We start from the raw sequence: 57,671 nt of genomic DNA on the forward strand, positions 1-57,671 counted from the left end.
GATAGTTTTTGAGGCAATTCGCCCCGTCGTTGTAGTCGTTGGTGATCGCTGAGGAACGAATGGAGCTGACCAGCGCCATGTGATGTTTCGCACGCGAGAACGCCACATTCAGCCGTTTTTCCCCACCAGACTGGTTAATGGGGCCGAAGTTCATCCGCATCTTGCCAGATTCGTTTGGGGCGTAGCAGACACTCATAATGATGACGTCTCGCTCATCGCCCTGAATGTTTTCCAGGTTTTTCACCAGTAAGCCGGCGAATTGGTCGTCCTCTTCACGCTCCAGTTCGGATTCATAGTGTTCCCGAAATGTACGGTCCTCCTCAGCCAGGCGATCGAGCGCCGCTTCGATTTCACCCTGCTGTGCTTCGGAAAACGCAACGACTCCGATCGTGGGATGTGCAGCGGATTGCAGCAGTGTGCGAACCAGCTCGGCAATATACTCCGCTTCTGCTCGATTACGGCGTCCCTGATAAACACCGTGCTGCATGAAATGAAAACTCACAGGCCGCTTCAAAAGTTCAGCGGCGTTGGCGTCGCCGTCTTCCGATGAGGCGGCGATCAATTCCTGGCGACCGAGTGGCGCGAGTTCTTCTTCCGGCACCGTCAACAGTCGGCCGCTGTAAAATGCCCAGTTGGAAAAGCTAATGAGCGATTCTGACCGGCTGCGGTAGTGCCAGCGCAACATGCGGGAAGGCAGGTTGCGCGCCGCATGGTTGAGGAAGCTGTTACTCTCTAAATCATACTCGACCATTTCGCCGTCTTCCTCAAACGTCAATTGTTCATCATCGTCTGAGTTGCGGGCGGAGAAGAAATTCGTCGGGGGCAGTTGCATTTCATCACCGACGACAATTGCCTGTGTCGCTCGGAACAGCGATGGCACGGCTTCTTCGAGCAAAATTTGACTGGCCTCGTCGAAAATGACGACGTTGAAGTGATCTGTATCCAATGGCAGCGTATCGGAAACACTCAAGGGGCTCATCAACCAGATTGGTTTCAGATCCTTGACTACCATCCCCGACTCACCAGCCACTAATTCGCGAATCGGCTTATAGCGCATCGATTTACCGAACTCATGCTCCAACTCGCGGCGACCACGGGCATACTCCTTTTTGAAAGGCTTCTGCTCAGGCGTCAACTGTGCAGCCGGCAATGTCGAGATTTTGGTGTGCTCCAAAAACCGTGCCCGCACTCGGTCACAGAGCACTCGCGCGTTGATCTGTTGCCAGTCCGTCATGAGTCGGTCAAGTTGTTGGACGTGCCGTGCCTGGAGGCTGCCGCCGAATTTGGCAAAACTTCGCTCTTTCCGCAGCACGTCTTCAAAACTGCACAGGGCAGAAGCCGCCTCCAATTCCTCGACGGTCCAATTATTCGCACGTAATGCAGTGGCAATTTCTCGCGGTAATCTCACAAGTTCGCGGGCGCACTCCAGATAGTCCGGTAAGTCGTCCAGGGCATTCTCAAATTCGTTCAATACTGTGAGCAGGTCAGTCGGCGAGATCGTCTTGTAGTCAGTCAGGAAGCGGTCCAGTTGATCGGGAAGCCGTTCCGCTGCCGGCGCGAGGTCCGCGAGCATCGCAATGCGGGTATCCGCATCATTCGCATCGATCAAGAATTGATGTGCCGTCTGCACGTGCTCCGGTTGTGATTCGACGAATTGCGAGAACTGCGAAATCCTTTTTACGAATTCGGTGAACGAACCCTCAACTCGGAATTCCTTCGCTAGTTGTGCGTCGGCCTCATGCACTGCTTGCTCTGCCGCATATTCGCCTTCCAACCATTCCAGAACCTGCACATACGTCGGCGATAGGACATGCGACTTGAAGTCGTAACAACGGTTTAACACCGACCGCAGTTTCCACCATCCCGGTTTGAAAAACCGCAAATGATCGCCGTCGTAGAGTTGGGCGCGTTGTAGGACTGTCGAGACTTCATTAGCAGGCAGCTTCTGCTTCCAGTGCGCTGCTGATTCGCGCTGCTTCTCTAATTTACGGCGGAGTTTGTTGAACCGACGTTTTCCTTTAGCGAAATCGCTCGCAACTTGACTTCCCTCCTGCAAGAGAGCCGAGGCGTTTTGCCGGGCCAAAAAACTAACTTGCGATGCGCAGCGTATAATGTCGAGCGACTTAGTACAGGTATCGCAACTGGTTGCCGGAAGGCCAGTTTCGGCAATTGCTCGAACGATTTTCTGTAGCGAATCAATCACCGGCGGCAAACATTGGGAAACGTACTCAATGGGCCGATCGGCATTCAGGACGGCATCGTTGATCAACCGCAACGGATACCGCGCCAGTACCCCGTCAGGCTGAACAATTCGCAGCAGTTGGTCAACTTGTTGCAATTCCTCGCGGGCATTATACACATGAGAAAAATCTGGAATGCCTTCACGCGACCGTGAAGAGAATTCCGGCAATTGTTGTTTCAGCTCGATCAGACGTTCCAACAATTCCCGGATTTCGGTCCCCACCGCTGGAGGGCGAGCGGTCATTGTGGATTGAACTTCTTCAAGCGGCGCAAGTTCCCGTTTGATTTGTTTTAAAATCTGCTGACGTTTGCGTTCCACATTCGCAGTTTTACCTGTGGAATCGGCCAGAAACTCCTCATAGGTCCGTTTGAGATCCATCACAAATTCTTTTTTGTCCGCCTGCGAGTCGTGGATCAGGCAGGAGAGGCGGTCCAGCCCCTTTTGGCGCAGCCGATGATAGACGACGTCGATGGCGGCCCGTTTTTCACAAACGAACAGAACGCGCTCCCCGCGCGCGACATAATCCGCAATGAGATTGGTAATGGTTTGCGATTTCCCGGTCCCGGGCGGTCCCTGAATGATGTAACTGCTGCCGGTGCGCGACTCGGCAATTGCCGCCGCTTGTGTGGGATCGCACGGAACGACGTGATACCGTTCGGGCAATTCCAGCGGCGCAGTTTCGTCATCCTCAACGGGGCGCGGCGAGAGCGAAAAGGTGGCATCGAATGACGGATTGAGTGGGTTTTCTTCTAGGAGTGCTCGGTAGTCGCGGACCAGCGACATCTTCCGGTACTTGAAATTGCCCAGCGTCACGCTGCACAAATCGAACTCCCAGGCGTACGGGTTTCCCTCGCCCCCCTCGCGCAGGGAAAACAGCGTCTTGCGTTTTTCTGTCGCAGGCGGGGCCTGTGGCGGGGCCGCGTAATTCCGACGGACGGACGATTCATCGATGATGACTTCCAGTCGTGTGGGCGCGGGACGGATGCGGTCGTTATAGAGTTGTAGACCCAAGGGGTGATAGTTGGCCGGATCGTAACTGTAATCGAGGTCAAGAAACCGTCGCACACTCCGTCCGGCAAGTCGCACGCGCCGTCGATATTGGTCCAGCCGACGTTGCGCTTTGTCATGAATGAGGTCGATTCGCGGCCGGTCGATTTTTTGCAGGCTGACCGCCGGCTCGCTCGCTTCGATTTCGCGAGCCAAAAACGTATGCAAATCATCCAGCGACGAGTTTTCGAGATCGATCCTCTCCGGCAGTTCGATGTTGTACAACTGCTGAAACAGATGCCGTACAACCGGGTTGATTTCCGCAGCGGAATCGAGCGACTTGAGGTGAAACGTGTCCCGGACACCCTTCTTCTTGGTTAGTTCCACCGGTACCAGCACCAATGGCGATTCATACTCGACCGGGGGAGTTTCTTTGAGGTTTGACCACCGCAGAAAACAGGCGACGAGCCGCAATTGCGCAAACCCGTATTCGTTCTTGTCACGTTGCGCATCGAGCCGAATATGATCCAGCAGGCTGGGCAAGTAGAGCGCCTCATGGAAATTCAGATGTTTGTTGAGCGAAAGGCCTTTTCCTGAAGCGATACGTTTCTGAATGTCTTTGTTCCAGACCAGGATCTGATCGGAGCGAATCCGCTCTACGTCGAACGACAAGGGAACCGAAGCGTGCGTCAAATTGACCGTGTGCATTGTCGCCCGGAAGTGCAGCAGTCGGTTGCGCCGAGAAATATCAAGCAGCCGCTCCTGTAGCTTGGATAACACGATCTGCTGCTTGCCATGGAGGTCTTGCTTCCCAAAGTCCGCCACACGTGCCAGTTCGACGTCGAAATCGATATCCTGGTCACGATAGTTTTCCAAGGCATTCAAAAGAGCAGGGAGGTTCTGCGGTCGGCGATGGCGGTCCAGTTCGGTCATCCGCAGGATGGCGCGTGCGAGCACCGGATGCAGCCCCGACTGAATGGCAAACAGGTTGCCACGCTGTTCCACGAATGCGGCGAACTCATCATCTTCATTCAGGTTCAACCCACACGCAATGCTCGCCAGTATTAATCCCAGACTGAAGACATCGGTCAGCGGATCGTGATGGTCAATCAGGTGCTCCCAGCTCACATATCCCTGCAGATAAACTGGACGCTGAATCTCCTCGTCCCTTTTACCAATCTGCAAATTCACAATGCGGTCGTGATTCTCGTCGTCAGCGGACTCGACCCGCGCTTCGTGGACAATCTCAACGGCAGAAGTGTCACGGCGACTCAGCTTGCGCAGCGCAGCCTGATTGTACGTTGGCGACTGCAACCGCGACTCTTCAAACCAGATTCTCCCACTATCGACTTGCAGATCGGCGAGCCCTTCCAGGGGGGCAACCTGTCCCGCTTCGTGCGCGGCGACCACCTGTCGCAGCAGTGGCAAAAAGCTCGCTAAGGTGTCTTCAGTCGTGAAGCCCCCCTCGGCCAACCGCGACTGCAGGAACTCGTCGAACGACGTCATGATGCCTCGCTCTCTTGTGCTGCCTGGTCCACAATGGTTTTGGCATCGCGGCGGAGCTTGGCCAGTTGTTTCTTGCCGATTCCTAATTCTTTGTGCACGATTTCCCCAAAGCGGCTGTCCATCTGTAATCGTTCAGTCAAGCGAAGGGCCGCTGCCAATGGGGCTTCATCAAGTTCGCGGTCCGTGGTGACGAAATCGAGCAACACGTAGCAATAGTAATCACGCAGTGGTGCATCGTGGGTCTGGAGGTCAGCGGAAAGTTGCTCATCGATCTGCGACTCCACTGGTGGTTCATATCCGTCGAAAAATAGCCGTGCATGGCCCAGCAGCTTATCGGTCTGTAACCACGCGCTGGATAGAAATGCATCGACCAGTCGTCGCGTGAATCGGTCGATGCGACTTTGCGCGAGCAGGTCGAGCTCGTTGAGTGCGAGTGGTCCTTCGATCATGCGACGGATCTCCTTCTCAACACCCGTCGATTGTTCGTCCCACAATTGGAGCGCTCTTGTGCGAATGTAACATTCCGGATGCGTCCTCTCCGCGGTTTTTGAAGACTCACTGCCGGCAATTTCTTCGGCCTGTTTCAGGTAGCTTTCCGCATTGACTTCTCGCACACTGGTTTCGGTTTTTACCAACGTACTGATCGTCGGCAGCAGTTCGCCACAAGCGATCCGCGCTCCGCGATCACAAAAGATTTCGGCGTAGAGTCGAAACAGTCGATGACTTTCCGACTGTGGCGAACCTTGTGGACCATCGTTGGTCAAAGCGGCGAGAATCTCGTCGGCAACGAAGAACTTCCCGTCCCAGCCTGTCCAGAAAATGTAATGCGAAAGTTCATGGCCAAATAGGGCTCGCAACTCGACATCGTCGAGCACTTCCGCTATCGATCCGTGCAGCACGATATGAACTTCGCCGGGGAGAAAAGTCAGATGGGCGTTCAATCCATTCACGGACCGCTGAGCGTGATACAGTGTGATGGGAACATCAAGTCCGAGCTGCTGCGCAGCCTCATGCGCCAAATCCTGCAATCTTGGCGTCGTCTGATCATCCACGCGATAGGCCGACTTCAGCAATTCCAGTCTCACCGCGTCGATGTGGTCTTTTCCCAAACAGTTCGCAGCAAACCACTGCCAAAGTTCGGCCTGCTCGTTCTGAAGATACGCAGCAACTTCAGTATGATAGGCAGGAACGTTTAAGGTGTCGGGAATCTCAAGCATGTGGCGCGGCTGACAGGAATGATCTGGTCCGTTCAATCAGATACCAGCACGGTGCATCGTTCAATTCAGAACAGGCTCTGTGTGCGTCAATCGACACTCGTGAGAAAGAGGGTGAAATCGACGGGAAGTATACAGGAGATGATTCGGGCACTGTAGCGGTTCACCCAGAGTATCAAGGGACTTCAGGATCGACAATTGAAAATGACTTGAAAATGAACTGACGTTGAGACTCTTCGATTGAGGTTCGCTTGGTGAAATTTGCAAGACTTGGAAAGGCTTTGGTCGATAACAGATGTTCTCATGACGGTGAACAAGTTATGCCTTTCCGATCGACGCAGTGGCTGTCGAACGAACTGGTCGTCATTTCTTGCTGTTCTTCTTGTTACGCTTTTTGCCGCGACCTTCCGGGATGCCCTCCACATTCACTGTTGGGAACGACTTCGCCAATTCGGCTTTAACGTCGGCGTACTGCTCGTCGGCGGCGAGGTTTTTCCATTCCAGCGGGTCAGCATCGTGGTCATACAGTTCTTCGCCACCATCCTCATACCGAATATACCGCCAACGTTCGCTGCGGGCGGCGTGGTTGTTGCGGCCGTGTGTGGTGACGGCGGGACGCGTCCAATCGGCTGCTGGGATTTTTGAGTAACGGTTGCAGACTTTCCCCTTCGAGGACCTCGGGCTGATCCAAGCCGCACAGATCGCACAACGTGGGATAGATGTCGAGCAAACTCACGGTCCGTTGGCAGCGGCCGCCAGGCTGCGTGATGCCCGGTGCGGTGATCATCATCGTCACGCGAGTCGCTTCTTCCCACAGGGCGAATTTGCGCCAGTGATGCTTTTCCCCCAAATGCCAACCATGATCACTCCACAGGACAATGATCGTATTCTCAGCGTGTCCACTCGCATCGAGTGCATCCAGCAACCGCCCGACCTGCGCATCGGTAAAAGTAATGCTGGCCAAGTAGCCTTGTACGGCCTTTTTCCAATTGTTCGTGCGGGTCACATTGCGATGATCGCGCAGCCTGGCAAATTTCTTGCCAACTGCCGGTACGTCATCCAGATCATCGTCGAGCACCTTGGGCAAACGGATCGAATCGAGCGGGTATTGATCGAAATATTTCTGCGGGGCGTACCAGGGCAAGTGCGGCCGAAACAAACCGACCGCCAGGAAAAAGGGTTGGGGCTGTTTCTGTTTGAGGAAATCGATGCCCCAAGAGGTAACGACTGCATCGGACATCTCTTTATCGTCGACCTGCACCGGTCCCCAATCGAAATGGCTCGTTTTAGCGATCCCGTTTGCGGGGCGTTTTTCCGGATGCGGATCCTGCGGCCGCTTAAAATATTCGTGCCACGACGGCCGGTCGGGAAAACGGCCGTGATAGATCTTGCCGCCACCCCAGACACGATAGCCGGCCGCTTGAAACTGTTGCGGCAACGTCACCGCATCGGGCAGCGCGCGGCGCCATGGTTGCGAATTCTGGTACACGCCCGAGGTCGAGGGGCGGATGCCGGTCAGCAAACTGGCCCGCGAGGGATTGCAGGCCGGAGCTGAGCAATAGGCCCGCGTGAATAACACACCGCGACCCGCCAGCCGATCGAGGTTCGGCGTTTCGATTCCCGGATAACCGCCGAGCGCTCCGGTCCAGTCATTGAGATCATCGACAGCAATAAACAACACGTTCGGTTTTTCAGCGGCGGGCAAAGTGTTGCTGCCCAGCAAGACTAGTAGGGCGCCAGCCGAAATTCCCAGCGCGCACCGCAGCATCAATCGATTTGTCATAACCGGTATCCTGTTCAGGAAAGACAACCATGTTCCCGTTTGGCCCGCGGGCAAGACCGCCTCCAGGATACCCCGTACTCTCGCTCGTTGCCAGAATCAATTGCTAAGACGCTGCGGTTCATTCATCGACGAGCGATATCGATTCTAAAACCGCCGGATCAGCGGCGAGTTCGAGACGTCCCGTTCACTCTCAACCTGCGTCACGTCCGCCCGACTTTGGTCGCATTTGGTTTGGCGTCCACTCGGTCGATGCGTCATAACTCTCCTGACAACGACTCAGTAGTATGATTCAACAGCACAAGCCGGCTCTAGAACACGCCCGTAGCTACAGTTGCAACTGCAGCTCGCTCGCAACTCACCTGCGTTATTTCGATGAGCAGATGCTTGCGCTGTATCAGGGAGTTATAAAACCTGTCAGCTGTTGAGCAATTCGTGGAGCACGCGGCCGTTGGCGACGAGTGGCATGGGGCGACCCGCACGGCCGGGGATCGTGGTGTGTTCATCGATACCGACAAGGTGGTACATCGTCGCCAAGACATCCATCGGGCTGACTGGATTGTTTTGAACATAGCCTGCTTGGGAGTCACTGCTTCCCAGAACTTGCCCCGGGTTCAATCCGGCGCCAGAAAGCAAATTACAATAAGCATTCGACCAATGATCACGCCCCGGTGTTTTGGCACGTTCGATAATTTTCGGAGTGCGGCCATGTTCAGTCAGGACTAAAACTAACGTTTCGTCAAGCAGTCCCCGTTCCTCTAGGTCGATAATCAGTGCACTCAGCGCGCTATCCAGACCGGGCAGCAACTCGTTATTCAGACGTTTGTATAGGTTGAAGTGTGTGTCCCATGCCGTGTTGACGACCTTATATTCGTCCCAGAAAATAGAAACAACACGTCCACCGGCTTCTAGTAGCCGGCGTCCCGCGAGAACAGCTTGGCCGAACAGGTTCATGCCGTAGCGTTCGCGACGAGACATCGGTTCGCGCGATATATCGAGTGCCTCGCGAATCTCCTGTGACCGCAGCAGTGACCAAGCCATTTGTTGGTGTCGGCTAAGACTAGCGATAGCTTGCGATTCCTCAACAGTGCGGCGTTGCGACTCCAGTTGGCCTAGCAACGACTTCCGCTTGTTGAGCCGATCAAGGGTCAATCCAGGTTGTTGTTGTGCCGCACCTGAAACGGAAAACTTCAGCTCTGGTTTTACGCTGACAAACGGATCCTTCTCTTTTGTGCTACCGACACCAAAAACCCCGACCCGTTCAACCTCGCGTTTGGCCTCTCCATCAAATTCGGTATACACGGGGTCATATCCGCGACCCAGAAAACCGCCGTATGGCCCCGAACGTTGAAACAGTGGATTGAATTTGCTGAACCGAAATGGCAAGGCAAGATTGCGCGGGATCCCAGGCGAGAGTGCGTCCGGCGACCGGCGTTCTGCCAAATAATCCAGAACACTTCCAAAGAACGGATGATGCCGTGTATCCAAAGGGTGCGTCTCACTCTGGAAATCAACAGCAGGGTGCCCTGTTAATGTAAAGACATTTGAGTGATTGTTGTTGTCATGCGTCATGGACCGAATCAACGTCAAGCGGTCCATGATGCGTGCAGTTTGGGGGAGATGCTCGCTGATGCGAACGGTGGGGATCGCTGTCTGAATCGCTTTGTGTTCCCCACGGACTTCAGCAGCGGCGTCTGGTTTGGGATCAAATGTTTCCAGCTGTGAGGCCGCTCCGGCCAGATACAACAGGATGACGCGCTTTGCTTGCCCAAAGGTTGCTGCGCGTTGCACAGCTTTGGCTTGAGCGGTGGGTTCTCCCAGAAGTTGCGAGAGCGTCAACGCCCCTAGGCCGCAGGAACCGATGTTCAACACATCACGTCGGTTGACGCCGCGACAGAGTCGCTTTTGGGATCCCAGGATTCTCAGCATGAGGAGACGTCCGCTTGATCGGAATGGAGACACATTTCCGTCTTCGATGTTGTTTCAATATACTTAAAACTACCTCACGATGCCAACAGATTTTATAATGAAACCATCCTCGTATTTCGGCTCAAACCTCGCTGGGAGTATCTGTCATGTCAAAATCCTTTACGCTTCTAAGCGCTTTGCTCGTGCTCTGGTTCACAAACGCTTTGAATGCGGAGGATTTTGCCATTCGAGATGGCGAGACTGTCGGCTTTTTGGGGGATAGTATCACTGCAGCAAGGACATACGGAAAGCACATCGAAAAATTCACACTCTTGCGCTATCCGGAGCGGGAAGTGCATTTCATCAATTTGGGGAGAGGTGGTGACACAGCAGCGGGTGGCCTCAAGCGGCTTGAGCGGGATGTGTTTGATAATGGCGTGACTCTGCTAACCGTTGCGTATGGCGTCAACGATATCGGTTGGGGGGCCAAGGCGGATGACGAACACCGGCAATTGTATCTCGATTCGATTCGCAAAATCGTTGCGGCTTGCAAGAAACGAGGCGTCCGGGTTTATATTTGTTCGGCAGCAATCACCGCGGGACATCCTGACAAGACCAAGAATGATTTTCTCCAACAGATGTGCGATGCGGGATTGGCCATTGCCCGAGATGAGGGGGCAGGGACCATTGATATTCAGCGGACCATGCGAGACATCCAGCGGTCGGTTCTTACCGCGAATGAGTCTCTTCCAGTTGAGAAGCATGAATCGTTGCACGTTGCCGACGGCATTCACCTGAATGACTTGGGGCAAATGGCGATGGCCTATGCGATTTTGAAGGGATTGGGAGCGCCGGCTGATGTCTCATCCTGTGTCATCGATGCCGCGGCTGGTCAGGTTCTAGAAACAAACGGTTGTCAAATCTCTGAGGTCACTGCTGCTGACGATACCATAACCTTCACGCGCCTGGATCGAGGCCTGCCGTACAACAGCGGCGCGTTCGCGACCTTGAAGTATCGCTACGTGCCCATGAATCAAATCAACCAATATCGACTGACGGTGCGGAATCTCAATCCCGGCAAGTACAAGCTCACGGTTTCCGGACGAGAAATCGGCATCTGGCGCGCAGGCGAATTCGCCAAGGGGCTTAATATCGCTTCCACAACTCCGGATGCTTGGCAGCCAGGCGGTCCTTGGGATGCGCAAGCGACTGTGTTGAAGTCTCTCACTGAGGCAAGGTACGAAGTCGATTTAGCCCACTTGCACGCGAAGCGGTCGCTGCCCGAGACTCCGTTGCTAGATTCGCTGACCAACCAAGCAGAACATGCCAATCAGGAAATTGAAGAAATGCAGCGATTTGTCGCCAAACCGCGACCGTATCAGTTTGTCCTGACCCGCGAAGCGGATGAGACGACAATTGCATCCCCACTAGAAAATCAGGTGTTTCAACGGCATGCCCGCAACGCGGGTCGGATCCTCATTCGGGGGAGGACCACGAGGGATGTGGATCAGGTCCAGGTTCGTTTTCGTGGGCAGCCGTTACAAGGAGAAGTTCCGGGTGAGTGGCAGTCGATCAAGTTCAATCGCGAGGACGGGGTATTCCAGAAATCACTGGAGTTTCCCGCCGGGGGGTGGTTTTCAATGGATCTCAAGCTGACCAAGGCAGGCCAAACCGTCGCACAGCAAACTGTCGACAAGTTCGGCGTCGGCGAGGTTTTTGTTGGGGCAGGGCAGTCCAACTCGACTAACTCGGGACAGTTCAAGACAAAACAAACGACCGGCATGGTCTCCTCCTTTAGTGGAGAGCATTGGCAGATCGCCGATGACCCTCAACCGGGAGTCGCAGACCGTTCACAGGGAGGGAGCTATTTCCCAGCGTTTGGTGATGCTCTGTATGAGGCGTATCAGGTTCCGATCGGTATCGCAGCCACAGGATATGGAGGGACGAGCGTCAATGCCTGGCAGCCAAAGGATGAAGGGCTATTTCGCTGGATGATGACACGTATCGATCAACTCGGTCCGCATGGATTTCGGGCGATTCTTTGGCACCAGGGAGAAAGCGATGTGGAAATGCCCAGTGACGAGTACTACGACAAACTCAAGCGTGTGATCGACACGAGTCGTGATGAAGCGGGTTGGAACATTCCGTGGCTCGTCGCCCAGGTCTCGTATCACAATCCCGATGCGCCTTCATTTAAAACAACACGTACGGCGCAAGCAAAATTGTGGGCCGAGGGCGTGGCCCTGGAAGGGCCGGATACGGACACACTGACAGGTGATCATCGTGACTTAGATGGAAAAGGAATCCACTTCAGCCCCAAAGGTCTCAAAGCACATGGGCTGCTGTGGAGCGAACAGGTCAAACCATTGATTGATAAGGCCATCCAATAGTTATCGTTTGTTCATCAACATGAAGTTGTTGTAGTCATTATATTCGCCGTAAGGGCTTACTTACATCGCTTCGTACGGCAAGCAAAGTCAAAAGTCGGCAAGGATAGTTGCGTCTCTGCCGCACCTAAAAAACTACTTCATCTGCTGAATCCACTCGCGGAGTAACTCCACCCCCTCTTCATCAATGACGCTTGAGCCAATGTGGGGCATGCGTCCGATTTTAAGCAAGCTCATGCGATGTGTGAGCAGTGAGCGGTCCGGGTGGCCGGGGGCGATGAGGCGCGCGTCTTTAATGCCGTAGTGGCCTCGTTCAGGCGTGGCATCAATGAGTCCAGCTTTGCTGAGTGGCAAATCGGCCAGCAACTGAAAATCGGTGAGACCTCCCCCCCAGAGTCGATGGCAGTGCGAGCAGTTGGCGTGGAGATAAGACCGCGCCCGGTCGTTGATACTTTGGGTATGGTCGTGATAGTCGGCCAGTCGAGGAAGAGCCTCCGGAGACTGGGGAAGCGGCTTGGCGAAAACTCCCCACTCTTCGAGTTGTGCAAGCTGATTCCGTGGTTGGCCATCGCCGTAATCGTGCAGCCGGTTCATTTGCAGTGTGTTGACACCGAGTGCATATTTGGCAGCCATCGTATGGCAGAGCGTGCATTCGGCCCGGCTGGGGAAGTGCCAAGTCTGCTGCCTCACTCCCCCGGGGGCGTTTTTATCCTGAATGTTCAGTACACGGTCCGCTCCTTGTGCATCGAGCAAAACAGCATCGGTCTGAGCGTCATTCCAGACGTAGGTGTAGCCTCGCCAAAACTGTGCCCCGTACCGCTCGCGATCGCCCGGCATGCTTTTGAAATGCAGGAGACGCGTCTCCAATCGGCGTGTGGATAAGGGATTGCCGGCTTCCATTTCCAGCGAAAATGTTTTGACAAGCACCGTTCCATCGGGAAATCGCCAGCCGGGGGGTGGCGCGGGATAAGTGACGTCGTCGAAGAGAATTTGTGAATCGCCGGGCCTGGCGATAAATCGTTCCTTGCTGGCTCCATCCGACCAGAGTGGAGCATTGACCGAGTAAGGAATCAGCCCCGGCTGTGGAATGTGGTCGGTGGTGGAAACAAACAGGCCGGTCTCACTGAGCAAACGAGGGAATGTTGGCTCGTCCTCATCAGGCAGTGGCGCCGGGACCAACCGTTGGAGTGTGCCGCTCACATGGTCGACGACAAGCACTTCGCCTTGCTTGTTTTGAGCGAAGGCGACAATCCGGAATTGCGTGTCGGCCAGTTGACGTGGCTTCGTGGGCTGACCACCCACGAGTCGCACACTCCAGATCTTGCCCGTGTCGTAATCACCATAGATGTAACAGCCATGCAGGTCGGCCGGTTCGGCTGCTTCCCAAATGTATCCCCCGGTGATGGAACGTGATTCGCTGTGAGGATGTTCGAGCAACGGCGGCTGTATCGGTGTCGGTCCCAGCTGGCGGTCCGGTTTGAAATCATGGGTTCCCTCTTTGATGCTCCAACCGTAGTTGCCACCCGGTTGAACGAGCTCGATCATCTCCCACAAATCCTGACCAACATCCCCCGCCCAGAGATGGCCCTCGCCGTCAAAGCTGAACTTCCAAACGTTGCGATGTCCATAAGAATAGACTTCCGGACAGGCATCGGGCGTATTGATAAAAGGATTGTCTGCCGGAATAGCATAAGGCTTGTCCCCTGCGGAACGATCGACGTCGATGCGGAGGATGGAAGCGAGAAAATCGTCGATGCGCTGACCGGTCAAGTGCCAATCGGCCCAGCCACTGCCATCACCGGTAGAAACATACAACAGGCCATCGGGACCAAACCGGACACAGCCGCCGTTGTGCCCTCCGGCTAGCCAAGACAGCAGGACGACTTCTGACAGCGGCTTGGCATGAAAACGATCATCGGCTGAAGTTTCGAATCGCGACAGCCGGGTCCCATCCTCAGCCCCCTCTTTCACGATGGAGACAACAAACAAGCGGCCATTGTTCACAAAGTCCGGATGCGCGGCGGCCCCGTAAATAGTCCGCTCAAGATCCATCAACAGCTTGGGCTTGGCATCGGGAGTGTCTGCAAACGTGAACAGTTTGCCGTTCCGTTCGCAGAGCAGAAACCGGTTGGTCCCGGGAATCAGGCTGATTGCCAATGGCTCGTCAAACTTCAATTCTGGAAAAGCATTCTCCAGCTGATAGGGAAGCGGCGGGTCGGGTGTCCCGTGGATCCGAGAGGTGGTCCAGAGCGCACGATCACTTTTGGTTGAGGAGCCTTGCTCAGCAGTCAGGCTCTGGTCCCCGGTCAAGGAGACCAGGCCAATCAAGCCAAGAACTATTGGGAAAAAGTGCCGAGAGTCTCTCCCCAATCGTTGTTTTCTTTTTCCGAGCATTTGGTAATGCGTCCGAAAATGATATCGAAGCGGATTCCAGATGTAATAAAACTCTGTTCCCTCGCCAGCCAAGCCGGTTTTGACAGATGCCATGCATCGCTAAATGCAATGAGGCAGCGCGGCATGGAATGCTGGGGTCTAGATATCTGTTTTCGGGCGAGTGCGGAACGCATCAGGCGTCTGCTTTTGGGCCATCTGCTTGTCTCCCAACCGTTTGACTGCCGCTTCGGTCACCGCCGTTCCCTTCAGATTCAATTCGTGAATCACGTAGATATTCGAAACGCTGTCGAGCCCAGCATCCGTGATTTTTGTATTGCTGAGGTCCAGGAAAAAGACTTTTTGCAGAACCTCATCCTTGTCGAGCTGTGCTAACTGTTCATCCGTAATCGAGGAATCGGCTAGATTGAGTTCATAGACCGATTTCTCCTTGGCGACTTCGGCGATGGCGTTGAGCAACGCATCATCAAGTTCCGCACCACTCAGGTCAATAAACCAGCCGACACCGTTCAACCCATGCATGGAACGCTTTTCCATGACGGCTGAACCACCGGCATCGGCGATCATTTCGGAAAAAGCATTTCGTTTGTCCAGCATTTGCTGGTATTCGCTTTTGCCCTCAAATAGGCCGCAACCCGTCAACAGAAAGAATCCACTGGCGACAACCAGGCATTTTGCCCACCCAGCGCAACGTACCTGGGCATCTAAATCGAAGGACATCTGCAATCCTCTGCTAAAAATAATCTTGCCATGACATAGCCCGGGTATCCGGGCGTGTATCAATGTCGGGGTGCAAACAATGCATTGTTTGCACCCCGATTCTCTTAGCTTTTTGCAGGTGAGATGATTCCCACTTGCTGCGGTTTAATACTCCTGAGGCCTCCATGGCTTCGGGGTATTATTTCCAGCGAAAATTAGCAATACGTTTTAGAATTCGTTAACCACAAGACCATCGTTCATCGACCCAAGCAGGTGGTAAATTCCCACATCGTTCGAATCATTCGGGGAATCGTTCCACTGAATGCTGTCATTGATGAAGTGCACCGAACCGTCTCCCAACAAAAAGAAGGCACCGCCTTGGTGTTGGCTGCTAAACGCGATCTTCGGGTTGTCTACAGCGTTCGTGTCAGACGGGTCGAGGCTATGTTTGCCGGTATTCATTTGATACTCAGTCAAACCAGCCAGACACCAAACGTTCGTAATGCCCTCTTCGGATAACTCTTGACCGGCCCAAATACCCGCCCAGAATCCATCCTTTGAGCGGCGTTCGCCGACCATAATCGTATTTGATAGACCATCGCTGACATTTTTAATCGCAACCGTTCCACCGCCACTGGGGAAGATGCCATCGCCATCGCCCCGGTCTCCATTGCAAGCCATGTAGTTCGATTTTGCGAATGTTGTGTCAGTCGGAACCACCATCGTTCCAGATATCGGATCCGGGAAGGGGCGATTTTCATTAATCCCCTCGCCGATGTCCGAAGGACACAGAAAGGCGGGCAACGGACTGCGCAATCCCGTAAGACCCGCTGGATCATTGGCAGCTTGTTCAAACGTTTGATCGCCGATACCGAGTACTTTGTAGAGGTTGCCTTGGTCCAGATACGGCAGGATCATGACCGACCAAGCCCATTGACTGTTCAAACGAGAATCCCACACCGGTGGGTCTTCATCCAGGCCCGAAAAGTCATAGTAACTTGCGATCGGGAATACCTTGTGGACATCGTGATAGTTGTGCAGCGCCAAGCCAAGCTGTTTCAAATTGTTGCGACATTGCGTCCGCCGCGCCGCCTCCCGCGCCTGTTGCACCGCTGGCAACAGCAGAGCAATCAAGATCGCGATAATGGCAATAACTACCAATAGCTCGATCAGCGTAAAACCCTGACTCTTCCTCCGGACATTAGTACTCATACCAGCTCTCCAATTTTATGGGAAAAAGATAGGAAAATGTACCGTTGGCTGCGTCGCGTGGCGGATTCTGTGGTGCGAATTTATAAGGTGGTTGTCAATAGGAAAAACTCGAATCGCAATCCAGCTTAAAGCCATCGGGGATTCTCGCATAGTTTTTAAGCCCCGTCAAAGGATTTCTCTTGACAGCTAGAGAATTCTTGCAATGAACTTGCCCTCGAACCAGAGCGGAGCACGCAATTTGCGCCTCCTGCGCGCTTGATTTATGTGCAAAGCTCAGGAGTTGATCTCCCGGTATATGCAGCTGATCTCATCGTCAATGTAACTTTGTCGAAACGCCAGTCTCCGCAGTTTTCCACTAGTGGTCTTGGGCAATGTTGCCGGTCTCAGGAGGAGAATTTCTGCTGGATTGACGCCAAAAGATAAGTTCACCGCATAGCGAATTGCCGCCACAACCGTTTCCGGCGATATCTGACGTATGGCAGTTCTTTGGAGCTCCGCAGAAACAATCAGTTCCTCCTGGCCGTTGATTTCGGTGGAAAACACCAAAACACCGCTGGGGGCAATCGCAGCGTCGGCAGCGCAAACGCGTTCCTCAATATCCTCGGGATGAAGGTTTTTGCCGCGCACGATCATTAATTCTGAGTTCCGACCTGTAATAAACAGTTCACCAGCGGATAAAAAACCTACGTCCCCTGTGCGGAGAAAACGATGCGACTGGCCGTCTAAACTCAGCTCGAAGAATTGTTCGGCATTCAGATCTTGCCGCTGGAAATACCCGCGTGTTACGGAAGGTCCAGCGAGACAAACCTCGCCGATCTGTTCATCGGGCAATGGTTCGCCCGCGGTATCGATGATCAAAACGCAAGATCCATCAAAGCATTGTCCGCTGCCTGAGAGGCTGGTTTCATCGTCCGGCGACGAAGGAGGGGTGATTTGTTGCCGGGCCAAGGCGGCTGTGCTGACCTGTTTGATCACCGGCGCAGCATCCACCGGACCGCCGGTCGCCATCAGTGTCGCTTCCCCTAAACCATAACAGGGAAAGAACGCCTCGCGACGAAAACCGCACCCCGAAAATCGTTTGACGAAACGGGCGAGTGTTTCTGACCGAACCTTCTCTGCCCCCACAAACGCGACTCGCCAAGACGAGAAATCCAAACCCAACAGATCGTCATCGCGGATTTTTTCCAAGCAATGCCGATAACCGAAATCGGGACCGCCGGAGATTGTCACTTTATGATCTGACATCAATTGCAGCCAATGCAGGGGGCGCAGCACGAATTCCTCAGGGGGAATGCACCAGCTTGTGAGTCTTGCAAACATCGCACCGAGGTAGCTACCGACGAGGCCCATGTCATGGTAATGCGGCAGCCAAGTGACAGCCCGGTCGTGCTGCGCGTCTAGCTGCATGCGTTCACAGATGAACCGCAGGTTGGACAGTAAGTTCGCGTGTGAAATCTGCACCCCTTTGGGACGCGAGGTGGAACCGGACGTATATTGCAAAAAGGCAATATCCTGGGCAGCTGCATCGAAACGCGGGGCAGCTGTTTGGTTACGCCACTGGCTGGGAGTGACCACGGGAAGACCATCGAAATAGGGATGCTGATCTCGACGCTTGTTCAAAACCTCCGCCACTGAGTCGTCCACGACCAAGACTGACGGTTCGCAGTCTTGACACAAACTGGCGAATTGCTCGCTGTTTCGATTGAGATTGGGAACGTGCAATGGGACCGCGATCACGCCGGTGGAGAGGCAACCCATAAACGCTTCCCAAAAGGCGGCCCCCGTGGGGAACAGCAACAGCGCGCGCTGACCCAAAGATGTATATTCCGAAAGCACCGCGGACGCTGCTGCGGCACGCGTCACCAGTTCCCCGTATGTCAACGAATCGGCAGCTTGCCACCGGGTTGCGGGAAATACAAACAGCGGTTTATTGGCGAATTGGGATGCCGCTTCGTAAAGCTCTGTGCAGAGTGTCATCATCATTTGTTCCAAGGTGTTGTCACCGGCTGACTGAAAGGCATTCGCCATCATCAATGACATATCGTATCATCATTGAATGAACAATCCCGCTTGTTTTCCATCCGAAGAATCGTTTCGCGACCAGACCTCGCCTTGCCGGTAGGTCACGACAATGGCATGCGGCAGCGCAGTCGATGGACTAGTCGAGGCAGCATTACGGTTCAAATGGAGCAGAACCTTGTTGTAACCAATTCCAAATCCCCTTGTTGTTGGCTTCGTTTTCGTAAAAGGTGACTCATGATTTCCTCCGTTTGTTTATTGCTTACGACGATCACCCTGGGAGCCCAAGACAGCACCGAGTATTTCAAAATCACCGTTGTCGACGAGCAGACCAACCGAGGCGTCCCACTCGTTGAATTGAGAACTGTGAACGATTGCCGCTACTACACGGATTCCGCTGGGGTAGTTGCATTTCACGAACCTGGATTAATGGACAAAACAGTGCATTTCTTTGTGTCCAGCCATGGTTACGAATTTCCTGCCGATCGTTTCGGTATTCGCGGGACGCAACTCAAAGTGAGTCCAGGAGGCAGTGCCACGATCCGCATCAAGCGCAACAACATTGCCGAACGCTTGTACCGCGTGACTGGGGGAGGAATCTATCGCGATAGTGAACTTGTAGGAGATGAAGTTCCAATCGCCCATCCGGTACTTGGTGCACAAGTGCTTGGTTCAGACAGCGTTGTGAATGCTAAGTTTCAAGGACGCCTGTATTGGTTCTGGGGAGATACCAACCGCCCATCGTATCCACTGGGGAACTTCCACGTCCCCGGTGCAACCACGCCACTTCCGGGATCTCAAGGCGTGGATCCCAGTCGCGGTGTGAGCCTGAATTATTTTATCGGCGATGATGGCTTTGCGAAGGAAACAGCCCATATGCCCGGTAAAGGTCCCACGTGGATCAACGGGTTGGTGACGCTCACGGACAAACAGGGCAACGAGCGAATGTTTGCGAAATATGTCAAAATTAAAAATTCTCTGACTGTCTATGAGCGCGGATTGGCAGAATTCAACAATGACGAGAAAGTCTTTGAAAAACGACAACAATTCGACATGCAAGCGCCGCTTTATCCTTACGGGCATCCCTTCATTCACCGAGACGGTGATATGGAATATGTATATTTCGCCGACCCTTATCCACTGGTACGGGTCAATGCGAACGTTGAGTCGCTCCAGGATCTTGAACAATATGAAACCTATAGCTGCCTCCGCCAAGGAAGCCGCGAGAAACAATTGGAGTTGGATCGTGACGCGAATGGCAAACTCGTCTACGCATGGAAGAAGGACACGACTCCATGGACGCTGCAGATACAGCAGGAGTTAATCAAACAAGGGCGCTTGAAAGAAGAGGAAGCCTATATCCACTTTGAGGATTCAGAAACCGGCGATACGGTGCTACCAAGCCGCGGGTCGGTGTATTGGAATGATTTTCGAAAAAAATGGGTGATGATCTTTGTGCAATTCGGCGGCCGTTCTTTTTTGGGCGAGGTCTGGTTCGCCGAAGCGGACGACCTGACCGGTCCATGGTCCAAGGCGGTTCGCATTGTCACTCACGATAAATATTCGTTTTATAATCCCAAGCAACATCCGTTTTTTGCCCAAGAGGATGGACGGTTCATTTACTTCGAAGGGACATACACGAAGACATTCTCCGGAAACGACCACCCGACTCCGCGCTATGACTACAACCAAATCATGTACCGGCTTGATTTATCGGATCCGCGGTTGTCGCAATGAGGTTCTCTGTTTTTGAACGGGGACAAGAATTCCGGAGTCGAGGAAGTATTTTGTGGTGCAAAACGGAGAACTGTGTTAGTCTGTGCGATCGTTTCCCAAGTCAATCCGCTGCCCGCAAATCAATATCGCTCCTGCCCAATTCCACGAACCATCAATGGTTGACGGCACGTTCGTCTCCGAGTCCACGGTTAATGCCATGAACGATGAAACCACTTCTTCTCCAGACACTAGCCAGCCGCCTACACGCTCATCCGCTGAAATTCAGAATTGGTTGCTAGATAAATTGGCGGAAGAATTAGAGATCGACCGCAGCCAAATCCAGGTCAATGAACCGATCTTGGCGCAAGGAATCGATTCGATGCATGTGGTCGCCATTGTCGCACAATTGGAGGACTGGTTGGGCATTCGTTTTTCCAGCAATCCCTTGGAGGATTATCCGTCGATTGAAGCTTTGTCACAATCGTTGGGAGCAAATGACGAGCCCGGCTAGTCCTTGCTGAAAATGAAATGAATGGTGTTGCAGTCTCGTTCAGTCCAGACGGTGGTGAGTATTTTTTCTAATCTGTAGCAGCGGTTATTGCCTAACTGGCTCAGCAACTGCCGATCAGGCAGGCCAGGATGCGGTTAGGGGAATTCGGTCCCGGAGAGACAATATGCCGGAACAAGAACGAACAGACGATCTTTCGCAGGCAACCGGAACCGACAGCAACCCATCGCCCGGTGGAGTTCCAGCCAATTTCCTGTTCGTGTTGGCCGAGTTGCTGCTGGCTGCCGGAATTGTCTATCTCTTCGACATCGAAGGACAGCGTCTGTTGTTCCCGGTGATGTGCGTGATGATAGCTGGTTTCGCGGTACATACCTGGCTGCCGAAACCCTATCGCATGGGATTCTTTGCGTGCCTGTCGGCCAGCTGTGTTTTGCTAGTCCTAGGAATGACCAACGGCCTGTACGTGCTAGGAATTGGCGGTGTATTGATAGGCATTTGCTACTTGCCCATCGGTTTGTGGTTTCGCTGGCTCATGCTGATCGCCGTTGGCGTGGTACTCATCGTGCTACGAAATCAATGGCCGCTTCCGATGTGGCCAGTCTTGGGATCGATGTTCATGTTTCGGCTGATGATCTATTGTTACTCCACGCGAAAAGCCGTGGCGAACCCGCCTTTGACGACAACCTTGTCCTACTTCTTCATGGCGCCGAACGTCTGTTTTCCACTCTTTCCCGTAGTCGATTTCAATACGTTTCGCGACTCGTGGTATAAAGAGGACACTTGGAATATCTATCAGAAGGGCATTGTCTGCATCGTCCGCGGCCTGACCCATTTGTTGTTGTATCGCTACATCAAATTATATCTCGTTCCGGAACCGTATGAACTGTATGACGTGCCGCACATCGCGCTGTTTATGGTGACGAATTTCGCACTCTATTTGCACGTGTCCGGCCAATTCCATTTGATCGCCGGATTGTTGCATCTGTTTGGATTTGACCTGCCGCGAACGCACGACCGGTATTTTTTGGCGTCGAGTTTCACCGACATCTGGCGACGGATCAATATCTACTGGAAAGACTTCATGCTGAAGTTGTTTTTCTTTCCCACGTTTTATTCTCTGCGCGGCCGAGGTTGGGGGCTGGGGCTGGCCACGGTTGTGGGGGTGCTGATCGTCTTTTTAAGCACTTGGCTACTGCATTCGTGGCAGATGTTTTGGTTGCTTGGCCGCTTTCCCGTAACGGCCAACGATGCCTCTCTGTGGATGGGTGTCGGTCTGTGTGTTGCCATCAATGCGCTGCTCGACATGCGGCGAGGTCGTCGCCAAGATCATTCCGCGTGGCGAGCGGCATTTAGCCTTTCAGCCCGCACGGCAGGCATGTTTGCATTAGTCAGTTTATTCTGGGCCTGTTGGACGAAGCCTGGATTTTTGACGTTATTTGCAGGAGTCCTACGTCGTCCCGGTGCCATGAACGGCCTGATGCTGGTCCTGTTGGGTTTTCTACTCGTCATCCTCCTCGGGGCCATCGTGGTTCGTCTCAAGGGATATTACGATTCCCGCAAAACGCAGCGTCCTGCAGCTTCGTTTCGAGAGTCCGCTAAAGTGTATGTCATCGGCATGGCATTATTTGTAGCACTTGGTTCACCACGTTTTGCGACATTGCTCAGCTCAGACATTTCCAGTGCCCTTGCCGATTTCCGAGAGGATGCTGCGCGCGAAGATGCGATGGGACAAGTGGCCGGGTATTACGAGGATATGAATTCGACCGCCATTCAGGCCGGTCCAATGCTTTCCTCCTGGTCGCCTACCGACGAAACACAGCGTGCCCAGGCAGCCGGCTTTGACTTAATTTCCCGGCCATCTGACCTTGCGCAAATAACCGAATTGATACCGGGCGTGCGCGTCGAATTGGACGGCAAACTAACGTCCATCAATCAGTTCGGTATGCGCGACCGGGAGACTCTCACATTGAACAAACCAACCGGCACGACACGAATTGCCATGGTGGGTTCCAGCGTGATCATGGGGTACGGCGTAGGGGACGACGAAACCTTCGTACGCCTTTTGGAAAATCGCATCAACGAAGAGTTGCCCGGCGGCGGGCAGTATGAACTTTTGAATTTCGGCGTCGGCAAACAGTGGCCCAGCCATCGGTTAGTCCGCATCCAACGCAAAGTGTTTGGGTTTGACCCCGACGCGATTTATTACTTCGCACACCAAGATGAATACCAGTCGTTTGTTGATCATTTGGCAAAGCTCATCGCCGCCGGCAAGCTGATTCGCTCGCATCCAATCGAACAATTGATCAACCAAGCCGGGATTACGCAGGACATGCCACCCGGGATTATTCATAACAAATTGAATCAGCAGCGCAACGAACTTTTAGTCGCCGTTTATCGCACCATCGTCGAAGAGTGCCGAGAACGCGGAATCTTGGCGGTATGGATCTACTTGCCGATTGGTGCCGATCCCGACAACCTAGCGGCACAATTGATGCCACTCGCACGCGAGGCAGGTTTCATTGTTTGCGAAGTACCGAACTGGGCAGAGGGGCAACCGACCAGCGAACTCATGATTCCCGGCCAACAGTATCATCCACACGCGGACGGTCATGCGATGATTGCCGAGGCCATGATGAAAATGCTCCAAGCACATCCAGAGGCACTTCCGCCGTCGAAACAGTAAGTCATTGCAGGGCCACATTGACCGTCAACTCGTTTTTCGTTGACGAATATGTCTTAGCGATAATTCTGCGACATCCCATTCATCATCGCGTGAAGATGGTGATACCGCCCAAAGGAAAAGACCTGTAAAGCCACCGACGACCGGCCAAGCCCCCCAACCCGCGTTCACCGCCCCATCGCCACCTGCAAGTGCCATCCCAACGCCAGCGCCTGAAAGAAAACCTGCTCCAGCGCCCCAACCGGCGCCATCCCAACCACCCCACAAATACCCCAAAGAGCCACCAACTAATGTACCAATTGCCATCGATGTCAGAAGTGAACCAACATTGAATGCTCTAAGGCCAGTCGGATCCCACCCATTCACCGGGTCCCCATGCGTATACAAATACTTATGCAGCGACTGCGGGGTACGCAAATTGCCAGAGAACGGGTCGAGGTGGTTAAACCGCCCAGAGTTCGGATCATACCATCTGGCCCGCAGGTATTGCATCCCAATCCGGCTGTCGAAGGCTTCGCCGCTGTAGAGTCGGGTTGTCAGGGCGGCTGCTTCGTCGAAGCCGATCGCCCGGCCGTAGGCGGTGTCGGCGTAGTGCTGCACGAACGCTGCTGTTGCGTCGAGGACGGTGTGGGGGTTGTCGTGGGTGTTGGGGCGGAGCGTGCGCGGGCTGGTTGTTGGGGGGGCGTCTTACGTGTGATGCTGTGGGAAAAACGAACCTTTGGGCCGACTTCAGTCACATTCCATCTCACCGGACGTCACAACAGGGTCCAGCGGCTCGTTGTCTGCAGGGCGGGCGAACTTGTCGTCACGGGTGACTCGGGGCGGTTCTCGCTGGGCCAATGAAGTTGGTGGGTGGTTTTGCCGAAATTTACTGGCTATTTGCAAACCTCTCACACGGATGCGCACGACGATCATTTGTGTTCATCCATCCATTTTTGAATCGCCTTTAACTGTTGTTGAACTTCAGGCCGTTCAAAATACTTGTTCTTAATTAGATATCGTTCATCCATGATCTCCTGAAACGGCCTCCCTCCACAAAGTGCATTCTGGTAATCTGCACCACTTTCAAGAAGAAGTAAAACGACTTCGTAATCGTTTTGTAAAGTGGCTACCGTTACCGGAGGACAGTCCAAGTGGTCTGGTTTATTGATATCAGCACCGTATTGAATCAGGAGTTTGATATTGTCGATGTGGCTGTTGGTAATGGCGAAATGAAATGGAGTCCCTTCAAAGGGAGACCCAGAACCAATGTTGACTAAGTTTGGATCGGCTTCATGCTCCAATGCTAGTTTTAACCATTTAGGATCATCTTCTATAGCCGCCCAATGTGTGACAACGCGCTGCTTGCTCATAATGAAATTTGGATCCGCACCGCACTTCAAAAGCGCTTTATAGCTCTCGAAATGTTTCGAGGAGAGCGCGAGGAAAAGTGGTGTCTCTCCGCCGAAATTACGGATGTCAAGGTCGCCACCCGCATTGGAATAGGTTTTGATGGCCGCCGCATCGTTTTGTTCAACAGCGTCCCAAATATTGACGCCCCCAGCAGACCCGCCACAGCCTATCATGAATACATTAACCAAACCCAGCATGAATATTGTGCACTTCATATTCACCCCATGATTACCTTGGACTCAATGGATTACATCATTTTTCGCATCCCCGAAAGTACTTCAGGCATTCCGTGGCGCATCGCTAATGAGAAACTATCGCCTTCCAGCCAAAATGGCGTTCCGACTGAATTTGGCATCAGCCCGCCAAGGACTCCGGCCAGAGCGATTCCTTGCTGTCCCCAAACAGCTGCACCGGCCATAGCAATACTTGTGTCTTGAAGTGTGGAAAGAATGTCGCCTTGGACACGATAGGCGTGCACTCTTTGGTTGACACCCGCGGTATTGGCACTGGGGTACATTTCTGCAAAATTGGCATTCAATCCGGACGCGTTAAAGGTTGTGGCAGGCCTGTTGTAAACAACCGCAGCTGCCGTCGCAAGTCCTCCTCCCAGTGAGTGACCAACAAAACGATCAACCGAGCCATACTTGCTTTCCCATATGTCGGCAATTTCGATTGCCTGCGCGTATTGAAGAGAGGCTCCAAACAATCCTTGAGAAATGTTGTTGATCCAATCTTGCCTGTCTTTGGGGTCAGTTCCAGCATAGGCAATCACGCGCTCGTTACCTCGCTGAAAAAGACGGGCACGAAAGCCAGTTGTGCCGTCACCTTCGTTATCATCAAGGGCAACCCACCCGGGTACGTCGCTGCGGTCATATGCGGCGTCTGCTAGCAGGGCATACTGATAGTCTTCTCGAACCTTCCCACTGTCAAGTGGAGTGATAAGTTGCGTGAATTTAGTTTGGAGCTTCAATACGGCATGAGCGTATGCAGCATGCACCGCCACCTTGAATAATCCACGAACCGCCGCGCTAATGATTGCCTTGGCCCCTGTTGAGATTGCAGAGGCCATTGCTGACATGTTAACCTTTAGCCCTAATATGCTAAATTCCAGCCCAGTCGGATCAATCCCATTCACCGGGTCGCCATGCGTATACAAATACTTATGCAGCGACTGCGGGTCTCTCAAATTGCCAGAGAACGGGTCGAGCCGATTAAACCGCCCCGAATTCGGATCATACCATCTGGCCCGTAGGTATTGCATCCCAATCCGGCTGTCAAACGCTTCCCCGCTGTAGAGCAGCGCCGTCAAGGCCTGTGCTTCGTCGAAGCCGATGGCCATGCCGTAGGCGGTGTAGGCGTAGTGCTGCACGAAAGCCGCTGTCGCGTCGAGGACGGCGCGGGTGCTGCCGTGGCCGTCGTAGAGCAGCGTGAGCGGGCTGCCGGCCTCGGTGCCGCCCGGCGTGAACGTCGTCTGGTCGATCACGTCGTGACCGAGCGTGAAGACTTTCGCATCGGTGACATTCGCCGTGCCAGCTTCGCGGACAATTTTCTCGATGACCTGGGCATACCCGGTCGGGTTCATGTCGTCGACGAGGTAGGAGGTCTCCTCGTGCTTTGTCACAACCAGCGCAGTTGCCGGGTTTTGATCGGTGTCTTCCTCAACCTTGTACGTCGAACCGACACGGATGCCCCTGCCGTCGTAGACGTAAGTCGTCGTCTCCTTCTTCACGATGTCGCTATTACTGTCATAGGTGTCGATGACCACCTCGGACATGCGGCCCTGCAAGTCGTAGCTGTAGTCGACCACGCTCAGTGTCTGCGTGCTATAAGTCTCCTCGATAGTTTTCGAGGTTTGCAGCGTACCGGTGTAGCCGTAGGTCGTGGTCGTGTCATCGGTTTCCAGATTCACGCCGTCGTCGACGTCGCCGATGATTTTCCAACTGGTCAGTAACCGGTCATTATCGTCGTATGCATACGTCAACGTCTTATCAACGATCCCATCGATGACTTTCGACAGGCGATTGCCGACGAGGTCATAGGTAAACGTCGTCGTGTAATCCAAATCATTATTGTGGCTGTCGTAGTCTTCTTCGACCAAGCGGCCGAGGTTGTCGTAGGTCCAGGCGATGTCGGTGGTGTAGGCCGTGCCGCTTTCCCAGTACTTCTCGGTGACAGCGGTGCGACGGCCGTCGGCGCGGACGGTGTAGTCGTACTCGGCCAGTTTGTCGTTGTCGGCCAGGTTCTCCGGCGTTTCATCCGGCGAATAATGCGTCATCACGTCGAGGCGATTGAGTGCATCGTACTCGTACGTGGTGATCATGCCATTAGCGTAATCGACGCGGGACAGGTTGCCGACAAGATCGTAGCTGTAGGTCGTCACCTCCGCCGTGTTCAGGTCGACGCCGTTGCGGCGGACGGTGCTGACGGTTTTTAAGCGGCCCAGCGCATCGTAGCTGTAGGTCCAATCGTGCGTCGGGTCGGCCGGGTTGCCGATCGATTTGCGGACCTGCCGGCCATAGTTATCGTACTCATAATTCAGCACACCCTCAGGCGTATCGATTTGGGCGAGGCGGTCGAATTCGTCGTAGGTAAACAGCGTTTCGCTGCCATCGTTGCCGGGCACGCCGCGAGTTCACGGCGAGAATGCGATAATAACTCGGACACGGTCTGGTCCGTATGTTTCCGCAAGCAATCCAACCACGGAGAAAAGCACAGCAATTGGCTTAGGCAGTTCTTGCTGCTGCAGGCCAATATGTTCAATTGCATTTACCAATTCGTTGCCATCAAACCAAGTCATATAGTCGTCGTCAAACCACGCGTTACGAAGATCTGAAGAATCGGCGATGAACTCCGGAAACCCCCGTAACTCATACAGTGGTATTGGAAACTGACGGCTGGGATCGTAGCCAAACGCGGCAAATAACTTGGCATTGTGACATGTGATGATTCCGTAATCCTCCGCAAGCGACCACAATGACGGATCAAATGTAAATGTTTCCATGTCATGGGGTGTATTGTCATCTATCGCAATATATATAGTAATCGCCACACTCATTATCTTGGTCTCCAGCCTTTTAAAGGAACAATTACCATCCGCACGTTCCTAAACTGCCTTTGTAGCATTCGTAATCCTAGAACGAAATCGGGATTTTGATATATTCCTATTCTCGTTTCAGGGATACCGAACAACACAACGCGCGACCCCACTTGACCTGGCATCAATGCTGGTACTCTCGCACCAGGATTGGGTTCAAATTGCCGGTTAGTCGATATTCTGCGAGCTTTTGTACCCATCTCTTTCAATGCCCGTTGGATAAATTTTTCTTCACTCATGAGTGGGTCGCCCCCTTTTGAACCAAGACTTACCACAGTATAACGCCCTTTGCTGTCCAATTCGCGATGATCAATGGATTGGTAGTCGGTTCCATTTGCACCCGTGACTTTTTCGAAGAAATTGCCGCCGTTGCGATCTGTGTGGGGAAGTTCATTTTCAATAGATTTTGTAACAGCTTTGTCAACCCAGGATAACCCTGCATCAGCCACAGTTAATCCAAAATATGCAAACACCAGTCCCATCTCAACCTTCCAGAGATGGGCATACACGAGATACTGGACATTGAGTGCAGCGGCTGCTGCGACCGGCAATATAGTACGGCCAATTGCCACACCGGTTAGGAACGCATTAATTGCCAATGCCTTAAGTCCAGTTACTAAATTGGCCATACCAGTTGGATCAATCCCATTGATCGGATCCCCGTGCGTATACGCATATTTATGCAACGACTGCGGGTCATGCATATTTCCCGCAAAGTCATCCAACCGATTAAACCCACCAACACTTGGACCGTAATACCGGCGCCGTAGGTAGTCCCACCCAATCCGCACATCGTGCAATTCTCCGCTGTACTGCAGCGCCGTCAACGCCGCCGCCTGATCGAAACCAATCGGCAGACCGTACGCCGTGTAAGCATAACGCTCCAGAATGGCAATCGCGTCGTCGACGACTGCTCGCGTGGAGCCGTGTCCATCATAGAGCAGAGTCAGCGCGCTGCCAGCGGTTTGCGTGCCGGGGACAAACGTCGTTTGATCGATGACATCGTGGCCCAGCGTGAAGAGTTTTGCGTTGGTCACATTCTGCGTAGCAACGTCACGGGTGATTTCTTCAACCACCTGTTCGTAGCCGGTGAAGTTCATTGAATCGACGAGATAGGACGTCTCTTCGTACTTCGTCACGACGAGGGCCGTATTGGGGTTTTGATCGGTATCCTCCTCAACTTTGTAAGTCGCCCCGCGACGCATCCCGTCGTAGCCATAGACGTACTCGGTCGTCTCCCGCTTCACGACGTCGCCATTACTGTCGTAGGTGTCGATTACGACCTTCGACATCCGTCCTTGTAGGTTGTACTCGTAATCGACGACCGACAAGGTCTGCGTGCTATAAGTCTCCTTGACGGTTTTCGACGTCTGCAGCGTTCCGGAATAACCATACGTCGTAGTCGTGTCGTTGGTTTCGAGATTCACAGCGTCGTCGACTTCGCCAATGATCTTCCAGCTAGTCAGCAACCGGTCGTTGTCGTCGTATTCGTACGTCAACGTTTTATCAATGATGCCGTCGATGACTTTGCTGAGCCGATTGCCGACCAAGTCGTATTCAAACGTTGTCGCGTAATCCAAATCATCGTCGTGGCTGTCGTATTCCTCCTCGACGAGGCGATTCAGTGCATCGTAGGTCCAATTAGTCGTCGTGACATACGGCGTCGTGCTGTCCCAATAGGTCTCGGTGAGCGCGGCGCGGCGGCCGTCGGCGCGGACGGTGTAGTCGAACTCGTACAGTTTGGCATTGTCCGACAGGTCGAGCGGTGTGCCATCGGCGTCGTAGTACGTCAGCACGTCCAAGCGGTTGAGCGTGTCGTATTCGTAGAATGTGATCATGCCGTTGGCATGGTCGATTCGCTGCAAGTTACCGATTGTGTCGTAGCCGTAGGTCGTCACCTCCGGGGTCGAGAGGACTTCGTCGTTGCGTTCGATCGTCTTGACATCCAGTAAACGGCCCCAGGCGTCGTAGGTGTACTCCCAATCGTGTGTGGGGTCGGCGGGTGAGCCGATGTAGGCCCGCGTTTTGCGGCCCAGCGCGTCGTATTCGTAATTGAGCGTCCCTTCGGGCGCATCGACCTGCGACAGACGGTCAAACTCGTCGTAGTCAAATTCCGTCTCCCCGCGACCATCGGTCACGGACGTCTGTCGGAATTCGTCGTCGTAAACAAACGCAACCACTTCATCCGCCGGATCAATAGAAGGATCATCACCCGGTTCATAATACCGCAATTCATCCAGGAAGCCCAGATCGGAATAGACCGACTCGGTGAGGTTGCCTTCGAACGACGTATGCAATTCCCGCCGGCCGTATTCATCGTAGGTGAAGTATTCCGTCTGTCCCAGCGGCAATTCGCGGGTCACTTGTTGGCCGAATTCGTTGTAGGTAAAGGTCGTTTCGCGTCCCAACGGATCGCGGATTACGGTTTGGTTGCCGTAATAGTCGTATTCGTATTCGTAGCGCGGGTTTTCGAGTTGGTCGGTGGCGGGGTTGATCACCGCCGGGAGGACGACGGCGGTCAGGCGGCCGTGCTGCGGATCGTATTCGTAGGTTTTGGTCTGCCCCATTTGGTCGGTTTCGCCGACGACGCGGCCGAATTTGTCGTACGTTGTTTCGACAAAGGTGCCATCGTCGAACGTCGTGCGGTCGGAGCGGCCGTATTCGTCGTAATGGGTCAGCGTATAACGGCCGAGGGCATCTTTGACGGCTGTTTGGCGGCCAAAATCGTCGTAGGTGTATTCGGTTGAGCGCGATTCGCTGCCAGCGGTCTCAGTGATTTTCTTAGTGCGGCCAAAGTCATCGTATTCGTACGTGGTGACAACACCCGTGCTGCCAGTCGTACTCAATAGCCAACCGCTGACGTTGTCGTACGTGCTGGAAGAAGAGTACAGCAGTGTGCCGAGCGTATTGAGGGACGTGGTCGAGTCGCCGCTCACCGTGTCGACGTCAATGACCATTCCGTCGTAGCGCTTCGACTCTACCACCCGATCCAGCGCATCGTAGATATAGTACGTCCCCTGCGTGTCATCGGCCGGCAGGTGGCGGTCGGTGGTGTAGACCGCGCGGCCTTTGGCGTCGTAGACGGTGCGGGTGATCGTGCCGTCGCTGTAAGTTGTCTGGATGTTTTGACCGCGGGGGTCGTAGAGCATCGTGGTGGTTTGGTCGTCGTTTTCGGCCGAGGTGCTGTCGTCTTCGCCGATGATGCGGGTGGTGCTGAGGACTTGGCCGGCGACGTCGTAGGTGGTGGTCGTCGTATGGCCCTGCGCGTCGGTGTGGCTGATGAGACGGTTGTTGTCGTCGTAGCTGCTGCTGGTGGTGAGGGTGACGGTGTTCTCGGCATCATTGGGGTCTTGCCAGAGTCGGCTGGTGCCGATTTGGTTGCCGTAGTCGTCGTAGGTGAAGCGGTTGGTCCGATAGTTGCCGTCGCCGGCGTTGGCGGGTGTGGACCATTGGTCCCAGTTGGTGGTGGAGATCAGGTTGCCTTCTTCGTCGTATTCGAAGGAGACGGCTGTGTTGTCGGAGGGACCGTGGTAGTCGTCGGTTTTCCAGGGGGTGACGATGTAGCGAACTTGTCCGTTGTCCGCAGCATTGGTACCGACGCCGTAGTAGATTAGTTGGGTTCGGTTTTCGAGGGCGTCGGTGAGGTAGAGCGGGCGGCCATATTCATCGACGACGGTTTCGGTGGTGTTGCCGAACGGATCGGTGACGATCAGCGGCGTGCCGGTTTCATGGTTGACATAGGTCGTCTCCAGACCATCGGGGGTGATGACGGAACTGACGAAGCCGTTGGTATCGTAGGTGTAGGTGGTCAGCAGGTCGTTGGTTTCTTCGCTGACGGTGTCCTCCAAACCGATGACCATAATTTCGGTGAGCAGGTTGTCATCGTCGTCGAAGGTCCGTTTGGTGATGCCGCCGAGGGGATCTTCCTCGCGGATGATATTGCCGCGGGCATCGAAGGTGACGGTGCTGGTGTAATTGAGTTGATCGGTGATCGTCTGGGTTTTGTTGCCGCTGTCGTAGGTGTAGCTGATGGTCTGGCCATCGGCATCGGTGACGGCCTCGACGCGGCCCCGTTCATCGTAAGTGGTCGTCGCAGCACTGCGGCCGAGGGGATCGATGATTTCGTCGAGGTAATGCTCGGGATCGTTCGGGCCGTCGAGGTAGGTGAATTGAGTGGTAGCACCGGTGCGATCGGTGACGGCGATTAAATTGCCGGTGTCTTCGTCGTAGTCGTACAACAAGAAATTGCCGACGTGGTCGGTAATTTTTGTGATGCGGTCGGCGTAGTCATGCTCAAAATCAACGCCGCGACCATTAGAACTTTCGATGCCATCGCCGGTGAAGTACAGGGCGTTACCGTAGCGGTCGTGGATGCTGGCCAGTTCGCCGCTGGTGGCGTTGATCGTTAACTCCACACCGGTCCGCAGGCGCAGGACGTAGGCGTTGCCGAATTCTTCCAGGGCGGGGTTGTAGGCGAGCCCCTGCTTGCTGTGGTCGACCCACTCATCGCCAGCCTGCTGGAGGTGGACGTCGGCTTCATTGACGAACAGTTCGCTATCGACACCAGCATCGGCAACAAATTTGGGTTTGTAGTCGTAGGCAATGATACCGTAGGAAAAGGCCGGTTCGGCGTAAAACGTGAAGCCCTCGGTCGTGCCGTCCGGAAGCGTGATGACGACGCGGTCGCCGTTTTTGAAGGGGGTGTACGGTCCGTGGTTGGAAAGCCCTGAGTCGGCGTGTTCGACGTTGACGGACGTATTGGCAATATCGAGGCTCCAGCCGTAGCCGAAGTCGCCCTGTTCACCAGCGTCCAGCGTGCTGTAACTGCGGGTGATGGTGATCGGGAAGCCTGGGGCGGGGATTTGCATGTCGAGGAACGAAATCGAGAAGGCGCCCAGTTTCAAATTGCCTTCCACGGTGACCAGTTTGTTGTCGGTCGCGGTGTTGCCACCGGCATCAACAGCGGTCAGCGTCAATCGGTAGAGGCCATTGGCAATGGCGGTGGTGTCGAAATTGCCAAGCAGGGCAGGCGTGGTGATTTCATTGCCGCCTGTGGCGAGTGTAAATTCACGACCGGAATCAATTGCCGTGGCGATCAGTGTCCAGTAGACGAGATTGTCATCCAGATCGTCGACGGTGCCCAGAATGTCGGTCGGCTCGGTCAGTTCCTCACCGCCGGTAATTGAAGTGATGGCGACCTCCGGGGCGGTGACATCACCGGGATCGATGACCGTGAGGTTGTCGACAACGATTGTTTCGTTATCGACAGTGTCGGTGGCGGTGACGGTCACGACCAACGGATCAAGCGACACGACGTCGTAGACGGCGTTTCCATTGGCATCGACCGCCACGTCCACGCCGTTGATGTCGAGCGTGATTTCGTCGACTCCCACGTCGTCGACGGCTTGGATATAAATCGATAGCGGCGTCCCCAACTGGGCGGGATCGTGCGAGTAGGTGACGTCCACCACTGGCGGTGTATCGTCTGCAGCGACCGTCACATCAAACGTGTCGGTGTTGTACAGTCCGAACTCATCGGTGACGGTGACCGTGATGTTCGCGTGCGCGCCAATATCACCGATGGCCGTCTGCCATTCAATACGGCCCGTGTCCGCATCGATCGTCATACCGGTTGGCTCACCGGAGATCGAATACGTCAGCGCGTCCCCGTCCGCATCGGCGGCCGAGACGTCGTACTGATACCCGTTCCCGGCGGTGACGGTCGCGTCGGGGATCGTGGTGATCGTTGGGGCCGTGTTGTCTCGGATTGATATTCCCAAGTATTGGGTGTCAGTGTCGTTGCCGTCGGAGACAATCACCTCGAAGGTATTCAAGCCGGTCTGCCCCGAAGTCGGTGTCCAGGAGAGCAGCCCTGTGTCGGGATCGATCGACATGCCGATCGGTGGGGTACCGCCGAGCGAAAACTCCAGCGTGTCATCTTCCGGATCGGTGGCTGTGACTTGATAGCTGTAAGCCGTACCCACCATGCCGGTTAATACGGCTGTGGAGGTGATCTGCGGCGGCAGATTGGCGGCGGGTGCGAAGATGGTCAGGTCGTAATCTTGATGGACCGCGTAGCCCGCAGGATCGGCGACGGTCACGACCACGTCGAACGTCCCCTCGCCGGTGGGGGTCCAGGTAAGGACTCCCGTGTTCGGGTCGATCGTCATGCCCGATGGTCCGTCGCTCAGCGAAAAGGTTAGCGTCTCCTCTTCAGGATCGGTGGCCGTGACGTTGTACGTGTAGTCCTCGTCTGAATGGCCGGAGGCGGGGGGCGTTGACGTGAACTGCGGTGGCAGATTGTTATCCACTACAGCGACATGGATTTCTTGCAGAGACCAGGCACCATGCGGATCGCTGACAAGAATCGTGGCCGACACAGTGCCGATTTGACTCGCATCGGGCGTCCAGAGCAGTTCGCCGGTCGTCGGGTTGATCTCCATGTTGGCGACATCGGTTTCCAGCGACCACAGTAGCGTGTCGCCGTCGGGATCGGTGGCGGTCGCCTGATAGGTGTACTGCTCCCCCACAATCGCCAGACTGCCAGCCGTGGAAGTGATGTGCGGTCCACCATTTTGATTCGAACCGCCACCGCTCGTCGGAGGAGCAATGATTTCGAGGTCGAACGTTTCGCTAGCCGAGAGACCGTACTGATCAGTGACGGTGACGGTGATGTCAGCGTACGTGCCGATGTCATCGATGGTTGTGAGCCATTCGATGTTGCCGGTGAACTCATTAATCGTCATCCCGGCAGGTTCGCCAGATAGTTCGTACGTCAATGCATCGCCGTCTGTATCGCTGCCATAGGCCCTGAATTGATACGTCTCGCCAGCTGCGCGGGTCAGGTCGGGGATCGGCGCAATTGTGGGTGCAGCATTGTCGCGGACGCGCAGGTCAAAGCTCTGGACGTCACCAAGGCTCCCGTCAGAGGCAATTACCTCCAGAGAATGTGTCCCGATCTGTCCCCCATTAGGCGTCCAAGTGAGCAGTCCCGTGTCGGGGTCGATGGACATTCCGTTCGGCGGCGTGCCCGCCAGAGAATACTCCAGCGTATCGTCGTCTGGGTCGGTGGCAGTGACTTGATAGGTATATTCGCTGCCGACCAGCGCGATCCAATCCGGGGTGGAAGTGATTTCCGGTCGCCCATTTGTGGCAGCGGCGGTGATCACCAATTGATACGTCTGTTCGGCCGCCAAGCCTGAGGGATCGGTGGCGGTGACGATGACTTCTGACGTCCCCGTTGCTCCCGGTGTCCAGGAGATCACACCGGTGATGGGATCGATGGTCATCCCGGTTGGCTCATCGAGCAGCGCGTACGTCAGTGGATCGCCGTCGGGATCTATCGCGTTGGCGGCATAACTATAGTCGTCCCCCACACGGCCGGACGTGATCGGATCTGTCGTAAACAGTGGCGTCTGATTCGTACCGACGACCGAAATCAAAAATGTCTGCTGCGACGAGGCACCAAACGGATCTCTCGCGCGGACCTTGACCTCGACATCACCGATTTGATCTTCGTCGGGACTCCAGGACACTAAGCCGGTGTCGCGGTCGATCTGCATGTTGCGGACTGAGGAATCTAGCAACCATTCCAGCGGGTCGTGGTCGGGGTCGGTGGCGGTCGCTTGGTAGAGGTACAAGTTATCGACGACTGCCGTGTAACTTGGCGTCGACGTTATGTAAGGATACGAGTTGATGGACGGCCCGCCACCATCACCGCTGTTACCATCTCCACCATCGTCCGCTGCCGGCGGGACAACGTCCAGGTCGAACATGAGCGTATCGTACAGACCAAACGGATCGGTGACGGCAACGGTGATATCCGAATGCAAGTTGATATCATCCAGAGTTGTCTGCCAACGAATGCGGCCTGTGCCAGCGTCGATTGTCATATTGCTCGGCGCGCCGAGCAGTGAATAGGTCAATGCGTCACCATCAGCATCGGTTGCCGAGACGTCGAACTCGTACAACTGCCCGGCGGTCAGCGTTCCATCGGGGATGGCCGTGAGCACCGGTGCAGCGTTGTCGCGGACGGAAATCTCAAAGGTTTGATCGTCAGAGTCAGTGCCGTCAGAAACGATGACTTGCACCGAGTGCTCCCCGGTCTGTCCTGCAGCGGGAGTCCAAGTGAGCAGCCCCGTGTCGGGGTCAATCGACATACCGATCGGTGGCGTGCCCCCCAACGAATAGTCCAGTTCGTCTTCATCGGGATCGAAGGCGATGACCTGATAGCTGTACGCGGTGCCCACCATCCCGGTCTGTTCAGGATTCGAATTGATTTGCGGCGGCAGGTTCGAGGCCGGTGCATAAATCGTCAGGTCGTAAGTCTGATAGGCGTACCAACCAGACGGATCGGTGGCGGTGACCGTGACGCTGTGGCTGCCCTCCGACGAGGGCGTCCAGGAGATGACACCCGTGTCGGAATCGATCGACATCCCGGTTGGCGGATTATCCAATGCATAAACGAGCGTGTCTTCGTCCGGATCGGTCGCTTCGACGTTGTAAGTGTAAGCCTCACCTGAACGGCCGGATTGGGGAGGATCGGATGTGATTTCCGGCGGGTGGTTGGAATCGGACACTGATATCACAAACGACTGTGTCGCCAAGCCGCCGAACGGATCGATCACACGGATCGTCACTTCCGTGTTGCCGATCTGACTCGCATCGGGCAGCCACAGCAATTCGCCGGTCGCCGGATCGATCTCCATATTCGCCACATCACTGTCGAGTGACCACAGCAATTGGTCACTATCGGCATCGGTGGCGGTCGCCTGGTACCGGTATAACCGATCCACAATCCACACCTTATCCGGCGTCGACGTGATTTCCGGCGAATGATTGACCGACGTCCCGTCATCGTCGACCAGAGGCGCCACGACGTGCAGGTCGAAGGTCTGCTCATCATAGAGGCCGCGGGCATCGGTCGCACGGACCGTGTATTGATGTGGTGCGGAGACGGCATTGACGTCCTCTAGCCCCGGCAACCACTGCACCATTCCGGTGGCCCCGTCGATCGTCATCGTGCTCGGGCCATCGATCAACGAATACGTAATCACTTCCCCTTCGGGGTCGCTGGCTGTGATCCGTGTCAGGAAAGTCTGATCGGCGATGGTATGTGTGCGGGGGGTAGAAAGGATCGTGGGGGCGGTGTTTGACCCGGTATCGATCACCGGCAATAAGAACATCTGCTGGTAGCCGTGCCCGGCCAGGTCATACACCGTTACGACAAATAAATTGGTACCCGTTGCAGTGGGAGTCCAACTGAGCAGGCCATCGGACGCACCAATTGTGGCGCCGTCCGGCCCATAAGTCAGTTCATACTCCAACACATCGTTCGGCAAATCGGGATCGCTGGCTGTGAGTTGGTAGGTCCATTCGGTACCAACCGTCGCGGAGAGATTCGGTGAGGACGTAATAATAGGTAGCCCTGCTTGCAGATCGACGATAAATTTTTGCAGAGCAATTCCCCCACGACCATCGGTGACACGCACGGCCACATGATGCTGGCCCGCAATCGTATCGTCGAGATCGCTAAAACTGGGGACCCACGAGATCAGCCCGGTTACCGGATCAATCGCCATGCCGTCGGGGGCTAAAGCCAACTCGTAAAGGAGCGGGTCAAGGTCCGCGTCGGTTGCCTGGACGTCGTAGGTGTATTGGATACCCAGCATTGCCGATGTGACGGGCGTGGAAACGATGACAGGGTGAGCGTTGTCCAGAGTTTCAATAATCGTGGGAACGACCACCGTGATCGAGACGGTGATTGAATCAATCCCACCTCGGCCGTCGGCAGCGCGGATCACAATGTCATACTCGCCCGCCTGCAGGACATCGGGCGTCCAACTCACCACTCCGGTCAGCGGATCGATCGTCATCCCGGCTGGTTTGGCGTTGGCCGATCCCGGAATATCCAGAATCTGATACTGCAATGCATCGCCGTCGACATCGCTTGCCACCGCCATGAACTCAAACGGACGTCCGGATTGGATCGTGAATGGTCCGGCTGATGCAAGTACCGGCGCAGTGTTACCGCTGGTCGTATCGCCTACGGTGACCGTCCAGGTCTGTAGATCGCTGCCGCCTCGCCCATCCTCGACGAGCGCCGTGAATTCATATTCACCCGTCACCGTCGGCGCCCAGCGCAATAGCCCGGTCTCGTTATCGAACGTCGCACCATGCGTCTCGCCCACGAGCGTGTAGGTCAGTTCATCGTCATCGGGATCGATGGCATCGACGTCGTAGAAGTAATCCACCCAGATTTCGGTGGGAATCGTCCCCACGACCACCCCTGGATTGTTTTCCCGGACGAACTGCAGATCGAACGCGTGGGGATTGCCGTCACCGGTGATTCGGACGTCAAAATCGAACGACGTCCCGTTGTAGGTTTTAGTGAGGATTTCAAATTGAACATTCGGATCGGAAGCAGTTAACGTGACGTCCAAATCCTCACTCACATCGCCGCGAATCACATCAGCCAGCGCCGCAATGAAGGAATTGACTTCATCCGGCACGCCCCATTCCAACGTCAACCCATCCCAGACGGTGCCGTCTGCATCAAAGGTGAGGTCAATGTATTCTGTCTCGATCGCCCAAGACGTCGAGAGGTTGGGAGCGGTGCCGCTCGTGACCGTGTAGTCGCCACCGGTTCCGATCCAGTACATATTGTCGGCAGCGGTGTCACCGTCGGTACCAAGCGCATAGGGACCGCTACCAGGGACTTCGTTCAGTATCACGTCGAGCAATGAGTGCAATGAAGCATCGTGCTCATCGAGTTCATCCAAAATTGTGTTGTAAGTCAGGTTCGCATCAGTGGTGTCGCGATCTTCATCGGTGATCAACACCAATTGCCGTGAAACCTTATCACGGAAATTCAGTCCATTGAGCGCCGTATGAATTGCCTCGTATCCGTCTTCAATCACACCCTCAGTCTTCAGTCTTGATGTCATGTCATCGACATCCTCCGCGTCCGCCCAGGCGTCCAACCGCAACACCATCTTCTGGCCGGCCGTCCCGCTGAAACGATAGAGGCGATCTTCATCCGTGGCAGTAAACACTGAAGACGTTTCGTCGTCTAACACCAACTGCGACTGCGTCGCTTTATCTAACACGCGGAAGCTGTAAGCCCCGGTTCCACCCGCCGCATCGCCGACCAATAGGGTGTACGTCCCGGTTGTGGCCAGTGTGACCAGCGGGAACTTCGTGTAGTCCGACTCTTCACTGCGCGATTCGGACAGCAATAAATTGCCATCAGCGTCACGCAGCCAAAGCGTCATGTCGGTCGTGGCGCCGCTGAGCCAGTCGAGGAACAACTCCTGTCCGGCCGTCCCGCTGATCGAGTAGACATCGAACGTGTCGGCCGAATTGATTGTGCCGCTGGTCGTTGAGCCCAAAGTCAGCGCCGTCGGCGTCCCGCCTTGCGATAACGTGGCGTCGAGCGTATAGCTTTGCGAGGAGGCGGTGTCGCTGATGTCTCCCTCGATCAACAGGTAGTATTCGCCGTGTGCGGTGATTGAGACCGTATCTTGTGACGCGGAGATCAGGCCGCTGTCTATCACAGTTCCATCCAAATTGACCACCCGCCACTGCGAGCCGGACGGACCGCTGTAGGAGCTGACATCGATCGTCAGTGTGTCACCCGGAATCGCCTGGAAACGATAGACATCGGTCGAATTCCCAGCGGAAAGAGCATCACCCGTTGTGCCCAAAAAGTCGCTGGCAGCGACGTCAGCCAAATTCACCAGCCGCAGATCATAGTCACCCGTCGCGGAATTCAGGCTGAGAACGTCGAGGACGTATGTCCCTGCACTCAGATCCAAAACTGCATTGGCGTCGGACACATCATCCCCATCGGATGCCGTGAACAGTCGCTGCGAGACGATCGTGCTGCCGCTGCTGTCAAGCAATTGCCAGGCAAAGTCCGCCTCGTCAGTCAAGGCGTCGAAGTACAGGAGTGCGTCCTCGTCGAGCGTGAAGCCATATCGGTGCGTTTCATCGGCAGCCAACGTCCCATCGGTCAGACTTCCCACGGTCGCTAATCTGAGCGACTGCACTTCAAAGCTGTAGGTACGGCTGGTGGAACTGTCATCGGTCCCACCTTCGATCAACAGTGCATAATCGCCGGTTTGAGTGATCACGTACACCGGCAAATCGGTCAAGAGTCCGTTGGTCGAGAGCACGCTGCCATCGGGGCCAATCAGCCGCCAGCGGGCACTACTTTGCGCCGCGGATGTCAGTGCATCAAACGCCAGCACGTCTCCCACAGTAGCAGAGAACGTATAGGAGTGTGTCTCCCGTGCAGAGTTGAGCGTCCCGTTGACGACCGTGTCGAGCGTCAGACTGGAAACGCCGGAGAGTAAGGTGCTATGAATGTCGACGACACGGAATTCGTAATCGTTTAGGCTGGAGTTGTCGATCGTGAGGTTGTAACCGCCTGCCGATAAGTCAAACACCAGCGGATCGGGATCGCTACCGCTGTAGCCACCGGCGTTTGATTCTTCCAACCAGCGCGAAGAGACAAACGTACCATCGGCCCCTTCCAACGTCCAGGACATGGTCTGGGTTGTGCCGCCGGAAATCTCTTCCGTGACATCGAAATAAACCAACGCATCGGCCGAGAGCGTGAAATTGTATTGCCCGCTGGTAAGGTTGTCCGAGACGGTTTGATCCAGTGAAATTGCCGTTCCGGAGAGCGAATAGGTCCCCGATTCGACGGTGAATTGATACTGAGGCTGCGAGGCGGGGTCGTCGACGTCCCCGTCAATAATCAGCACGTAATCGCCCACCGCCAGACTAACCAACGACTGCGTCTCACTGAGCAATGCGTTGAAGACTTCCGTGCCGGTATCATCCACGAGTCGCCACCGCGCGGCGGCCGATCCATCCCACGACTCGGCGGTAAAGTCATATCGCGCGGCCGTGCTAATCGTCACCGTGTATCCGACCGACTCGCCGACCGGATCGAGCGTGCCCGACGTTGAATTCCCCAGTGTGACTGACGTAGCGGCCGACAGGTCAACTAAACGGAACTGATAATCCTCGCTGCGAAAACCGACGGCCTCGATCGCCAGCGTATAGGAACCGCTGTCGAGGGATAGCACCGAGTCCGGTTGATCTAATGACCGGTCACTAACCACAGCACCAGCAGGACCGGTTAGAGACCACTGCAGCTGATCGTTATTCGCCAGGGCGTCAAATAGCACCAGCGTGTCGTCCGCCGCAATCGTAAATGTGTAATCATCCTGCGCCGCATAGGTCTCGATTGTACCGGAGTAGCTGGTCCCCAGCGTCAGACTTTGTGTGCTGACGTCCTCCTCGACTGTCTCCAGTACGAAACTGTATTCCGTCGCGGTCGAACCGTCTGTGTTCTCCACAACGACCGAGTATTCGCCGCTGCTCGGCAGTTCCCAGCCCGCTAGTGCAGATGAGAACAATTCCCTTTCTGGAACCCAGACCGACTTCACCAACGCGTCATCCGGGCCGTAAACCGAGACGCGGAATGGATCGTCGACTGTGGACAAGACTGCGGAATCAGCCGTAAAGCCGACGATGGCGAAGCGGTTTTCAAAATAACCGGCCGCTTCTAGTTCCGCATTGAGCGCCTCCGCGATCTCGTCCAACCACGCTTGCCCACCCGTCATCGACACCGATTCATCCACGATCAACACAATATCGGCTGAAAAGTTCCCATCATATTCGTAATCCAGCGAAACGATCTGCTCCGATACCTCGCCAGCCGACAGGTGCAATTCCAATTCCGTCGGGGTCACGTCGCCGGTCGCCGTATTGCCGCTGAATCCGGGCAATTCGAAGGTCAACTGCGGATCGCTGATGATAATTGGATCGTGATTGCCGATCGCCTCGTGCACGGCAATCAGGTATTCCTGCGTCGCCTCATGTCCCGCGCCGCTTTCGCCCGTTTCCGTCACCTGCAGCGTGACTGAAACCAATGTCCCCACCAACGAGACGTCAGTCACGTCCCAACTGATCGCGCCGGTGTCCGCATCAATCGCCATCCCCTGCGGCCCATCAACGAGTGAATACGTCAAGTCGTCGCCGTCGGGGTCGCTGGCATCGGAATCGTAGAAATATGTCGTGTGCAAATATGCATCGACGATCGGAATCGTCGTAAATAGCGGCGGGCGATTGGGAACGTTCTCACTGACCGACAGCGTATACGTCTGCAAGTCGTAGCTGCCCAACGGATCGGTCGCCTGCACGATGACCACATGCCCGCCCACGTCGCCGGACGTGGGACTCCAGGTGATCATGCCGGTCTCGGCATCAATCGCCATCGTGCCTGGTCCGGAAAGAATCGAATACGTCACTGCATCGCCGTCCGGATCGACCGCCGCCGCGTCATACTCGTACGACTCGCCGGCGACGACTTCCGTTACGGGGTCACTGACAAATTCCGGCGGCTGATTTAAATCGGCCAGGATCTGCAGTTCATAGTTGAATTGCACCTGCTGCGGATTGTGGAAACGCAGCGCCAAACCCGACAGCGCGGCCGCCGGATCCAGCATCCCGTCTTCCATAAGGTGCGTGACGTCGAAATACGCGTAGCCATTGGGCGTTAACCCGTCGTAACCGGTGGCTTGTACGCGAGGATTATCGATGTGATGCACGGCCACCAACAGCGGCCCGCGGATCGGCGAGATTCCGTCATTCGTCAGCGTCAGACCGGTAAACAGCGTGTCGCTCGATTCGTCAAACGACGTCACCTGATAGTCCCACGACACTGCTGCCGTCACATCGACCATATGGTCGAAATCGATCGTATTGGGCGCGTGACCGTCGCCGGATGGGGATGTCAGACTTGGATTTGCAACCGGTGATGTCGTGAGAATCGTCGGATGCACGTCGACTGAAACTGTCGATGTGGAATCGGCGTCATTATTCACCAACCGCACTGCCAGCGTCGCTGCCAGACCTTCCGGCAAATGCGAAATATCGAGCGTTACCGTCCCAGTTTCGGCGTCATATACAACGCCGCCTCCGAGTAAAGGATCTTCCCCTTCGGTCATATTGAAGAACGCATCCCGCCCGCCGCTGATCGTGCCCGCCAGCGGATTGCCGTTACTATCCAACAGCGCAATTTCGAAGGCATCGTTGATTGCAGCACCGTCGGCTGTATCGAATTGCAGGTCGAAGAACCGCAGTTCCAGCGCTTCGGCATCGGCGGGGATCGTCAACGCATCTTCGTAGAGCGTCTGGAAATTGCTGTTCTCAGTGAGTTGAACGTAATGCGTCCGTAGCGTGACCGGAATTGTTCCCAAGACCGTATCGGTGCCGTTCTGGTCCCGCACAAATTGCAGGTCGAACACATACTGCGTCCCGTCACCCGTGAAACGAATGTCGTATGAAATGTCGTCTTCTGTGAGTGTCTCGCTGAGGATCTCAAACGTCACATTGGGATCGGTCGAGACCAAATCCATTTGATCAGCTGTGATCTTGTTGGTGAGGATGTCCACGAACGCCGCGGTGAACGATTCCGTGGCCAACACTTGGGCTGCCGTTGCACCTGTCAACCCTCCGGCACGCAGTTGATGCAGATCCCAGGTGGTCCCCTCTAAATCGAATGCCAGATCAATGTAGTCCGCCTCGGTGGTGATATTATTATTGTAGTCAAACACGGGAGTGGAGTAGCGCGTGAACGCCACTCCCCCACTGGTCTCCGACGTATAACCGCCCGAACCATCTGCGTAATAAGCGCTGTTGCTGGTCCCTGCACCATCGATCCCCAGCGCGTTCTCAGACTGGTTTGTGGTATCGACCTGCATATTGACAATACTGTGCAACGTGTAGCCAGCAGTATCCAGATCGTTGAAGATGTCGTTGTAAGTTAGGTTTGGAGAAGTGTTATCCCGATCTTCATCGGTGATCAAAATAAAATGTGTCGCGGCATTGTCACGGAATCGTAAATGCTGCAGTGCCTCGTCGATCGCGTCATAGCCGTCTTCCACGCCACCATTGTCAACCAGACGGCCACTGGCAGCCGACATTTGCGCCGCCGTCCCCCAAGCATCGATCCGCAAATTGACTTCTCGTCCGGCGGCACCTTCGAAATGAAACACATCCCGCTCACCGCTGGCAGTGAAATCCCCAGCCGTATCTGCATCAATTGCTGTTAGGTTATTCCCATCCAACTCGACCAGCCGAAATTCGAAACTGCCGGTCGAACTGTTGTCGGCTCCTACGACGACGGTGTACGTTCCGGAATCAGCGACTGTGAAGGTCGACACCGAATTCGGTTGCGCTGCACTGTCGTAAGCAACCCGCGCGACCTCCACTCCTGCCGCATCACGGATGCTTAAATAGTGATCAGTCGTCGCCGCATCGGCAAAATCGACGAAGTAGTTCTCGCCTGCGGTGGCGCTGAACGTGAATGCATGCAGATCCCCTGAAGCAGAGATGCTGCCGCTATTCGTTGCTGACAGGCTCGACGTCGACGACAATTCCAACAACTCAATCTGAAACGCATACGGCCGCGTCACGGGCGTATCATCCAGAGTTCCTTCGATCAGCAGGCTATAAGTCCCGCCGGCAGTCAATTCGAACAACCCTGTACTCGCACCCAATTCCCCGACTGAAACCCAAACTGATCACCCGCACCAGCCGTGAATTCGTAAACTGCCGTACGATGCGACGCGGCGAGCGCTCCCGTCACATCGCTCCCGGCTGTGATCGTTGTTGCCGACGACAGGTCCAAGACCGCGAACGCATAATCCCCCGTGATCCCGCTGTCGGCATCGATCGTCAGCGTATAGGTCCCCGCCGAGAGGCTCAGCACGGCATTTGCATTACTGACTCCCGACGCGTCCGAAGCATCCAACGCGCGACTGTTGACGATAGTCCCGCCGCCATCGGCCAACGACCAGTACATATCGTCGCGACCGGTCAGCGAATCGAACGATACTAGTGCCGCTGATCCCAGCGTGAACGTATATTCATCTTCTTCCAACGACGCGCTGATTTCGCCACTGACGACTTGATTGAGTGCTAGCGGCGCTGGATCGGACGTGTCGCTCCCTTCATCCACCACCTCAAACGAAAACGCAGGGTTGCTCGTGGCATCATCGATCGCCCCTTCCAGCAACAGCGTGTAATCTCCCGCTGCATGGACGTGCAGGGTTGGCACGTCGTCACCAATCGCGGCACTAAATAATTCATTACCGAACGGGTCGATCAGCCGCCACTGCGCCGCGGCTGAACCAGCCCAGGAGATTGCATCAAACGAATATTTATCCCCCGCTGCCGCTGTGAACTTATAGGCGGCTGAACTGCTAGCCGGATTGAGGTTGCCGCTCTCTGTCGAATCGACTGTTAACGACGTCGCTGACGCAAGGTCCAGGATTTGGAAATCATAAGCCCTGGTCGCATCCCCAGGAGGATCGATCGACAGCGTATACGTCCCCGTTCCCAATCGCAAAACGAGATCAGACGCATCCAGAGGTACGTCCGCAATCACCGTCCCTGCCGTCGCTTCGCTGAGAGTCCAGGCCAAATCGCCATCATCGGTCTGCGAATCGAACGCCAATAGTTCGTCGCCGGTCAAAGTGAGCGTGTATTCATCCGCCTCACCCACTTTGGAAATTGAGCCGCTGTAACCCGTGCCAAACGACAATGCCGTCGATAAGGTCGCGCCAAGACTTTCGACCGTGAAGCTGAATGCCCGCGTCGAAGCCGTGTCCGCCACGTCACCATCAACAACCAGATAATAGGTGCCAGTCGAGGAGGTCGTCAGCGGGTCGTGATCCTCAGAAAGCGATTGCGAGAACAGTTCCGTGCCCGAGGGATCAATCAATCGCCACTGCGCTCCGGCGGGCAAACTGGAACTCTGGCTGTTGAAGTAATACCGGTCCCCTGCCGTTGCCGACAGTTCATACACCAGCGAATCGGTCGCCGGATCGAGTGTCCCGTTGATCTGTGTCCCAGCCGTGATGGAAGAGCCGGACAGATCCAGCAACCGAAACGCATAGGTCCCAGTCGCCTCCGTGGGACCATCAACGGTCAGCGTGTAACTGCCACTCTCGCCGTCAATCTTCAGACCTCCCGCATCGAAGTCGCGATCCGTCACGACCGCACCGGACGGCCCTGTCAAAGACCAGCGCAAATCGGTGTCGGTCGTAAGTGACTCGAAATACAGCGTGTCGCTACCGCTGAGGCTGAATGTGTACTCGTGTGTTTCACTGTCATTTTGAATCTGCCCAGCGGTCAATTCATCCAGCACCAGCGCTGCCGAACCTCCCACAGACGATGCATCTTCCAGCACGAAGCTGTAGTCGTAACTGCTCGTACTGCCGGCATGATCGACGACGATCGTGTAATCTCCCGACGCGGGCAGCGTAAAGCTCCCTTCAACTAGCCCGGTTGTCGAATCAATTGCCAACTGCTGGCTTTCGAGTTGTATACCATCCGGACTATAGATCGTCACAATCACCGGTTCGGACGTCATGGAGAAGAGGGTTCCCTCTTCCAAGTAGCCGACAAGCGCATATCGATTGCCGGTCACTCCGTTAGCATTGAGCGACGCATCCAATGACGTCACCATATCGCCGATCCAATCATGCTCCTTGTCCATCGACCCAGACTCGTCGACAATGAACACGACATCTGCCGTGGGTGCGTACTCGTCGTCAAACGAAAGCGTCACCGTGTGCTCCGACTGCTCTTGCGGCAGCAGGTTGACTTCGATCGATGTCGGATCGACATCGCCGGTCGCCGGGTTTGTAGCGGGCAGTTCGCCACCACCGATGATTTGTACACCGTCATCCAATTCGACGTCGTCGTTAATGATCGTCGACGTGACCAGGATTTCGCTGATCTTCGCACTACCCGATCCGCTGACCTCTGCGTTATGGATTGCGACGCTGTATTCTTTGTCCGGTTCGGGATCCGCATCGTTGTCGATCACGACGGTGAAGTCCAAACTCGTGTCGTTCCCCGTCCCGCCGCTGAATGTTAATGTCGTCCCAGAAAGAGAAATGCCCGTTGCACCGCTGACCGCCGTCGCCAGCGCCGCAGCCACCGTCGTGTCGTAATCGGCCACGTCGGTGTGTCCCAGGAGGTGGGCCACATCGATACTGGCCGTTTCGCCGGTTGCCAAGGCACCGGTATAGCCGACCGTGTAGGTGATCGAGTTGCCGTCGCCGTCCGTGGGATCCTCAGTGACCTTCAGCGCCGAAGCGCTGATCGCAAATTCCACGTCGTTGTTAACGATAGTTGTGGCAGCCGTTGCCGTCTCGATCGAAGCGGCCCCTGAACCGGTCGTCACGGCATTGCTCAATGTGACGCTATACGCTTCTTCCTCTTCCGCAGCCGCATCGTCATTAACCTCGACCGTAAAATCGAGGCTCTTCGACTCCGAACCGGCATTGCTACTGGTGTAGGCGACCTCAATATGTGCCGAGTAGAGCTCAAAATCACCGTCCCGCAATTGCACGATCAGCCCGAAATCCGATGTATTGAGCTCAGCGGCCGTCCAGGTCGTCCCCCACAACGCGGTGGCATCTCCCAGTACCACCGAACCGCTCGACCAGGTGCCCGTCGGTGTAGGTGCCGTACCGGTCGCGGTGGTACCGTTCTTGATGATTTTAATGGCGGAACTGGCGTTATTGGGATTGTCGCCACCGGTGATCAAGGTCACTTTGATGCCGTCAATCGTCGCCCCAGTGGGGATGTTCAAATCAAAGTCCGTCAACAGCAGCTCGTCACTATAGTCGCCCCCGCCGGTATCGACGGTGGCAGCTGTGCCTGATGTGTTCCCCTCGGCGTTGCCGATGTCACTCCACGCATCGTCGGCAGTGGTCCCCACAGCGGCACTTCCGGCATAGCCGGAGCCGGTGGTCGAACTGACCTGCGGCCCCAGAAACGTAAGCGTCGTACCGTCAAAGCTAACATCGGCAACGTTAGCGGCCGCGGTGGTCAGCGCCTCCACGACGTTCGTCGTATAGTCGGCCGACAAAGTCTCGTTCAGCACATGGCTGACGTCCACGCTGGCCGATTCATTCTCTTCGAGCACGCCGTCGTAACTGATCGTATACGTCACTTGATTGCTGTCGCCGTCTGTCGTTTCCTCGGTGACTAATGCGCCCCCGGTCAGCGAAAACGCCACATCTCCGACGATCACTTCGTGATTGACGATCGTGGCATTCGCAGAAGCAGTTCCGATTGTTGCCGTCCCCGAACCACTCACAGCGGCGTTGCTCAAAGTCACGCCAAATGCTTCGTCATCCTCCGCCTCGATGTCGTCTGCAACGACGACGGTGAAGTCCAGGCTGACATCGTTTCCGGCGCCGCCACTAAACGTCAGCGTCGTACCGTCAAACGCCACACCGGTTGCCGATAACTTGGCGCTATTGATTGCCGCGATCACGTCGGTTTCATAGTCGGCTAAGTCAGATTCGTTCAACACGTGGCTGACATCCACACTGGCTACGGCTCCATCCTCCAACGTGCCGGTATAACCAATCGTGTAGGTAATCGCGTTCCCATCACCATCTGTGGAATCCTCGGTGACCGTTGTGGCCGTCGCACTGATCGCAAACTCAACATCGCTATTGACGATCGTCGTTTCGGCCGACGCTGTAGTGATTGCGGCGCTCCCAGAACCGCTGGCAGCGGCGTTGCTGAGCGTGACGCTGAAGTCTTCATCACTTTCGACAACAGAATCGTCATTCACAACGACCGTGAAGTTCAAACTAGTGGTCGGGGAACCGCCGGTCGTGTAATCGATCTTGAGGTTGGCGGTGTAGACATTGAATTCGTCGCCGTTGCTATCCCCCTCGACCTGAATCAGCAAACCAAAGGTGGAGGCGTTAATCTCTGCCGCTGTCCAATTTGTGCCCCATAGATTCGTGTCGCTGCCGACGGTCAGCGTCCCGCCCGACCAACTCCCTGATGCGATCGTGCCGGTCCCGGCGGACGAGGTGCCGTTCTTGGTGATCTTGACCGATGTGCTCTCATTGTCCGGACCATCGGAACCGGTCGTCTTGAGCACAGCGGTGATGCCGTCAATCGTCGCGCCGGTCGGGATACTGAATCCGAAGTCTGTCAGGCGCAAGGTGTGCGACAAATCATTGCGGTTCGGTTCGACGACCGTAAACGTCGACGACGTATCGCCCGTGGCATTGCTGAGGTTGGCCCAAGCCTCGTCTCCGCTGGAATCCTGAGTCGCCGACCCGGCATAGGCATTAACGTCAGCAGAACTCGCCCCGATTCCCTCGAACGTGAGCGTCGTGCCGTCGAAACTGACATCGGTGTGATTGCCCGCTGCGGTCGTGATGGCGCTGACCACATTTGTCGAGTAATCCGCCGCATCGGTTTCATCGAGCAGGTGGCTGACATCCACGCTAGCCGTCTCACCCACATCGATCGTGCCGGTATAGCTGATCGTATAGTCCACCTCGTTGCTATCGCCGTCTGTCGTATCCTCAGTGACCGACGTGTCCCCGGAGATAGCAAAATTGACCGTCATCAACGTGCGGTCTTCTAACACCTCGATAGGATTGGACATGTTACGAAACCGCCGCATCCGCCGCGATTTCTCTCGCCGTTTATATCGCTGGATCACCAACCGCGTCCGTACAGCTTCCAACCACGGAGTAAACAACATAGCGCAATTCTCCCTAAAACAAGCGTGAGCAGCGATTACTTACTTGCGAATGCACCCACGCCACCGATGAAAATGCGCAGGGGGAGCGCACACCGGAACGCGAGACGAATGGGTGTTAAGAATTCACGGGTATAAGCGGCGTGCTAAGATCGGACACGCACAGAACGCTCAAGCGCAAACCGCTGAGCCGACAGACACCGACCTCGACAACAAACATCCGGCAAACAGCAACGCCGGGCTACGCGTCTCGAACATGGTTGAGCCACCATGGAGTTCCCTCTTCCTGAAAGCACCAAAAAACAGTGAAGAATACAAACGTCGAGATGGAATTGTTGTCGCGTTCAATAAAACACAGTCGATTGGGAAGCAGTGAAGCAGCTTTACCACAGTCGATCAAGAAAAAATCTCGTAATAAACAATTTTCGAGAAATTTCATGACAACTTAATATCCCCCTGTTGAGGAAAGAGGGGCGTTTCAAGCTGCTGCCTTTTTTGAAACGTATGCCTGCTTATCATTAATAATGCGCGGGTGTGACATCTGGTGCGAAAATGCTGTTATTCCCACGGACCTAGCGGTGCCAATCCGAGAACGAAAACTCTTTCGGTGTCGACCTCCGACATAATCGCGTGCATCATGAAGACGGTCGGTCAACAGAAACTATCTGGAACTATTCCACGTCGGTGGGGTTGCACATCAACCCTTAGCTGAGATAGGGGCCAAAGTCGCCCCCCGTCATGCCAACGCAAATAAATCCCCCCGGCGCCCCATCGTCGTCAGCCGTCACGTGTAAAAAACGCAGATGTGATGCTCACGTTGGCGTGTCCAGCAGCATCGCGGACTTCGGCCAAGATGCGGTGCCCCGCCAATGCGTACCTGATGAACGTGTGTCGGCCGTGATGAATCATCAGCACTTGCAAACGCTCCAGCCCCAGCGCCTTACAGGCAGTCTTGAAGCGGTGGCGGTGGGCGTGGCTGACATTCGCGTTCGGTACAAAGTCTTATGGAAGTTCTGCGAGTTCATGTCATCGATCATGTCCGGAAGTATCTCTATATGAGATACACGGATCCCCTGACAGGACAGCAGGTCTCACGGTCCACCGGCGAAACCGAACGCAAGGCAGCCGATCGCACGACTGCCAAGTGGGAGGCAGAGCTCCAACAGGGGCGGTATTCGAAGCCTCACACAATCAGTTGGCAGAAGTTTCGTCGACGCTTTGAAGACGAGAAGCTCCTGGGATTGTCCGATAACTACGCATCAAACATGAACCACATCCAAAAGGTGGGCATTAAAAGGCTCGCCGATATCGATGCGGCGGCGGTCAGCAAGTTTCAGTCACGTCTGCGTCGCCCAGGATGTCGACGACGTCGATAGCAAATTATGGTGCGACCACAAGCGATCGCAAAAGGACGCGGGGGGCGAATTAGGTGCCACCACCCCGAATTCGCGCAAAAAGAAAGCCCGCCATATGCTGTAACATCCTGACGGGCAAAAGCTTTACAAAGTCGGGACGACAGGAGTTGAACCTGCGACCTCTTGACCCCCAGTCAAGCGCGCTACCAGGCTGCGCCACGTCCCGTGGTGGTTGGCGTCTGTGGTCACGTCGGGAATTATTCCCAAAAGTGGAAGCACAGACGACGTTTGCTGTTATCGCAGGCATTCACGAGAATTGCAAGAGATGTCGATCGGGAAAATTGGTGGCAAATGGCATCCCTCTCGGCGTTTCCTTGTGGAGGCAACATCTTGGCCCGTGTTGCTGGTATGGCCCGTCTTGTGGCCTACAACGGCGTTCTCGATTCTTGGCAGATTCTCAGGGGGGATTGACCGATGGTGTCCTGATCTTGAGGAAATCTCGCAAATCGTGTACTTTAGAGGTTTGATTCAGCGGGATTTTGGAATTCCCGTAGCATCATTTTTTGTGGGCGGCCTTGGGAGTTGTTGCCGAGGTTTGCTCCCTTGAAACGTGGCTGTTGACGGAATTGATTCGTAGCAGGCCCGATTCGAGTTTTGACGTGGAAGAAAGGTGAATATGGCTTCGTCTCGTGCACAATTGGTCGCGGAAATCCTCTGGGAGTTGAAGCGAGCGGACAAGGTGGCAAATTTCAGACTCGTTGCAGAACGGGCCGGCTTTAGCGCCGGGGCTAACGGACGGGCCATGGAAACCTGCTTGAAAACAATTCGCCGTGATTGGCCGCATTTGCAGTGGTGGCGGGCAATTCCCATCCGTGATGATGGTCTGTTGGAAAAGGATTCCGAGCAAGTCGTCAAACTGCAAGAGTGCGGTTATGCTGTCGAAGACGCCGAAGGCAGCGAGGAACACGTGGTGGTTAGCGAGATCGAAGCGCATACGATGTCCTGGGAAGCACCGGTGGAAGCTCCGGTCGGTTCGCCGATCGATGAATCGCTCGACGATGATGACGATGAGAGCGAAGAGAACGCGGACAACGATGACAGTCGCGCCGAAAAGCAGGAAGTGGAAGGAGAAGAATAGTTCTTCTACCTCCCCTGAACTCTTCGAGTACAGGAAAATACTCGGCGGATTTATAGGCGTTCAGCGCAGTCGGTGAGGCTCTCCGATTAGGACACTAATTCTGCGAGGCTCCCGGTGCGCGCGGCGTGTCGTTGGGAGATGCTGTCTTTGACGATTGCCTGCGGGTAACTGCTTTAGCGGATCCCGTTTAGTTCACGGTTGGGCAATGAGCCTGCGCAAGGCGGCGGCGGTGTGACTGCTGGGGTGCTTGAGGATCTCCTCCGGTGTTCCAGTTGCCACGATCGCGCCTCCCTGCTCGCCGCCGTCGGGGCCCATGTCGATCACCCAATCAGCTGCGCGGATCATGTCGAGGTCATGTTCGACGACGACGACGGTATGCCCTGAATCGACTAGGCGGTGCAGGACTCTCAGCAGTTGCTCGACGTCGGCCGGGTGGAGTCCAGTGGTCGGTTCGTCCAATACGAACAGCGTGGATTCGCCATGGGATGTCGGTGAGAGTTCGCTGGCCAATTTAACCCGTTGTGCTTCACCCCCGGAGAGTGTGAGCGCCGATTGACCCAGCCCCAGGTAGCCCAATCCGACGTCGACAAACGTCGTCAATTGTTTTTGGAGCTTGGGGACGTTTTCAAAAAACAGAGCCGCCTCGGCAATGCTCATCGCTAGCACATCGGCCACGCTGCGGTCGCGAAATTGGATCTCCAGCGTTTGCGGATTAAAACGCGCGCCGTTGCAGGCGCTGCAGGTCACATACATGTCCGGCAAAAAATTCATGGCGATGCGCGTCACGCCTTGTCCACGGCACGTCTCACAGCACCCCGACTTGCTGTTGAAACTGAAGCGGCCCGCCTTGTATCCCCGGATGCGAGCTTCGCGAGTTTTGGCAAAGACTTTGCGAACTTCATTCCAAATGCCGGAGTAGGTCGCTGGATTGCTGCGGCCCGTCTTGCCGATGGGGGATTGATCGACTTGAACCAACCGCACGATCTGCTCGACTCCCGTAATGTCTGCCTCGCCGTTGGTTGTCGTTTGGCTACGAGTTCGCTGCTGTGCCAATTTTCGCCGCATTGCCGGAAGGAGCGCATCGATCACCAGTGAACTCTTACCCGCGCCGCTGACACCGGTGATGCATGTCAGAACCTGTAGCGGCAGTTCCAACGTCACTTGCTTTAGGTTATGAGTGTCGACATCGCGTAACACAATGCCCGTTTCTGGATGAGCGGCGCGCCGTTGCGGTGTTGGCTCTGTATCGCGGCGCCCGCTGAGGTATTCCCCGGTGGGTGTGTCAGCCTCAGCGACTTGTTGCGGCGTCCCTGCGGCGATGATTCGTCCTCCATGCTGTCCCGCTCCGGGACCGACGTCGACCATGTAGTCGGCGCGGGCCATCACCTCCGGATCGTGCTCGACCACGAGGACACTGTTCCCTTGCTCTTGGAGTTCTTCCAACGACTCCAACAACCGCCCCACATCGCGAGGGTGCAAGCCGATGGTCGGTTCGTCGAGGATATAACAGACCCCCGTTAACCCTGACCCCAGGCAAGCGGCTAGGCGAGCGCGTTGGTATTCGCCGCCTGACAGCGTTTTGGTAGGGCGGTCCAGTGCCAAGTATTCCAATCCGACCTGCATTAAAAACCGTAATCGCGATTCCACGTCGTCCAGCACTCCGCCCGCCGCGAGTCGGGCTGCTTCGGTAGTGAAGATGCTAGTGGAGGAATCGCGTAATGATTCCAGCAAACGCACGATGAATTCATAGACCTGCGAAATCGGCTGAGCCGTCAATTCATGAATCGCTACGCCATCAACCGTCACTGAATGCGCGATCGGTGCCAAGCGACTGCCGCCACAAGCATCGCAAAGCATTGGTTCGACTTCGTCGTTCTTGCCGGCGGACTCGGGAATCAGATGTCCCATCCCTTCGCATTTGGGGCAGGCTCCGTATGGGGAGTTGAAGCTGAATGTCCGCGGCTCCAATTCGTCAAAGCTAATGCCGCAAGTCGCACAGGCGAAGCGGGTGCCGAAACGCTGTTCTTGCCATTCCCCATCGACTTGTCGCAAAACAATGCAGGTCTCTTCCCCGTGCCGCAGCGCCAGGTCGACCGATTCGCTCAGCCGTGGAGCAATCCCCTCTTTGATCACGATGCGGTCGACGACGACATCGATTTTGTGTGTACGGGTTTTCTGCAAATCGGGTGGATCCGCCACGTCGACCAACTCCCCATCGACGCGGGCGCGGACGAATCCTTCGCGGAATATCTGCTCAAAGACTTTTTTGTGCGCGCCTTTGCGACCTTTCACGAGCGGCGCGAGCAGCATGACCTTGGTTCGGTCCTCGAAACCCAGGATGGCATCGATGATCGCTTGGGGGGATTGTTGCTCAACCGGTTTACCGCATTGATAACAGTGCGCGCGCCCCGCCCGCGCGTACAGCAGCCGCAGATAATCGTAGATTTCGGTCGTTGTTCCCACGGTACTGCGGGGTTGGACTGAGCCGACGCTCTGCTCGACGCTCAATGTCGGCGGCAATCCCTCCAGCAAATCCACGTCGGGCCGTTCGAGCTGATTTAAAAATTGCCGGCTGTAGGTCGACAGGCTTTCCAGATACCGTCGTCGTCCTTCGGCAAACAAGGTATCGAACACGAGTGAACTTTTGCCGCTGCCGCTGACGCCGGTGAAGACCACCAGTTTCTCGTGGGGGATATCGACATCGACGTTTTGCAGATTGTGGACCCGCGCACCTCGAACATGGATCGCATCGCTCGGCGGGGGATTCGCGGACATAATCAAAGGAGCTTACTGCAGGGATGGCTGGTCGGTATTCGTCTTGCCGATTGTATGCGCTGCGGCTGAAATTCACTAACATAGAAGCAAACGATAATTCCTCAGCTGGGCGTGAGACCGTAATTCATCATGAACCAACTCCTTCCGCATCGCTTTTTGTTTCGGTACTCCCTCCCAGCGAAATACTCCGCGAAATTGCCGCTACGGGGAAAGTCCTTGCTGAAATTGTCGGCAGCCCACGCCTTGCCTGATTTCAGTGACTTGGATTCGGCAGCCAAATTCGGCGATATTCGACTTGCTTGGAACGAACAGGGGATTGGCCTCAGTGTTAAAGTGAGCGGCAAAACTCGCCCCACGGTCTGTCGCGCTGTCATTCCAACCGAGACGGATGGGCTGCAAGTCTGGATTGATACGCGGAATACGCAAAACATCCATCGTGCCAGTCGCTTCTGCCACCACTTTGCATTTTTACCCGCTGGAGACGGACCAAAACGCGATCAGCCGTCGGCCTCGCAATTAGCAATTGCCCGCGCCCGAGAAGATGCGCCGCAAACGCACATCAATGACATCCAAGTGCGATCCGTCATTGCTGACGACGGGTATCAACTTGAGACTTGGGTTCCCGCAGCAGCGCTGCATGGGTTTGACCCGGAGTCGACGCGACAGTTGGGGTTTTACTACCTGTTGCAGGACAGCGAGCTTGGGCAGCAATATCCCAGCGTTGGCCCCGATTTTCCGATTGCCCACGATCCCAGTTTGTGGATGACTGTCGAATTGGCTCGGTGAGTCGGGGCTATTCGGACAAGGAGTCGAATTGCTCTCCATCAGAGATTGAGAGTCGCGCAAAGCGCAACTGGTCATTGTCCAGTGTCAGTCGGGCTTTCCAAGAAGCAGACTTGGGAAAACCGGATTCAAAGATCACTTGGCCTTCCATCAGCAAGGTGACCGGCTGAATCGACAAATATTCAACCACCTCGTCGGTAATGACTTCAAAATCATTTCTCTTGAAGTATTGTTCGATGTGTCGCACAACCTCTTCAGCAGCGGCGGCTCTGTGGCTTGCCAATGATCCTATTACTTTATCCATGGTCCCTCCCATTGCCCGTTGCCGCTTAAGGGGACGCTCTGCGGTTGGCTTGTGTACCTCATGTCTAGGCAGGTCTGTTTGTATCTATGCATATCTAGTTTAGCTCACAGAGCGTTGCAAAAAGCGAACTGTTCAGGGAAAACCCTATGCTGGCCTTGGATTTGCGTGTTGGCTGGCATTAAGTCGCAGGATTCCTCGGTCCTCCCCAGTACTCATTACAGCGGCGAGGTTGCCTGGAATCGGCAATGGAGCGAGGGGAATCGGCGCAATTCGACAATTGGTCGGCAAGAGGCGTCGTGCCGTATTCTCGAGCTAAGAATTATGCACAAAAAAAGCGACGGCGGTTGGCGTGATAAGCCAACTGCCGTCGCTAAAGGCATTGTCACTCGAAAGCCAAACGTTTTCGAGAAAGTGACCCCAAGGGGATTTGAACCCCTATTGCCGGGATGAAAACCCGGTGTCCTAACCGGATTAGACGATGGGGCCTTGTGCCTGACGCGTCATACAATACAGAACCGCTTTACCGATTGTCAAGACGATGGCCGCCTCATAAAAGCGGGAAAAACGATGTTTTGTTTTCGCGGATTGAAAAACGTGTTAGAGAGCTTCGGCTCATTCGGTGGCTGTGCTTCAAACAAAAGGGACGAATTCACTGAATCTCTCGGATGCGCTCAGCAGGAAACCAATTTTCGCAGTGTCGTGCCTCCTTGGCAGCGATCTGCATGTAGCCCCATTTTCCCGATCGAAAGAGAGAGGCGCAGTTCAAGCCGAGGAAGGACGTCAGGGAAGATGCGTGGAGATTCACGTAAAGAATTACGGGAACGCGAATTTTGGATCGATCACGTAAGTCACGTCACCGTCGAAATTACGGTGTAGCAAACGATTTGTGAGCAAAAGACAAAGTAAAGACCAACAATGCAACCACTTGATCCAACAGAATTCTAAGTCTCAGCGGAGGAAACTCCGGAGTGACCCGTCTTCTGTTCGAGGTTGTGGATTGCTTCGTAAACTTCACTGCGGTGAACAGGGATTTCCTTGGGCGCTTGGATTCCCAAACGCACTTTATCCCCACGAACTTCCACCACCGTGATGACGATGTTGTCGTCAATTACAATGCTTTCGTTCTTTTTACGTGAAAGAACCAACATTGGACGCTACTCTCCCAGTACTGCGAAGCCTGCTCCCCGTGAAGAGGGAACCAGGCCGACACTACGATGACGGCTCGGCTTCATGCAAGCGTATGGGTTGGCCGGCACTTCAGTGTCCCGCTACCAACCGATCATCTCAATTTATTCTAAGCGTCAAGCAAAAATAGGTCAAGGGGCGACTGTAGACCTTGGCGCAGGCAACCGAGGGCCAATCCTTAGCTTGCTCATTGTTAAAATGGGAGGAATCTCATAAGTCCTATCTGCTAAACATCTTGTGCTAAAAGCGGGGCGGGCTTCTTTTTGACCTAACATTTTAACAAAAACGAAACTTTTTGCCGACTTCCGGTGTTAATCCATGACCCAAATTGCGAATTCCAGACTTTCGTTTTGTCCAGGTCATTTCGCTAAGGGATTGGCTGGTGGAACGAATAGCGGGATAGCCGCATGTTGCAAAATGCCATGGTGCATTTTACTAGGTAGGCGGAGCCGAGCCTCCAAATGCGAAATGTCAATTCGGCGAAAAATTGGCATCCCTCTCCGAAAAGAGAACCGTTAATATTTATGCAGGACGCAAATGTTGAGACAAATTCGATTCTTGCGGGCGAACTTGGTCGTCATGGCGGCGAGGGCAGGTGTGGGGTTGTGCAAATAAGCGGTCGGATTTCCCGTCAGGTGAGGGATGTCGTCCGCTCAGTATCCTGTTTATTTCCAGTCCCCGCACCGGTTTTCGGACTCTCGTCTGCCTTCTGGCTGGCCAAGTTGTAGGAATTTATTTGCATGCGAGGCCATTTTCGGTTATGGCTAACGTTATATCAATTGCGGA

At 55.0% G+C, this 57,671-nt stretch carries 24 protein-coding genes and 2 tRNA genes (1 of these 26 only partly in view); 7 read left to right on the top strand and 19 right to left on the bottom strand.

All coding sequences use genetic code 11. From position 1 onward, the window contains the following. The 4 genes from Mal52_RS04445 to Mal52_RS04460 form a co-directional block, all read right to left on the bottom strand. Nucleotides 1–4,735, bottom strand: partial view of an AAA domain-containing protein gene (locus Mal52_RS04445; RefSeq protein ID WP_145374514.1) — the 5' portion only. It extends 542 nt beyond the left edge of the window; the window shows 4,735 of its 5,277 coding nt (coding positions 1–4,735); the start codon lies at nt 4,733–4,735; its stop codon lies off the left edge, out of view. Beyond that, entirely contained in the window at nt 4,732–5,952 is a 1,221-nt protein-coding gene (locus Mal52_RS04450; protein WP_145374515.1) for a M48 family metalloprotease, read from the bottom strand. Before Mal52_RS04450 ends, Mal52_RS04445 begins: the two co-directional genes overlap by 4 nt. Nucleotides 5,953–6,493: 541 nt before the next feature. Further along, nucleotides 6,494–7,732 (bottom strand): sulfatase, encoded by a 1,239-nt coding sequence (locus Mal52_RS04455; RefSeq protein WP_197534655.1) that lies wholly within the window; start codon nt 7,730–7,732, stop codon nt 6,494–6,496. A 414-nt stretch (nt 7,733–8,146) separates the two neighbouring features. Beyond that, nucleotides 8,147–9,658 (bottom strand): DUF1501 domain-containing protein, encoded by a 1,512-nt coding sequence (locus Mal52_RS04460; RefSeq protein ID WP_145374516.1) that lies wholly within the window; start codon nt 9,656–9,658, stop codon nt 8,147–8,149. 146 nt (nt 9,659–9,804) lie between these two features. Between Mal52_RS04460 and Mal52_RS04465 the strand changes: the two genes are divergently transcribed. Further along, the gene (locus tag Mal52_RS04465; RefSeq protein WP_145374517.1) at nt 9,805–12,027 is read left to right on the top strand and encodes a sialate O-acetylesterase; all 2,223 of its coding nucleotides are present in this window, start codon (nt 9,805–9,807) and stop codon (nt 12,025–12,027) included. Nucleotides 12,028–12,159: 132 nt separating this feature from the next. On the opposite strand, the gene Mal52_RS04470 is transcribed toward Mal52_RS04465, so the two are convergent. The 4 genes from Mal52_RS04470 to Mal52_RS04485 all read right to left on the bottom strand — a co-directional run bounded on the left by Mal52_RS04470 (nt 12,160) and on the right by Mal52_RS04485 (nt 18,366). Beyond that, on the bottom strand, nt 12,160–14,511 hold the full coding sequence (locus Mal52_RS04470) for a PQQ-dependent sugar dehydrogenase (protein ID WP_197534656.1): 2,352 nt from the start codon (nt 14,509–14,511) through the stop codon (nt 12,160–12,162). Between the two features lie 45 nt (nt 14,512–14,556). Beyond that, a complete protein-coding gene (locus tag Mal52_RS04475) occupies nt 14,557–15,135 on the bottom strand; it encodes a leucine-rich repeat domain-containing protein (protein ID WP_145374518.1) in 579 nt (192 codons plus the stop codon). A 207-nt stretch (nt 15,136–15,342) separates the two neighbouring features. Beyond that, entirely contained in the window at nt 15,343–16,326 is a 984-nt protein-coding gene (locus Mal52_RS04480) for a DUF1559 domain-containing protein (RefSeq protein ID WP_145374519.1), read from the bottom strand. Nucleotides 16,327–16,599: 273 nt separating this feature from the next. After that, nucleotides 16,600–18,366 (bottom strand): fatty acyl-AMP ligase, encoded by a 1,767-nt coding sequence (locus Mal52_RS04485; protein WP_145374520.1) that lies wholly within the window; start codon nt 18,364–18,366, stop codon nt 16,600–16,602. A 216-nt stretch (nt 18,367–18,582) separates the two neighbouring features. Between Mal52_RS04485 and Mal52_RS04490 the strand changes: the two genes are divergently transcribed. The 3 genes from Mal52_RS04490 (at nt 18,583) to Mal52_RS04500 (ending at nt 23,252) form a co-directional block, all read left to right on the top strand. Beyond that, the gene (locus tag Mal52_RS04490) at nt 18,583–20,082 is read left to right on the top strand and encodes a DUF4185 domain-containing protein (protein ID WP_145374521.1); all 1,500 of its coding nucleotides are present in this window, start codon (nt 18,583–18,585) and stop codon (nt 20,080–20,082) included. Nucleotides 20,083–20,236: 154 nt separating this feature from the next. Continuing rightward, nucleotides 20,237–20,572: an acyl carrier protein gene (locus Mal52_RS04495; protein WP_145374522.1), complete on the top strand. Its 336-nt coding sequence runs from the start codon at nt 20,237–20,239 to the stop codon at nt 20,570–20,572. A 163-nt stretch (nt 20,573–20,735) separates the two neighbouring features. Continuing rightward, the gene (locus Mal52_RS04500) at nt 20,736–23,252 is read left to right on the top strand and encodes an SGNH/GDSL hydrolase family protein (protein WP_145374523.1); all 2,517 of its coding nucleotides are present in this window, start codon (nt 20,736–20,738) and stop codon (nt 23,250–23,252) included. Between the two features lie 24 nt (nt 23,253–23,276). On the opposite strand, the gene Mal52_RS30340 is transcribed toward Mal52_RS04500, so the two are convergent. From Mal52_RS30340 to Mal52_RS04530, 6 genes are all read right to left on the bottom strand, one after another. Beyond that, nucleotides 23,277–23,849 (bottom strand): RHS repeat-associated core domain-containing protein, encoded by a 573-nt coding sequence (locus Mal52_RS30340; RefSeq protein WP_145374524.1) that lies wholly within the window; start codon nt 23,847–23,849, stop codon nt 23,277–23,279. Nucleotides 23,850–24,160: 311 nt separating this feature from the next. Further along, complete coding sequence (locus tag Mal52_RS04510) at nt 24,161–24,838, bottom strand: ankyrin repeat domain-containing protein (protein ID WP_197534657.1); 678 nt, start codon at nt 24,836–24,838, stop codon at nt 24,161–24,163. 50 nt (nt 24,839–24,888) lie between these two features. Then, a complete protein-coding gene (locus Mal52_RS04515) occupies nt 24,889–27,264 on the bottom strand; it encodes a Tle-like phospholipase domain-containing protein (protein ID WP_145374526.1) in 2,376 nt (791 codons plus the stop codon). A 9-nt stretch (nt 27,265–27,273) separates the two neighbouring features. Next, nucleotides 27,274–27,696, bottom strand: coding sequence for a hypothetical protein (locus Mal52_RS04520; protein ID WP_145374527.1), 423 nt, complete (start codon nt 27,694–27,696; stop codon nt 27,274–27,276). Beyond that, nucleotides 27,696–44,294 (bottom strand): putative Ig domain-containing protein, encoded by a 16,599-nt coding sequence (locus Mal52_RS04525; RefSeq protein WP_145374528.1) that lies wholly within the window; start codon nt 44,292–44,294, stop codon nt 27,696–27,698. Before Mal52_RS04525 ends, Mal52_RS04520 begins: the two co-directional genes overlap by 1 nt. Continuing rightward, complete coding sequence (locus Mal52_RS04530) at nt 44,282–49,348, bottom strand: beta strand repeat-containing protein (RefSeq protein WP_145374529.1); 5,067 nt, start codon at nt 49,346–49,348, stop codon at nt 44,282–44,284. The genes Mal52_RS04525 and Mal52_RS04530 overlap by 13 nt, the downstream gene beginning before the upstream one ends. A gap of 1,052 nt (nt 49,349–50,400) precedes the next feature. Here Mal52_RS04530 and Mal52_RS04535 point away from each other — a divergent pair. Continuing rightward, the gene (locus tag Mal52_RS04535; RefSeq protein WP_145374530.1) at nt 50,401–50,721 is read left to right on the top strand and encodes a hypothetical protein; all 321 of its coding nucleotides are present in this window, start codon (nt 50,401–50,403) and stop codon (nt 50,719–50,721) included. A 131-nt stretch (nt 50,722–50,852) separates the two neighbouring features. Here Mal52_RS04535 and Mal52_RS04540 read toward each other — a convergent pair. Then, a tRNA-Pro gene (locus Mal52_RS04540) sits at nt 50,853–50,926 on the bottom strand. Nucleotides 50,927–51,376: 450 nt separating this feature from the next. Here Mal52_RS04540 and Mal52_RS29565 point away from each other — a divergent pair. Next, on the top strand, nt 51,377–51,838 hold the full coding sequence (locus Mal52_RS29565; protein WP_197534658.1) for a hypothetical protein: 462 nt from the start codon (nt 51,377–51,379) through the stop codon (nt 51,836–51,838). A gap of 192 nt (nt 51,839–52,030) precedes the next feature. On the opposite strand, the gene uvrA is transcribed toward Mal52_RS29565, so the two are convergent. Continuing rightward, nucleotides 52,031–54,613, bottom strand: a complete 2,583-nt coding sequence (gene uvrA, locus Mal52_RS04550; RefSeq protein ID WP_145374531.1) for an excinuclease ABC subunit UvrA — start codon at nt 54,611–54,613, stop codon at nt 52,031–52,033. 129 nt (nt 54,614–54,742) lie between these two features. Between uvrA and Mal52_RS04555 the strand changes: the two genes are divergently transcribed. Continuing rightward, nucleotides 54,743–55,399, top strand: a complete 657-nt coding sequence (locus Mal52_RS04555; protein ID WP_145374532.1) for a DOMON domain-containing protein — start codon at nt 54,743–54,745, stop codon at nt 55,397–55,399. 7 nt (nt 55,400–55,406) lie between these two features. On the opposite strand, the gene Mal52_RS04560 is transcribed toward Mal52_RS04555, so the two are convergent. The 3 genes from Mal52_RS04560 to csrA all read right to left on the bottom strand — a co-directional run bounded on the left by Mal52_RS04560 (nt 55,407) and on the right by csrA (nt 56,848). After that, nucleotides 55,407–55,700 (bottom strand): hypothetical protein, encoded by a 294-nt coding sequence (locus Mal52_RS04560; protein WP_145374533.1) that lies wholly within the window; start codon nt 55,698–55,700, stop codon nt 55,407–55,409. 412 nt (nt 55,701–56,112) lie between these two features. Beyond that, a tRNA-Glu gene (locus Mal52_RS04565) sits at nt 56,113–56,186 on the bottom strand. A 455-nt stretch (nt 56,187–56,641) separates the two neighbouring features. Continuing rightward, a complete protein-coding gene (gene csrA / locus Mal52_RS04570) occupies nt 56,642–56,848 on the bottom strand; it encodes a carbon storage regulator CsrA (RefSeq protein ID WP_145374534.1) in 207 nt (68 codons plus the stop codon). Between the last annotated feature and the right edge of the window lie 823 nt (nt 56,849–57,671).

The sequence above is a fragment of the Symmachiella dynata genome (assembly GCF_007747995.1).
GTDB classification, from domain to species: domain Bacteria; phylum Planctomycetota; class Planctomycetia; order Planctomycetales; family Planctomycetaceae; genus Symmachiella; species Symmachiella dynata.

Bases quoted from the DNA above. Each gene is read 5' to 3' on its own strand.
- Mal52_RS04495 (WP_145374522.1), top strand. From the start codon at position 20,237: ATGGTTGACGGCACGTTCGTCTCCGAGTCCACGGTTAATGCCATGAAC.
- Mal52_RS04480 (WP_145374519.1), bottom strand. From the start codon at position 16,326: ATGAGTACTAATGTCCGGAGGAAGAGTCAGGGTTTTACGCTGATCGAG.
- Mal52_RS04560 (WP_145374533.1), bottom strand. From the start codon at position 55,700: ATGGATAAAGTAATAGGATCATTGGCAAGCCACAGAGCCGCCGCTGCT.
- Mal52_RS04555 (WP_145374532.1), top strand. From the start codon at position 54,743: ATGAACCAACTCCTTCCGCATCGCTTTTTGTTTCGGTACTCCCTCCCA.
- Mal52_RS04490 (WP_145374521.1), top strand. From the start codon at position 18,583: ATGATTTCCTCCGTTTGTTTATTGCTTACGACGATCACCCTGGGAGCC.
- Mal52_RS04485 (WP_145374520.1), bottom strand. From the start codon at position 18,366: ATGTCATTGATGATGGCGAATGCCTTTCAGTCAGCCGGTGACAACACC.
- Mal52_RS04475 (WP_145374518.1), bottom strand. From the start codon at position 15,135: ATGTCCTTCGATTTAGATGCCCAGGTACGTTGCGCTGGGTGGGCAAAA.
- Mal52_RS04465 (WP_145374517.1), top strand. From the start codon at position 9,805: ATGTCAAAATCCTTTACGCTTCTAAGCGCTTTGCTCGTGCTCTGGTTC.
- uvrA (WP_145374531.1), bottom strand. From the start codon at position 54,613: ATGTCCGCGAATCCCCCGCCGAGCGATGCGATCCATGTTCGAGGTGCG.
- Mal52_RS29565 (WP_197534658.1), top strand. From the start codon at position 51,377: ATGGCTTCGTCTCGTGCACAATTGGTCGCGGAAATCCTCTGGGAGTTG.
- Mal52_RS04460 (WP_145374516.1), bottom strand. From the start codon at position 9,658: ATGCTGAGAATCCTGGGATCCCAAAAGCGACTCTGTCGCGGCGTCAAC.
- csrA (WP_145374534.1), bottom strand. From the start codon at position 56,848: ATGTTGGTTCTTTCACGTAAAAAGAACGAAAGCATTGTAATTGACGAC.
- Mal52_RS04500 (WP_145374523.1), top strand. From the start codon at position 20,736: ATGCCGGAACAAGAACGAACAGACGATCTTTCGCAGGCAACCGGAACC.
- Mal52_RS04450 (WP_145374515.1), bottom strand. From the start codon at position 5,952: ATGCTTGAGATTCCCGACACCTTAAACGTTCCTGCCTATCATACTGAA.
- Mal52_RS04470 (WP_197534656.1), bottom strand. From the start codon at position 14,511: ATGGCATCTGTCAAAACCGGCTTGGCTGGCGAGGGAACAGAGTTTTAT.
- Mal52_RS04535 (WP_145374530.1), top strand. From the start codon at position 50,401: ATGAGATACACGGATCCCCTGACAGGACAGCAGGTCTCACGGTCCACC.
- Mal52_RS04530 (WP_145374529.1), bottom strand. From the start codon at position 49,348: ATGTTGTTTACTCCGTGGTTGGAAGCTGTACGGACGCGGTTGGTGATC.
- Mal52_RS04520 (WP_145374527.1), bottom strand. From the start codon at position 27,696: ATGAGTGTGGCGATTACTATATATATTGCGATAGATGACAATACACCC.
- Mal52_RS04455 (WP_197534655.1), bottom strand. From the start codon at position 7,732: ATGACAAATCGATTGATGCTGCGGTGCGCGCTGGGAATTTCGGCTGGC.
- Mal52_RS04510 (WP_197534657.1), bottom strand. From the start codon at position 24,838: ATGCTGGGTTTGGTTAATGTATTCATGATAGGCTGTGGCGGGTCTGCT.